This window comes from Pseudomonas cichorii, assembly GCF_003700275.1.
In the GTDB taxonomy this organism is placed as follows: Bacteria; Pseudomonadota; Gammaproteobacteria; order Pseudomonadales; family Pseudomonadaceae; genus Aquipseudomonas; species Aquipseudomonas cichorii_B.
Window position 1 is genome coordinate 1 of the sequence record NZ_RBRE01000049.1, and the last position, 56526, is coordinate 56526.

The 56526-nt window shown below is 59.4% G+C and carries 54 protein-coding genes and 1 other RNA gene (1 of these 55 only partly in view); 27 read left to right on the forward strand and 28 right to left on the reverse strand.

Annotated features, from left to right (window positions below; translation table 11 throughout):
- On the reverse strand, window positions 1-1583 hold a 1583-nt coding region (locus tag ALQ04_RS13315), incomplete at its 3' end, for a methyl-accepting chemotaxis protein (RefSeq protein ID WP_147466597.1).
- 188 nt (window positions 1584-1771) lie between these two features.
- On the reverse strand, window positions 1772-2692 hold the full coding sequence (locus ALQ04_RS13320) for a LysR substrate-binding domain-containing protein (RefSeq protein ID WP_122316296.1): 921 nt from the start codon (window positions 2690-2692) through the stop codon (window positions 1772-1774).
- Between the two features lie 157 nt (window positions 2693-2849).
- Here ALQ04_RS13320 and ALQ04_RS13325 point away from each other — a divergent pair, with 157 nt between their 5' ends.
- Window positions 2850-4247, forward strand: a complete 1398-nt coding sequence (locus tag ALQ04_RS13325; RefSeq protein WP_122316225.1) for a NorM family multidrug efflux MATE transporter — start codon at window positions 2850-2852, stop codon at window positions 4245-4247.
- 51 nt (window positions 4248-4298) lie between these two features.
- On the opposite strand, the gene ALQ04_RS13330 is transcribed toward ALQ04_RS13325, so the two are convergent.
- Window positions 4299-4946 carry a DedA family protein gene (locus tag ALQ04_RS13330; protein WP_122316226.1) on the reverse strand — a complete coding sequence of 216 codons (648 nt, stop codon included), beginning with the start codon at window positions 4944-4946 and terminating at the stop codon, window positions 4299-4301.
- 232 nt (window positions 4947-5178) lie between these two features.
- Between ALQ04_RS13330 and hemB the strand changes: the two genes are divergently transcribed.
- Complete coding sequence (gene hemB, locus ALQ04_RS13335) at window positions 5179-6189, forward strand: porphobilinogen synthase (RefSeq protein ID WP_122316227.1); 1011 nt, start codon at window positions 5179-5181, stop codon at window positions 6187-6189.
- 16 nt (window positions 6190-6205) lie between these two features.
- Window positions 6206-8416, forward strand: coding sequence for a polyphosphate kinase 1 (ppk1, locus tag ALQ04_RS13340; protein ID WP_122316228.1), 2211 nt, complete (start codon window positions 6206-6208; stop codon window positions 8414-8416).
- Here the strand turns inward: ppk1 and ppx are convergent.
- Window positions 8403-9905, reverse strand: a complete 1503-nt coding sequence (ppx, locus tag ALQ04_RS13345; protein WP_122316297.1) for an exopolyphosphatase — start codon at window positions 9903-9905, stop codon at window positions 8403-8405. The two genes, ppk1 and ppx, sit on opposite strands and share 14 nt — an antisense overlap.
- Before the next feature lie 323 nt (window positions 9906-10228).
- On the opposite strand from ppx, the gene ALQ04_RS13350 reads away from it, so the two are divergent.
- A complete protein-coding gene (locus ALQ04_RS13350) occupies window positions 10229-10885 on the forward strand; it encodes a hypothetical protein (RefSeq protein WP_122316229.1) in 657 nt (218 codons plus the stop codon).
- Between the two features lie 273 nt (window positions 10886-11158).
- Here ALQ04_RS13350 and ALQ04_RS13355 read toward each other — a convergent pair whose 3' ends face one another.
- From ALQ04_RS13355 to ALQ04_RS13370, 4 genes are read right to left on the reverse strand one after another with little or no spacing between them, the layout of a single operon-like run.
- Complete coding sequence (locus tag ALQ04_RS13355) at window positions 11159-11893, reverse strand: amino acid ABC transporter ATP-binding protein (protein ID WP_122316230.1); 735 nt, start codon at window positions 11891-11893, stop codon at window positions 11159-11161.
- The gene (locus tag ALQ04_RS13360) at window positions 11880-12530 is read right to left on the reverse strand and encodes an amino acid ABC transporter permease (protein ID WP_183142170.1); all 651 of its coding nucleotides are present in this window, start codon (window positions 12528-12530) and stop codon (window positions 11880-11882) included. Before ALQ04_RS13360 ends, ALQ04_RS13355 begins: the two co-directional genes overlap by 14 nt.
- Complete coding sequence (locus ALQ04_RS13365) at window positions 12527-13192, reverse strand: amino acid ABC transporter permease (protein WP_122316232.1); 666 nt, start codon at window positions 13190-13192, stop codon at window positions 12527-12529. Before ALQ04_RS13365 ends, ALQ04_RS13360 begins: the two co-directional genes overlap by 4 nt.
- 29 nt (window positions 13193-13221) lie before the next feature.
- Window positions 13222-14007: a transporter substrate-binding domain-containing protein gene (locus ALQ04_RS13370; protein ID WP_122316233.1), complete on the reverse strand. Its 786-nt coding sequence runs from the start codon at window positions 14005-14007 to the stop codon at window positions 13222-13224.
- Window positions 14008-14258: 251 nt separating this feature from the next.
- Between ALQ04_RS13370 and ALQ04_RS13375 the strand changes: the two genes are divergently transcribed.
- The 6 genes from ALQ04_RS13375 to ALQ04_RS13400 all read left to right on the forward strand — a co-directional run bounded on the left by ALQ04_RS13375 (window position 14259) and on the right by ALQ04_RS13400 (window position 20481).
- Window positions 14259-14963, forward strand: a complete 705-nt coding sequence (locus ALQ04_RS13375) for a FadR/GntR family transcriptional regulator (protein WP_122316234.1) — start codon at window positions 14259-14261, stop codon at window positions 14961-14963.
- Window positions 14964-15085: 122 nt separating this feature from the next.
- Window positions 15086-15415, forward strand: a complete 330-nt coding sequence (gene trxA / locus ALQ04_RS13380) for a thioredoxin TrxA (protein WP_122316235.1) — start codon at window positions 15086-15088, stop codon at window positions 15413-15415.
- Between the two features lie 226 nt (window positions 15416-15641).
- Window positions 15642-16901, forward strand: coding sequence for a transcription termination factor Rho (gene rho / locus ALQ04_RS13385; protein WP_025257997.1), 1260 nt, complete (start codon window positions 15642-15644; stop codon window positions 16899-16901).
- A 260-nt stretch (window positions 16902-17161) separates the two neighbouring features.
- A complete protein-coding gene (ubiD, locus tag ALQ04_RS13390) occupies window positions 17162-18628 on the forward strand; it encodes a 4-hydroxy-3-polyprenylbenzoate decarboxylase (protein ID WP_122316236.1) in 1467 nt (488 codons plus the stop codon).
- Window positions 18628-19596 carry a CDP-6-deoxy-delta-3,4-glucoseen reductase gene (locus tag ALQ04_RS13395; RefSeq protein WP_122316237.1) on the forward strand — a complete coding sequence of 323 codons (969 nt, stop codon included), beginning with the start codon at window positions 18628-18630 and terminating at the stop codon, window positions 19594-19596. Before ubiD ends, ALQ04_RS13395 begins: the two co-directional genes overlap by 1 nt.
- 210 nt (window positions 19597-19806) lie before the next feature.
- Entirely contained in the window at window positions 19807-20481 is a 675-nt protein-coding gene (locus tag ALQ04_RS13400; RefSeq protein WP_122316238.1) for a gamma-glutamylcyclotransferase, read from the forward strand.
- Window position 20482: 1 nt separating this feature from the next.
- On the opposite strand, the gene glpT is transcribed toward ALQ04_RS13400, so the two are convergent.
- The 3 genes from glpT to ALQ04_RS13415 form a co-directional block, all read right to left on the reverse strand.
- Window positions 20483-21832, reverse strand: coding sequence for a glycerol-3-phosphate transporter (gene glpT / locus ALQ04_RS13405; RefSeq protein ID WP_122316239.1), 1350 nt, complete (start codon window positions 21830-21832; stop codon window positions 20483-20485).
- Between the two features lie 225 nt (window positions 21833-22057).
- Window positions 22058-22942 carry a hypothetical protein gene (locus ALQ04_RS27280; protein WP_259645008.1) on the reverse strand — a complete coding sequence of 295 codons (885 nt, stop codon included), beginning with the start codon at window positions 22940-22942 and terminating at the stop codon, window positions 22058-22060.
- Window positions 22943-23238: 296 nt separating this feature from the next.
- Window positions 23239-24216, reverse strand: coding sequence for an NADPH:quinone oxidoreductase family protein (locus ALQ04_RS13415; protein WP_122316240.1), 978 nt, complete (start codon window positions 24214-24216; stop codon window positions 23239-23241).
- A gap of 119 nt (window positions 24217-24335) precedes the next feature.
- On the opposite strand from ALQ04_RS13415, the gene ALQ04_RS13420 reads away from it, so the two are divergent.
- A complete protein-coding gene (locus tag ALQ04_RS13420) occupies window positions 24336-24743 on the forward strand; it encodes a flagellar basal body-associated protein FliL (RefSeq protein ID WP_122316241.1) in 408 nt (135 codons plus the stop codon).
- Window positions 24744-24750: 7 nt separating this feature from the next.
- Here ALQ04_RS13420 and ALQ04_RS13425 read toward each other — a convergent pair whose 3' ends face one another.
- Window positions 24751-25200: an EVE domain-containing protein gene (locus ALQ04_RS13425; RefSeq protein ID WP_122316242.1), complete on the reverse strand. Its 450-nt coding sequence runs from the start codon at window positions 25198-25200 to the stop codon at window positions 24751-24753.
- 187 nt (window positions 25201-25387) lie between these two features.
- On the opposite strand from ALQ04_RS13425, the gene ALQ04_RS13430 reads away from it, so the two are divergent.
- Window positions 25388-25540 carry a hypothetical protein gene (locus ALQ04_RS13430; RefSeq protein ID WP_122316243.1) on the forward strand — a complete coding sequence of 51 codons (153 nt, stop codon included), beginning with the start codon at window positions 25388-25390 and terminating at the stop codon, window positions 25538-25540.
- A gap of 58 nt (window positions 25541-25598) precedes the next feature.
- On the opposite strand, the gene ALQ04_RS13435 is transcribed toward ALQ04_RS13430, so the two are convergent.
- The 4 genes from ALQ04_RS13435 to ALQ04_RS13450 form a co-directional block, all read right to left on the reverse strand.
- Window positions 25599-26219, reverse strand: a complete 621-nt coding sequence (locus ALQ04_RS13435; RefSeq protein ID WP_122316299.1) for a 5-formyltetrahydrofolate cyclo-ligase — start codon at window positions 26217-26219, stop codon at window positions 25599-25601.
- Window positions 26220-26309: 90 nt separating this feature from the next.
- Window positions 26310-26488, reverse strand: a non-coding RNA gene (ssrS, locus tag ALQ04_RS13440) — 6S RNA.
- A gap of 30 nt (window positions 26489-26518) precedes the next feature.
- Complete coding sequence (locus ALQ04_RS13445; RefSeq protein ID WP_122316244.1) at window positions 26519-26848, reverse strand: cell division protein ZapA; 330 nt, start codon at window positions 26846-26848, stop codon at window positions 26519-26521.
- Complete coding sequence (locus tag ALQ04_RS13450; protein WP_122316245.1) at window positions 26845-27054, reverse strand: TIGR02449 family protein; 210 nt, start codon at window positions 27052-27054, stop codon at window positions 26845-26847. Before ALQ04_RS13450 ends, ALQ04_RS13445 begins: the two co-directional genes overlap by 4 nt.
- A gap of 149 nt (window positions 27055-27203) precedes the next feature.
- On the opposite strand from ALQ04_RS13450, the gene ALQ04_RS13455 reads away from it, so the two are divergent.
- The 8 genes from ALQ04_RS13455 to gcvH all read left to right on the forward strand — a co-directional run bounded on the left by ALQ04_RS13455 (window position 27204) and on the right by gcvH (window position 36148).
- Window positions 27204-27758, forward strand: coding sequence for a YecA family protein (locus ALQ04_RS13455; protein WP_122316246.1), 555 nt, complete (start codon window positions 27204-27206; stop codon window positions 27756-27758).
- 76 nt (window positions 27759-27834) lie between these two features.
- The gene (gene pepP, locus ALQ04_RS13460) at window positions 27835-29169 is read left to right on the forward strand and encodes a Xaa-Pro aminopeptidase (protein WP_122316247.1); all 1335 of its coding nucleotides are present in this window, start codon (window positions 27835-27837) and stop codon (window positions 29167-29169) included.
- Window positions 29166-30353: a 2-octaprenyl-6-methoxyphenyl hydroxylase gene (ubiH, locus tag ALQ04_RS13465; protein WP_122316248.1), complete on the forward strand. Its 1188-nt coding sequence runs from the start codon at window positions 29166-29168 to the stop codon at window positions 30351-30353. The genes pepP and ubiH overlap by 4 nt, the downstream gene beginning before the upstream one ends.
- Window positions 30354-30405: 52 nt before the next feature.
- Window positions 30406-31626 (forward strand): 2-octaprenyl-3-methyl-6-methoxy-1,4-benzoquinol hydroxylase, encoded by a 1221-nt coding sequence (locus ALQ04_RS13470; RefSeq protein ID WP_122316249.1) that lies wholly within the window; start codon window positions 30406-30408, stop codon window positions 31624-31626.
- Window positions 31627-31729: 103 nt separating this feature from the next.
- Window positions 31730-32731, forward strand: a complete 1002-nt coding sequence (locus ALQ04_RS13475) for an extracellular solute-binding protein (protein ID WP_122316250.1) — start codon at window positions 31730-31732, stop codon at window positions 32729-32731.
- 141 nt (window positions 32732-32872) lie between these two features.
- Window positions 32873-34489 (forward strand): iron ABC transporter permease, encoded by a 1617-nt coding sequence (locus ALQ04_RS13480; protein WP_122316251.1) that lies wholly within the window; start codon window positions 32873-32875, stop codon window positions 34487-34489.
- Between the two features lie 147 nt (window positions 34490-34636).
- On the forward strand, window positions 34637-35719 hold the full coding sequence (gene gcvT / locus ALQ04_RS13485) for a glycine cleavage system aminomethyltransferase GcvT (RefSeq protein ID WP_122316252.1): 1083 nt from the start codon (window positions 34637-34639) through the stop codon (window positions 35717-35719).
- A 45-nt stretch (window positions 35720-35764) separates the two neighbouring features.
- Window positions 35765-36148, forward strand: a complete 384-nt coding sequence (gcvH, locus tag ALQ04_RS13490) for a glycine cleavage system protein GcvH (protein WP_122316253.1) — start codon at window positions 35765-35767, stop codon at window positions 36146-36148.
- A gap of 51 nt (window positions 36149-36199) precedes the next feature.
- Here gcvH and ALQ04_RS13495 read toward each other — a convergent pair whose 3' ends face one another.
- The 3 genes from ALQ04_RS13495 to ALQ04_RS13505 form a co-directional block, all read right to left on the reverse strand.
- Window positions 36200-36520 (reverse strand): DUF2388 domain-containing protein, encoded by a 321-nt coding sequence (locus tag ALQ04_RS13495; protein ID WP_122316254.1) that lies wholly within the window; start codon window positions 36518-36520, stop codon window positions 36200-36202.
- Between the two features lie 115 nt (window positions 36521-36635).
- Entirely contained in the window at window positions 36636-38420 is a 1785-nt protein-coding gene (locus tag ALQ04_RS13500; RefSeq protein ID WP_122316255.1) for a GspE/PulE family protein, read from the reverse strand.
- A 110-nt stretch (window positions 38421-38530) separates the two neighbouring features.
- A complete protein-coding gene (locus ALQ04_RS13505) occupies window positions 38531-38878 on the reverse strand; it encodes a hypothetical protein (RefSeq protein ID WP_122316256.1) in 348 nt (115 codons plus the stop codon).
- Between the two features lie 127 nt (window positions 38879-39005).
- Here ALQ04_RS13505 and ALQ04_RS13510 point away from each other — a divergent pair, with 127 nt between their 5' ends.
- Window positions 39006-39476, forward strand: a complete 471-nt coding sequence (locus ALQ04_RS13510) for an Lrp/AsnC family transcriptional regulator (protein ID WP_122316257.1) — start codon at window positions 39006-39008, stop codon at window positions 39474-39476.
- A gap of 87 nt (window positions 39477-39563) precedes the next feature.
- Here ALQ04_RS13510 and ALQ04_RS13515 read toward each other — a convergent pair whose 3' ends face one another.
- Window positions 39564-40931, reverse strand: a complete 1368-nt coding sequence (locus ALQ04_RS13515) for an inorganic triphosphatase (protein WP_122316258.1) — start codon at window positions 40929-40931, stop codon at window positions 39564-39566.
- A gap of 161 nt (window positions 40932-41092) precedes the next feature.
- On the opposite strand from ALQ04_RS13515, the gene argE reads away from it, so the two are divergent.
- The gene (gene argE / locus ALQ04_RS13520) at window positions 41093-42241 is read left to right on the forward strand and encodes an acetylornithine deacetylase (protein ID WP_122316259.1); all 1149 of its coding nucleotides are present in this window, start codon (window positions 41093-41095) and stop codon (window positions 42239-42241) included.
- A 124-nt stretch (window positions 42242-42365) separates the two neighbouring features.
- Window positions 42366-43664 (forward strand): amino-acid N-acetyltransferase, encoded by a 1299-nt coding sequence (argA, locus tag ALQ04_RS13525; RefSeq protein WP_122316260.1) that lies wholly within the window; start codon window positions 42366-42368, stop codon window positions 43662-43664.
- A 63-nt stretch (window positions 43665-43727) separates the two neighbouring features.
- Here argA and gshA read toward each other — a convergent pair whose 3' ends face one another.
- From gshA to ALQ04_RS13540, 3 genes are all read right to left on the reverse strand, one after another.
- The gene (gene gshA / locus ALQ04_RS13530) at window positions 43728-45317 is read right to left on the reverse strand and encodes a glutamate--cysteine ligase (RefSeq protein ID WP_122316261.1); all 1590 of its coding nucleotides are present in this window, start codon (window positions 45315-45317) and stop codon (window positions 43728-43730) included.
- 234 nt (window positions 45318-45551) lie between these two features.
- On the reverse strand, window positions 45552-45935 hold the full coding sequence (locus tag ALQ04_RS13535; RefSeq protein WP_122316262.1) for a PaaI family thioesterase: 384 nt from the start codon (window positions 45933-45935) through the stop codon (window positions 45552-45554).
- Entirely contained in the window at window positions 45935-48256 is a 2322-nt protein-coding gene (locus tag ALQ04_RS13540; RefSeq protein WP_122316263.1) for a Tex family protein, read from the reverse strand. The genes ALQ04_RS13535 and ALQ04_RS13540 overlap by 1 nt, the downstream gene beginning before the upstream one ends.
- Before the next feature lie 299 nt (window positions 48257-48555).
- Between ALQ04_RS13540 and ompR the strand changes: the two genes are divergently transcribed.
- Together ompR and ALQ04_RS13550 are read left to right on the forward strand one after the other, a co-directional pair.
- A complete protein-coding gene (ompR, locus tag ALQ04_RS13545) occupies window positions 48556-49296 on the forward strand; it encodes a two-component system response regulator OmpR (RefSeq protein ID WP_025262398.1) in 741 nt (246 codons plus the stop codon).
- 159 nt (window positions 49297-49455) lie between these two features.
- Window positions 49456-50769 carry an ATP-binding protein gene (locus ALQ04_RS13550; RefSeq protein ID WP_122316264.1) on the forward strand — a complete coding sequence of 438 codons (1314 nt, stop codon included), beginning with the start codon at window positions 49456-49458 and terminating at the stop codon, window positions 50767-50769.
- A 151-nt stretch (window positions 50770-50920) separates the two neighbouring features.
- Here ALQ04_RS13550 and trmL read toward each other — a convergent pair whose 3' ends face one another.
- Window positions 50921-51376 (reverse strand): tRNA (uridine(34)/cytosine(34)/5-carboxymethylaminomethyluridine(34)-2'-O)-methyltransferase TrmL, encoded by a 456-nt coding sequence (gene trmL / locus ALQ04_RS13555; protein ID WP_122316265.1) that lies wholly within the window; start codon window positions 51374-51376, stop codon window positions 50921-50923.
- Between trmL and ALQ04_RS13560 the strand changes: the two genes are divergently transcribed.
- Window positions 51375-51815, forward strand: a complete 441-nt coding sequence (locus ALQ04_RS13560; RefSeq protein ID WP_122316266.1) for a hypothetical protein — start codon at window positions 51375-51377, stop codon at window positions 51813-51815. The two genes, trmL and ALQ04_RS13560, sit on opposite strands and share 2 nt — an antisense overlap.
- A gap of 280 nt (window positions 51816-52095) precedes the next feature.
- Here the strand turns inward: ALQ04_RS13560 and tauC are convergent, their stop codons facing one another.
- The 4 genes from tauC to ALQ04_RS13580 all read right to left on the reverse strand — a co-directional run bounded on the left by tauC (window position 52096) and on the right by ALQ04_RS13580 (window position 55828).
- Window positions 52096-52935: a taurine ABC transporter permease TauC gene (gene tauC / locus ALQ04_RS13565; protein ID WP_122316267.1), complete on the reverse strand. Its 840-nt coding sequence runs from the start codon at window positions 52933-52935 to the stop codon at window positions 52096-52098.
- A complete protein-coding gene (tauB, locus tag ALQ04_RS13570; protein WP_122316268.1) occupies window positions 52932-53723 on the reverse strand; it encodes a taurine ABC transporter ATP-binding subunit in 792 nt (263 codons plus the stop codon). Before tauB ends, tauC begins: the two co-directional genes overlap by 4 nt.
- Before the next feature lie 27 nt (window positions 53724-53750).
- Entirely contained in the window at window positions 53751-54728 is a 978-nt protein-coding gene (gene tauA, locus ALQ04_RS13575; RefSeq protein ID WP_122316269.1) for a taurine ABC transporter substrate-binding protein, read from the reverse strand.
- A 128-nt stretch (window positions 54729-54856) separates the two neighbouring features.
- Complete coding sequence (locus ALQ04_RS13580) at window positions 54857-55828, reverse strand: aliphatic sulfonate ABC transporter substrate-binding protein (protein WP_122316270.1); 972 nt, start codon at window positions 55826-55828, stop codon at window positions 54857-54859.
- A gap of 381 nt (window positions 55829-56209) precedes the next feature.
- On the opposite strand from ALQ04_RS13580, the gene ALQ04_RS13585 reads away from it, so the two are divergent.
- Window positions 56210-56526: the beginning of an OprD family outer membrane porin gene (locus ALQ04_RS13585; RefSeq protein WP_122316271.1), read on the forward strand. The gene runs 1066 nt beyond the window's last position; the window shows 317 of its 1383 coding nt (coding positions 1-317); it begins with the start codon at window positions 56210-56212; its stop codon lies beyond the right edge, outside the window.

Here is a 56526-nt window from a genome sequence, read left to right on the forward strand (position 1 = left end):
GCTACCACGGCAAAGCCGCGTCCCTGTTCACCGGCACGCGCTGCTTCGATGGCGGCGTTGAGGGCGAGCAGGTTGGTCTGGTCGGCAATCGAGGTAATCACGCCGACGATGCTGCCGATTTCCTGGGAACGCTGGCCCAGTGTGTCGATCACGGTCGCGGTGCTGTTCAACGATGTGGCGATCTGTTGCAGCGAAGAAGATGCCTCGTCCATGGACGTACGGCCGATACGGGTCTGTTGTGCGTTTTCCTGCGCCAGACGCTCGGTGTTCTTCATGTTGTCGGCGATGTTCAGGGAGGTGGCGCTGAACTCTTCGACCGCGCCCGCCATGCTGGTGATTTCGCCGGACTGCTGCTCCATACCTTCATAAGCGCCACCCGACATGCCGGACAGGGCATGGGCACGAGTGCTCACTTCCTGGGCTGCGGTGCGGATATGCGAAACCATGTTCGACAGTGCTTCGCTCATCTTGTTGAAGCTGCCTGCCAGTTGCCCGATCTCATCGTGGCTGGAAACCTGCAGGCGTACGCTCAGGTCGCCGGAACCCAGTGCATCGGCCTGACGTACCAGCTCGGACAGTGGACGCAGTTTGCTGCGCAGCAGCCAGATCGCACCACTCACGGCGATCAGCATGGCCAGCAGGCTGCCGATGGCCAGTTGCGTGCCTACGTTCCAGGTCACTTCGCTGATTTCGTCGCCCGGCATGTTCGCCAGTACGGTCCATGGTCCGCCACTGAAAGGCTGACCAACGCTGTAGAAGTCCTGCACGCCATCGTGCCAGAACATGCCCTTGCCAGGCTCCTTGACTGCACCGGCGACCGACTTGGCTGCATCGTCAGGGGATTTTGCGCCAGCTGGCGCGACCAGCCAGCGATTCTGCTCGTCCAGCAGGGCCAGCGAACCAGTCTTGCCGATACGGAAGTTTCTGAGGTTCTCGAACTGTGCTTTCTGTGCATCGGTGTAATCGAAGCCTACGAACAGCGCAGCAATGATCTTGCCGCTGCTGTCACGCACCGGGCTGTACTGAGTCATGTAGTAGCGTTCAAACAGGACCGCCTTGCCGACATATTCCTGGCCAGCCATCAAACGCTCATAAGCCGGGCCCTTGCGATCGAGCACGGTGCCGATGGCGCGAGTGCCGTCCTGCTTGCTCAGGGAGGTGCTGATCCGTACCAGGTCATCGCCGCTGCGCACGAAAATGGTCGCGACACCTGCGGTCAGGCGACGAAATTCGTCGACCTCGGTGAAGTCGTTGTTCAGGGCGGTTTCGCCCAGATACAGGCCCGGAGTCGGGGTGCCAGCTACGGTGACGGGTTTATCCGTCTGCAGGCTCAGACCACTGGAAAAACGCTTTTCAAACAGCCCGCTCAAGCGTTGCGTGCTGTCACGCAGGGTGCTGTGGAAAGTGTTGAGCTGGTCGGCAAGCAGGCGTGCCTCGCTGGACATGTGTTCTTCACGAATCACAAGGTTGGCAGCATCCAGGGAACGCAAGGCAAAAAGCGTACTGCCGCTGATAACCACCGCCAAAATCACAGCCAAAGCAATACCGAGTTGCGACGCAATCCGGGCACGGGGCTTGGACATAACGACTCCACGCTGAATGTTTGGGTCGCCAAGTCCCTGGCCAAACACCCAGCAAAATATCTAATTAATATGAGGTTGAACCATTTTGAACAAACGGTCCTTAAGAGTAAGTTCGGCCCACAAGTAAAATACTTGAGTCCGATGTGCGGATATTAGCAAACAGTTGCCAAGTCACCCAGTCGCTGTTGTTACTTGAGAATTTCGACCTGCGGAAGTTGCATCGCCTGAACCTCGCTCTGCAGGAAATCACTCAGGCGCCGCAACCGCTCTAGACCGGGCCTGGTCTTGGGCCAGACCAGGTAATAGTTCTCGCCGCTGAACACGGCGGTGCGCCAGGGCAGGCTCATGCGGCCTTGTGCGACGTCTTCGGCAACCATCAATAAATCGCCTATCGACAGGCCGTAGCCACGGGCGGCGGCGATCATGCCCAGTTCCAGGGTATCGAAGACCTGGCCGCCCCTGAGCGAAACCTTGTCGGACAGCCCCATGCGATTCAGCCAGGTGCGCCAGTCGCGCCGGTCCGGAGTCGGGTGCAGCAACTCGATACTGGCCAGTCGTTCGACATCCCAGGGCGGATCCTGCAGATAGGTCGGCGCGCCGACCGGAATCAACAGCTCCGGAAACAACAGGGTGGCTTCCCAGTCCGGCGGAAAATGCCCGCGACTCAGCAGCACTGCACAATCGAAGGGTTCCTGGGAGAAGTCCACGGCATCTATATCCATCCAGGCGCTGGTCAACTGGACCTCGTTGCCGACCTGGATATGACGAAAGCGGCTGAGCCGCGCCAGCAACCAGCGCATGGTCAGGGTCGACGGCGCTTTCATGCGCAGAATGCCTTCTTCGGTCTGTAACGTACTGCAGGCACGCTCCAACGCCTGAAAACCGTCCCGAACGCCGGGCAGCAAAGCGCGGGCCGACTCGGTGAGTTGCAGGTTGCGGCCGTTGCGCTGGAACAGGCGGCAGGAAAAATGCTCTTCAAGCGTCCGGATATGACGGCTGACTGCACTTTGGGTGATCGACAGTTCTTCTGCCGCCCGGGTGAACGAGGTATGTCGGGCCGCCGCTTCAAAAGCCCGCAAGGCATATAAAGGCGCAAGACTACGAGGCATGTTCATTCTTCCCTGCATGATGGGGAGTTACTGTACGACAAATCCTTTTGCATGAGTTTTTATCATGTCGATGATCGGATTTATCGCTTTGTGCTTGAACGTCCAAATACCGAGAATGTGCGCCTGATTTGTAAACCTGAAGTAGAGCCTGCCCATCATGCAACAACCCGCCCTTAAAGAACTCTGGATCATCCTGCGCCTTGCCGGGCCGTTGATCGCATCGCAGATGGCGCACATGCTGATGGTCTTCACCGATACCGTGATGATGGGCAAGCTGGGGCCGGATGCGCTGGCCGGTGGCGGCCTGGGCGCGGCGACGTACAGTTTTGTCTCGTTCTTCTGTGTGGGCGTGATGGCGGCGGTCGGCACGCTGGTTTCGATTCGTCATGGCGCCAACGACCCCGAAGGCGCGACACGCCTGACCCAGGCCGGTCTGTGGCTGGCGTGGGGCATGGCGCTGGTGGCGGCGCTGCTGCTGTGGAACCTTGAGCCTGTTCTGCTCAAGCTCGGCCAGGATGAAGTCAACGTGCACATGGCTGCACAATTTCTGACCACCTTGCCGCTGGCGCTTCCCGGCCTGCTCACTTTCATGGCCCTGCGCGGATTCACCAGCGCCCTGGGACGTGCAGGCCCGGTGATGACCATCAGCCTGGTTGGTGCCGCAGCCAACTTCGGCCTCAACTACGCAATGATCCATGGCTGGTTCGGTTTGCCCAATCTCGGCCTGATGGGGATCGGCCTGATAACCGCGCTGGTGACCAACTGCATGGCGGTGGCACTGGCCCTGCACATCCGCCGCCATCGCGCCTATGCGGCGTATCCGATTCGCTCTGGCCTGTGGCAGTTGTCGCGCAGCCACCTGAAAGAACTGTGGAACCTCGGCCTGCCGATTGGTGGAACCTATGCGGTGGAAGTCGGGTTGTTCACCTTTGCTGCATTCTGCATGGGCGCCATGGGCAGCACCCAGATGGCGGCGCATCAGATCGCGGTTCAGACCGTGTCCATGGCCTTCATGATTCCGGTGGGGATTTCCTATGCGGTAACCATGCGCATCGGCCAGCATTACGGAGCAGGCAACGTGCTGATGGCGCGCATGGCCGGGCGGCTGGGTATTTCATTCGGCGGGGCGGTGATGCTGATGTTCGGCCTGCTGTTCTGGCTTGCGCCCCATCAGGTCATCGGCCTGTTTCTCGATCTTGAGGATCCGGCGTTCACCGAAATCGTGATTCTGGCGGTAAAGCTCCTGGCAATTGCGGCATGGTTCGAGTTGCTGGACGGCATGCAAACCATCGCCATGGGCGCCATTCGCGGGCTCAAGGACGCCAAGACCACATTTATCATCGGCCTGCTCTGTTACTGGCTGGTGGCAGCGCCTGCCGCATGGCTGTTGGCCTTTTCGACCGAACTGGGTGCCGAGGGCGTCTGGTGGGGGCTGGCGCTGGGCCTGATGTGTTCGGCGGTGGCGCTGACCTATGCGTTCGAGAGAAAGACCGCACGCCTGATTCGCATGGAGGCGAAACGCGAAGTGGAAGAGGCGATGGCGGTTTGCAAATAGTATGAACTCGCTCCAGGCATTGCTGGAGCGAGTTCATTCAGGAAGGGCGGTTTATTCGCCGTCGGTCTTTTTCTTGAGGTCGACCGGTACTTCGACCGCTACATCCGAGGCCGCAGCCGAAGCGCAGCAGAGTTTTTCCTGACGGGCGATACGTGCGTTCTTGATACGGCGGCGCAGCCACAGGCCGAGGCCGAGCAGTACCAGGCCGCCCAGTACCCAGAGCTCGTATTTCTTGATGTTGCCCAGCAGACCCTCCATCACGGCACCGAAATGGTAGGCCGCAGAGCCCAGAGCCGCAGCCCAGATCGCCGCACCGATACCGTTGAGCAACAGGTAGCGTCCTGGCGGATAGCCGGACATGCCGATGGCTACCGGCATGACCGTGCGCAGGCCGTAGACAAAGCGGAAGCTCAACACCCAGATGTCCGGGTGTTTACGCACCAGCCTCAGGGCCTTGTCGCCCATGAGTTGCCAGCGCGGCTTGCGTGCAAGCAGCTTGCGCCCGTGTTTGCGCCCCATGAAGTACCAGAGCTGATCGCCAGCGTAGCTTCCGCAGAAAGCCACGATGATGACCATGTTAAGGTCCATGTATCCGCGGAACGCCAGGAATCCGGCAAGGACCAGGATGGTCTCGCCTTCAAAGAAGGTTCCCAGGAAGAGGGCAAAATAGCCGAAGTCATTCAAGAAATTCTGGAGCATTGTCTGGATGCTGGCGAAATGAACGCGCAGCCTAACTCGCCCAAGACAATCATGAAAGTGTCGATATGTGTCTCGACGTTAAAGATTACTGCAACCACAATGGCCCATCCTTGCTGTAGGCCTTTTCCTGCGGCCTCAAGTCGCAGGTCACACTATGACTGTCACACATTGGTCATAATGGCGGCTTATAACTGTCGCGCTTGCCCGCGTATGCGGGCTCAGGAGTCTCGCCGTGAGCTTTACCCCCGCAAACCGCCTGTTTCCTCTCACTCGCCTGCGTCGCAATCGTCGCGACGATTTTTCTCGTCGACTGGTCCGCGAACACGTGTTGACCGTCGATGATCTGATTCTTCCCGTATTTGTACTCGATGGTGAAAACCGTCGCGAAACCGTTGCTTCGATGCCGGGCGTCGAGCGCCTGAGTATCGACCTGTTGCTGCAGGAAGCCGAAGGCTGGGTGGCGCTGGGGATTCCGGCGCTGGCCTTGTTCCCGGTGACGCCTTTGGAGAAGAAATCCCTCGATGGTGCCGAAGCCTGGAATCCGGACGGCATCGCCCAGCGTGCGACGCGCGCATTGCGTGAGCGCTTTCCGGAACTGGGTGTTATCACCGATGTGGCGCTGGACCCGTTCACCACCCATGGCCAGGACGGCATCATCGACGAAGAAGGCTATGTGCAGAACGACATCACTGTCGATGCGCTGGTCAAGCAGGCGCTGTCGCATGCCGATGCCGGCGCTCAGGTGGTCGCGCCTTCGGACATGATGGATGGCCGCATCCAGGCCATTCGTGAGGCCCTGGAACTTGCCGGGCACGTCAACGTTCGGATCATGGCTTATTCGGCAAAATATGCCAGCGCCTATTACGGTCCGTTCCGCGATGCGGTAGGTTCTTCTCTGAACCTGGGCAAGGCCAACAAGGCGTCCTATCAGATGGACCCGGCCAACAGTAACGAAGCATTGCATGAAGTGGCCGCCGACCTGGCTGAAGGCGCGGACATGGTGATGGTCAAGCCGGGCATGCCTTATCTGGACATCCTTTACCGGGTCAAGGATGAGTTCAAGGTCCCGACCTTTGTCTATCAGGTGAGCGGCGAATATGCGATGCATATGGCTGCGATCCAGAACGGCTGGCTGAGTGAAGGGGTGATTCTCGAATCCCTTACGGCCTTCAAACGCGCCGGTGCTGATGGCATTCTTACTTACTTCGCCGTCCGTGCTGCTCAACTGTTAAAAGGGCAATAGCCTCACAGGAACATTCATGAATACCGAAGGACTCACCGAAGCCACTGTTGAAGTCGATGTTCAGGAGGCTACGCCAGTGGTTGAGCCTGAAATTGAAGTCATACCGGCCATTGAGGCACCTGCTGCGGCGGCGCCGGCTATCGTTGTGCCGAATCTGGACGATAGCAGCCTGTATATCCACCGCGAATTGTCGCAGTTGCAGTTCAACATCCGGGTACTGGAACAGGCTCTGGACGAGTCCTATCCCTTGCTGGAGCGGCTGAAGTTCCTGCTGATCTTCTCCAGCAACCTCGATGAGTTCTTCGAGATTCGTGTCGCAGGCCTCAAGAAGCAGATCACCTTCGCACGTGAGCAGGCGGGCGCCGATGGCCTGCAGCCGCATCAGGCCCTGGCCAGGATCAGCGACCTGGTTCACGGCCAGGTCGATCGCCAATACGCGATCCTCAATGACATTCTGTTGCCGGAGCTGGAAAAGCATCAGGTCCGCTTCATCCGTCGCCGTTACTGGACGACCAAGCTCAAGACCTGGGTCCGTCGCTATTTCCGTGACGAGATCGCGCCGATCATCACCCCGATCGGCCTGGATCCGACTCACCCGTTTCCGTTGCTGGTCAACAAGAGCCTGAACTTCATCGTCGAACTGGAAGGTATCGATGCCTTCGGTCGCGACTCGGGTCTGGCGATCATCCCGGCTCCGCGCCTGCTGCCGCGCATCATCAAGGTGCCGGAAGATGTGGGCGGAGTGGGCGACAACTACGTGTTCCTGTCGTCCATGATCCATGCCCACGCCGATGACCTGTTTCAGGGCATGAAGGTCAAGGGCTGCTATCAGTTCCGGCTGACTCGTAACGCCGACCTGGCGCTGGACTCCGAAGACGTCGAAGACCTGGCCCGCGCTCTGCGCGGCGAGCTGTTCTCGCGTCGTTATGGCGATGCGGTGCGTCTGGAAGTGGCGGACACCTGTCCAAAACACCTGTCGGATTACCTGCTCAAGCAGTTCAACCTGACCGAATCCGAGCTGTATCAGGTCAATGGCCCGGTCAACCTCACGCGCCTGTTCAGCATTACCAGTCTGGACAGCCACCCGGAGCTGCAATACGCGCCGTTCACCCCGGCGATCCCCAAGCTGTTGCAGAACAGCGAGAACATTTTCAGTGTGGTCAGCAAGCAGGACATCCTGTTGCTGCACCCGTTCGAGTCCTTCACGCCGGTTGTCGACATGCTGCGCCAGGCGGCGAAAGACCCGCATGTGCTGGCGGTACGGCAAACCCTGTATCGCAGCGGTGCGAACTCGGAAATCGTCGATGCGCTGGTCGATGCTGCGCGCAACGGCAAGGAAGTCACGGCGGTCATCGAATTGCGCGCCCGCTTCGACGAAGAGTCCAACCTGCAACTGGCTAGCCGTTTGCAGGCGGCCGGTGCGGTGGTGATCTATGGCGTGGTCGGCTTCAAGACCCACTCCAAGATGATGCTGATCCTGCGCCGCGAAGCCGGGGAAATCGTGCGTTATGCGCATTTGGGCACGGGTAACTACCATGCCGGCAACGCGCGCCTGTATACCGACTACAGCCTGCTGACTTCCGACGATGCCTTGTGCGAAGACGTCGGCAAGCTGTTCAGCCAGTTGATCGGCATGGGCAAGATCCTGCGCATGAAGAAGCTGCTGCACGCGCCGTTCACGCTCAAGAAAGGCATGCTCGACATGATTGCCCGCGAGACGCAATTCGCGCTCGACGGCAAGCCGGCGCACATCATCGCCAAGTTCAACTCGCTGACCGATCCGAAGATCATTCGTGCGCTCTACAAGGCCAGCCAGTCAGGCGTGCGCATCGATCTGGTGGTGCGTGGCATGTGCTGCCTGCGTCCTGGGATTCCCGGGGTCTCGCACAATATCCATGTGCGCTCGATCATCGGGCGCTTCCTGGAGCACACGCGGGTCTACTACTTCCTCAATGGCGGTGACGAGCAGATGTTCCTCTCCAGCGCCGACTGGATGGAGCGTAACCTCGACAAGCGTGTCGAGACCTGCTTCCCGGTCGACGGCAAGAAACTGATTCTGCGAGTGAAGAAGGAGCTGGAGAGCTATCTGACCGATAACACCCATAGCTGGCTGTTGCAGCCGGACGGGCGTTATGTGCGCAGCACGCCGACCGGTAACCAGAACGCTCGAAACGCCCAGGCGACCTTGCTTGATCGCCTGAGCATTCCGGTACTCAGCGTGCAGTAAAGACGATACCGACTCGGGTCAACCACTCCGCTTCCAGCGCGAAGTCGGCCTGAGTCAGCTGGTTGTTTTCCAGCCAGCCTTTCGGGAATTCGGCGTCCAGATTCGGGCCGTCGGCACGCAGAGTCACACGTGGCATCTCCTGGGTGCCACGAATGTGATGGAACAGAATCGCGAAGCGCAGCAGGACGCACAGGCGGATCAGCTTGATGCCTTCATCGCCGAACTCGGCAAACTTGTCCTTTGGAATATTGCGACGATGACCGCGCACCAGCAGCGCGAGCATTTGCTGGTCTTCGCGTGAAAATCCGGCCAGATCCGAGTGCTCGATCAGGTAGGCGCCGTGCTTGTGGTAGTGATAGTGGGCGATATCGAGCCCCACTTCATGCACCTTGGCGGCCCAGCTCAGCAGCTCGGCGTAGATGTCGTCTTCCATTTCCCAGGCTTCTGCGACCTGCTCCAGAGCATGCAGCGCCTTGCGCTCAACGCGAGCGGCCTGTTCCAGGTCGACATGGTAGCGATCCATCAGCGAGCTGAGCGTGCGTTCGCGCACGTCTTCATGGTGATGGCGGCCCAGCAGGTCATACAGCACGCCTTCACGCAGCGCGCCTTCGCAGTGATCCATGCGCTTGAGTTCGAGGGCGTCGAAGATCGCCTCCAGAATCGCCAGGCCGGCAGGGAAGATCGTGCGGCGGTCGGGCTTGATGCCGTCAAAGTCGATTTTCTCGACGTCGCCCAGCTTGAACAGCTTGCGCTTGAGCCACGCCAGACCTTCGGCGTTGACTTCGCCCGATCCATAGCCGTTGGCCTTGAGCGCCTGACCGATGGCCCGAATGGTGCCGGACGAGCCGATGGCTTCATCCCACTTCAGGCGGTGCAGAGCGTGTTCGATGCTCATGATCTCCAGGCGTGCTGCGGTGTACGCCTGGGCATAACGGGCCGGCGTGATCTTGCCGTCCTTGAAGTAGCGCTGGGTGAAGCTCACGCAGCCCATTTGCAGGCTTTCGCGCAGCAGCGGCTCGAAGCGCTGACCAATGATGAACTCGGTACTGCCGCCGCCGATATCGGCCACCAGACGCTTGCCCGGCGTGTCGGCCAGGGTGTGCGAGACGCCGAGATAGATCAGGCGCGCTTCCTCGCGACCGGAAATGACTTCCACGGGATGGCCGAGGATTGCTTCGGCGCGATGGATGAATTCGTTGCGATTGCGGGCCTCGCGCAAGGCGTTGGTGCCGACGATGCGCACGGCGCCGAGCGGCAGGCCGTTGATCAGTTGGGCGAAGCGCTTGAGGCAATCGAGCCCGCGCTGCATGGACTCTTCGTTGAGCGTGCGTTCTTCAGTGATGCCTGCAGCCAGCTGAACCTTTTCACCCAGGCGCTCAAGTATGCGGATCTCGCCCTGATTCGCCTTGGCAACGACCATGTGAAAGCTGTTGGAACCCAGGTCGATCGCTGCAATCAGGGAAAGATTCTTGGCTTTGGAGTGCGGCATGATCAAAATCTCGTTCGATAACCGCGCCATCGTGCCACGATCCATGGCCGTAGCCAAACGGATAGGGCGGGTAAATACGGATTTCCTGCTGCGTGGAAGGGGAAGCGCTTTAATTGACTTGGTTTCAAAAGAGACGAGTGGCATGGAGGTTTCTAATCTTCACCACCTTTGGTCATGTGCTCCGGGGGCGTTTTCCTGATACGTCATACTGTAGTGATCATAAAATCATCAGGTTTTGAACAAATATATCTGCCGACGGTGAGGACATGCGTAAAAGTCGGTGGTGACGCACGGACAGGAATAATGCACAAGGAGTGTGAGATATGGAGCGTAATAAACAGGAGAATGAAATCGTTATCTGGGAGGGGAAACCGGGTGGCTTCGGCAACCTGGAAGTGGACGCCAGTGGTTCGATAACCTGGGTGCACGATGCCTCGTTGGGGCATGAAGTCTTTCGTTACTTCAAGCCTGCCGACCCGACTAGTTATCGCTGCGAGAGCCGAAATATAAGGGTTGGTGACACGCGTTACCAGTGGCAACAGAACAAGACCTACCGTTTGAGGTGGAAAAGCCTACTGACAAAAATAGACAGTGCGTTTGGCGACTTTGTCATCTTTCAATGGAAGTCCTACCCGGGTGGGCAGCAAAGCTATCCAGTGCTGTTTACGGCAGTAAGAGATGAGGTCAGGGTTATCTATGTCGACCCCCAGGCCATTTGGCATACGGTGTGGTCGCACAAGACGGTTGATGGGGCGTGGAACAGTTATTGTCTGACCCTTCACTTGTCAGATGTCGATGGGCAAGGCTGGTTTGAGCTTGAGTACAATGACATTCCCCAGCAGTTGGCGGGTAGAAGCCGGTTTGAGGGCCGCACCTGGGATGGCAGTAATGAGCCCAAGTGGGGTGTTTACAACAGGGATCATCCGGCTCATGAGCTTGAGCAGTTTGTGGGGAGCCTGCAAGTCTCTGTAGTGGGGTAGGAGTCCGCCCGCCGCCCCGGCGCCGCGCTGTCGTGAAGTGCGCAGCAAACTGTATGAGCGCTTGCCCGCGACCGAGTGCGAAGCGCTCGCAAATTTACGACTGCTACGCAGCCGGTCGCGGGCAAGCACGCTCCTGCATTGACGTTGTAAATCATGATGTTGCGTTTTGTTTGATGAGAGTACTTTCAATACTGTGCCCCATGTTTCCTTGCTCATGGGCCGCAGGGCACAATCGATTCGCATCGCGCACTCATCCTGCTATCAGGATTGCGATCAGGCGTGTTCCACCGAACCGATGAAATTTGCCAGCTCCGGGGTTTTCGGATTGGCGAACAGTTCTTTCGGGTCGCCCACTTCATGCACTTTGCCCTGATGCATGAAAACCAGCTTGTCGCCAACTTCCCGGGCGAAGCGCATTTCATGAGTCACCATGATCAGCGTCATGCCGTCGGCCGCCAGCTGGCGCACGACGCTGAGTACTTCGTTGACCAGTTCCGGGTCCAGGGCCGAGGTGATTTCATCGCATAGCAGCACCTTGGGCGACATCGCCAGGGCCCGGGCAATGGCCACGCGCTGTTGCTGGCCGCCGGACAGGCGTTCCGGGAAGGCGTCGAACTTCTCGCCCAGGCCGACACGTTCGAGCATTTTTCTGGCCAGCACAGCGGCTTCGGCCTTGGGCACCTTCTGTACGACCTGCGGGGCGAGCATGACGTTTTCGCCCACGCTCAGGTGCGGAAACAGGTTGAATTGCTGGAACACCATGCCGACCTTCTGCCGCAGCGTGCGCAGGTCTGCGCGGGCAGCGTCCAGATACTCGCCGTCGACCTCGATCACTCCATCGTTGATCGACTCCAGCCCGTTGAGCGTGCGCAGCAGCGTGCTCTTGCCCGAGCCGCTGCGCCCGATGATCGCCACGACCTGGCCTTCCTCGACAGAAAGGTCGATGCCTTTGAGTACGTGATGGTCGCCGTAGTATTTATGCAGGGCGGAAATTCTAAGCAGAGGCATGCAGTCTCCTTTCCAGATGGCGCGCACACAGCGACAAGGGGTAGCAAAGGATGAAGTAGCCCAGGGCAACGAAGCCGTAGACCATGAAGGGTTCAAATGTGGCGTTGGCCAGCATGCTGCCGGTCTTGGTCAGCTCGGTGAAGCCGATGATCGAGGTCACTGCGGTGCCTTTGACTACCTGCACCGAGAAACCGACCGTCGGCGCCACCGCAATGCGCAATGCCTGCGGCAGGATCACGTAACGCATTTGTTCGAGCGGCGTCATCGCCAGGCTGGCGGAAGCTTCCCACTGGCCCTTGGTGATCGACTCCACGCAACCTCGCCAGATCTCGGCCAGATAAGCGCTGGTGAAGAGCGTCAAGGCCAGGGCGGCGGCGGCCCAGGGGGAAATATCCACCCCCATCAAGGCCACGCCGAAGAACACCAGAAACAACTGCATCAACAGCGGCGTGCCCTGGAACAGTTCTATATAGATCCTGGCCGCGACCCTTGGTCCGGTCTTGTCCGAAATACGCATGCCCATCACTAGTAGCCCGATCAGGCCGCCGCCGATGAACGCCACCAGCGACAGGGCCACGGTCCATTGCAGGCCGATCAGCAGGTTGCGCAGGATGTCCCACAGAGTGAAATCCATCAGCGGCTCCTCGTCAGGTAGCGGCGCCCGATCCAGGCCAGCAATTGCCGGATCAGCAACGCCATGCACAGGTAGATCAGCGTGGTGACGATGTACGTCTCAAAGGCGCGGAAGTTGCGCGACTGGAGGAAGTTGGCGAAAAAGCTCAGCTCCTCGGTGGCGATCTGCGAGCAGACTGCCGAACCGAGCATGACGATGATGATCTGGCTGCTGAGGGCTGGCCAGACCTTGCCCAGCGCTGGCGCCAGCACCACATGGCGAAACGCTTCAAAGCGATTCATGGCCAGTGCCGCGGCAGCTTCAAGCTGGCCCTTGGGGATCGCCTGAATGCCTGCGCGGATGATTTCCGTCGAATAGGCGCCCAGATTGATGACCATCGCCAGCACCGCTGCCTGCCACTCCGAGATCTGCACGCCCAGCGAGGGCAGGCCAAAGAAGATGAAAAACAGCTGGACCAGAAACGGCGTATTGCGGATCAGCTCGACATAGATGCCGAAGATCGTCGCGAACGGCTGGATCTTCCAGGCCCTCACCACCGCGCCAAGGATGCCCAGGCTGACCCCGAGCAACGTACCAATGGCCGTCAGTTCCAGCGTGAACAAGGCCCCGCGCAGCAAGAGATCGGCGCTTTGCAGGACCGGTGTAAAGTCGAATTGATAAGCCATTGGCGGATCCCGTGATCAGCAAGCAGTGATCAAAGATCGGCTGGCAGCGGTTGCTTGAGCCAGGTCACGGAAGCCTTTTCCAGCGAACCGTCAGCCTTGGCGGCGTTGAGGATTTCGTTGACCTTGCCCAGCAGTTCCGGCTGGTTCTTGTTGACCCCGACGTAGACCGGCGAGTCCTTGAGTTTCACTTTCAGGGCCGGGATGCGTTTCGGGCTGCGCTCGCTGATCGCGACCATTACCACGTTGCCGCTGGCGATCAGGTCGGTCTGGCCGGCCAGGTAGGCGGCGATGGTCGAATTGTTGTCTTCAAAGCGCTTGATGGTTGCGCCTTCGGGGGCCACGGCGGTCAGCTCGATATCTTCGATGGCGCCGCGGGTCACGCTGATGGTCTTGCCCTTGAGGTCATTGATTTCCTTGACCGGCGCATCGGGTGGACCGAAGACCGCCAGGTAGAACGGAGCGTAGGCACGGGAGAAGTCGATGACTTTCTCGCGATCCGGGTTCTTGCCAAGGCTGGAAATCACCAGGTCGACCTTGCCCGTGGTCAGGTAGGGAATGCGGTTGGTGCTGTTGACCGGCGTCAGTTCAAGTTTGACTTTCAACTTGTCGGCCAGCAGTTGTGCGGTATCGATATCCAGGCCGCGCGGTTTCATGTCCGGGCCTACCGAGCCAAACGGAGGGAAGTCCTGAGGCACAGCCACTTTCAATGTGCCGCGCGCTACGACGTCATCCAGGCCGCTGGCATGGGCAGGAGTCTGGCTGAGCATCAGGCTGGCAAACAAGGCAGTAAGCAGTGCGCTGTAACGCTTGGTCATGGGAAATCTCCGAACGGAACGAAAGATGTTGGCCTGTCCTGTAGTGCACAGCCCATGCCACTCATCCTGTTTGCGCCGTAACTCAGGCTTTCCAGACGGATTTTGGTCTTACTGGTCTGAACAGTTGGCGTGCCGGTTGCCCTGCTTTGGAGCGCCTGAAAGCCGCGCCGCCCCAGTGCTGGGCGTCACTTGCCGGATTGTGGAGATGGCGATAAAAGGGATTTTTACTGGACTGACTGGCCTGAACAGTGATGCCGCAAAATGCACTCGCAGTACCTGAATCGGCCCTTCGGGCAATCCGCAAGCTGATTGCCGAGCAAGGCTACAAACCTGGCGACAGCCTGCCTTCGCAGCGGGATCTGGCGGTATTGCTGGGCGTCAGCCGGGCCTCGTTGCGCGAAGCCCTGTCGTCGTTGAGCGCCCTGGGCATCGTCAGTGTGCAGCCGGGCAAAGGAGTGTTCATTCAAGCGCTTTCTGAACCAGAACAGCGCACGGGTGGTTTTTCCTGGCCTTTCGATGCACGGGTTTCTCCGGCCGACACGTTTCAGTTGCGTTATGCGCTGGAAGGCTTTGCCGCCGGTCTGGCCGCGGTCACCCTGACCGCCGACGAGCGGGATGTACTGGAAGACAATGTCGAAGCCATGCGTCTGGAATTGCGCGCCGGGGATTTTGAGGCGGCGTCCAGGCTGGACTTCGAGTTTCATCGGCACATTCTGGTCGCCAGTGGCAATCAGGCCATGTTGGGAATTGTCACGGCAGGTGCGGACATCTTCCTCGAAAGTCAGAAAATGCCGTTCATTCGTGCCGGAAGAGTCATGGAAACCTGGCAGGAACATCGCAAGATTCTGCGGGCCCTTGCCCGGCATGCATCCGGTCCGGCGCAAAAGGCCATGCAGGAACACATCCGTGGCGCGGCATTGCGTACAGGGATTGTGTTTGTTTCGCCTGCCAGCTGAATGCCGGGCTATAACCAGATTCACTGGTTGCCATAGCCAGACTCAATTAACCTCGTCTTCCTGAATGGCATCAGGCCCGCTATGATGAGCGTCGTTTTTAGCCTACGACCTCGGAGAACTCCATGAGTAGCGACCTGATCAAACACGTCACCGACGCCAGCTTTGAAGCCGATGTACTCAAGGCTTCGGGCCCTGTGCTTGTTGACTACTGGGCTGAGTGGTGTGGCCCATGCAAGATGATTGCACCGGTTCTGGACGAAATCGCCAGCACCTACGAAGGCAAGCTGACTGTCGTCAAGCTGAACATCGACGCCAACGCGGAAACCCCGGCCAAGCATGGCGTGCGTGGTATCCCTACGCTGATGCTGTTCAAGGACGGCAACGTTGAAGCCACGAAAGTGGGCGCCTTGTCCAAGTCGCAATTGGCCGCCTTCATCGACGCCAATCTTTGATGTATCTAAAGCCCCGCGAATAGCGGGGTTTTTTCTGGCATCGTACTAGACGCCCGGAAAATCAAGTGGTACATTCGGCCCCGCAATGGAATCTCCATTGCCCCCTGCAAGCCGTCGCCGACGCTCTCCTTTCGATTTAGTACGCGATCCTGTCGCCTTCTCTGCGGCGCGGCCTCATTAAGCCAAAAGCTTAATTTCCCTTCATACATGATTACGTCATTCCCATATGAACCTGACTGAACTCAAGCAAAAGCCGATTACCGATCTGCTCGAAATGGCCGAACAGATGGGCATAGAAAATATGGCCCGTTCGCGCAAGCAGGATGTGATTTTCTCCCTGCTGAAAAAGCACGCCAAAAGCGGCGAGGAAATTTCTGGTGATGGCGTGCTGGAGATCCTCCAGGACGGCTTCGGCTTCCTGCGCTCTGCAGACGCTTCCTATCTGGCTGGCCCGGACGATATCTACGTCTCGCCGAGCCAGATCCGTCGCTTCAACCTGCGGACCGGCGACACCATCGTTGGCAAGATCCGCCCACCGAAAGAAGGCGAGCGTTACTTCGCCCTGCTCAAGGTCGACACGATCAACTTCGATCGTCCGGAAAACGCCAAGAACAAGATTCTGTTCGAGAACCTGACACCTCTGTTCCCGAACGTGCGCATGAAGATGGAAGCCGGTAACGGTTCCACCGAAGACCTGACCGGTCGCGTGATCGATCTGTGTGCCCCGATCGGCAAAGGTCAGCGTGGTCTGATCGTTGCACCGCCGAAAGCGGGCAAGACCATCATGCTGCAGAACATCGCGTCGAACATCACGCGCAACAATCCGGAAGTCCATCTGATCGTCCTGCTGATCGACGAGCGTCCGGAAGAAGTGACCGAAATGCAGCGTACCGTACGCGGCGAAGTGGTTGCCTCGACGTTCGACGAGCCGCCAACCCGCCACGTGCAGGTTGCCGAAATGGTGATCGAGAAGGCCAAGCGCCTGGTCGAGCACAAGAAGGACGTGGTGATCCTGCTCGACTCCATCACTCGTCTGGCTCGCGCCTACAACACCGTGATCCCTAGCTCCGGCAAGGTCCTGACCGGTGGTGTCGATGCACACGCCCTGGAGAAGCCAAAGCGTTTCTTCGGTGCTGCGCGTAACATCGAAGAAGGCGGCTCGCTGACCATCATCGCCACCGCGCTGGTTGAAACCGGCTCGAAGATGGATGAAGTGATCTACGAAGAGTTCAAGGGTACGGGCAACATGGAGCTGCCGCTGGATCGCAAGATCGCAGAGAAGCGTGTGTTCCCGGCCATCAACATCAACCGCTCCGGCACCCGCCGCGAAGAGCTGTTGACTGCTGATGACGAACTGCAACGCATGTGGATCCTGCGCAAGCTGCTGCATCCGATGGATGAAGTCGCCGCCATCGAGTTCCTGGTCGACAAGCTCAAGCAGACCAAGACCAACGATGAGTTCTTCCTGTCGATGAAACGCAAGTAACCGACCGGCTGAACCGCAGCAGAAGATGGCGCCCCACGGGGCGCCATTTTTGTTGGTGAACATTGCAGTTGGAGCGGATTCATCCGCAAAAAATGCATATATCCCTTACGAATATATCGCCTGTCATTTTGCTTTCGCGGCTGAAGCCGCTCCCACACCGTCTATACCGCGCTGGAATGATTTCGTTTTCACAGTTCAGGGCTGCCACGGACCTGCAGAGCAGGTACGATGTGCATCTATTTGAATAAGTGGCCGGGTTAATGAAATTCAAGGACCTAAGGGATTTCGTGCAGCAGCTTGAGCAGCGCGGAGAGTTGAAACGCATTCAGATGCCCATTTCCCCTGTGCTGGAAATGACGGAAATCTGCGACCGGACGCTGCGCGCCAAAGGGCCTGCGCTGTTGTTTGAAAAACCGGTCGGCTTCGACATTCCGGTACTCGGCAACCTGTTCGGCACACCGGAGCGGGTCGCCATGGGCATGGGCGCCGAGTCGGTCAGCGAGCTGCGGGAAATTGGCCAGTTGCTGGCTTTCCTCAAGGAGCCGGAGCCACCCAAGGGCCTGAAAGACGCCTGGTCGAAGTTGCCGATCTTCAAGAAAGTCATCTCCATGGCCCCCAAGGTGGTCAAGGATGCGCCTTGCCAGGAGATCGTCATCGAAGGTGATGACGTCGACCTGAACATGCTGCCCGTACAGACCTGCTGGCCAGGCGATGTTGCCCCGCTGATTACCTGGGGCCTGACGGTCACTCGCGGGCCGAACAAGGATCGCCAGAACCTCGGTATCTATCGCCAGCAGGTGATTGGTCGCAACAAGGTCATCATGCGCTGGCTCAGCCATCGCGGCGGTGCGCTGGACTTCAAGGAATGGTGCGCCAAGCATCCGGGTGAACCGTTCCCGGTGGCCGTGGCGCTGGGCGCAGACCCGGCGACCATCCTTGGCGCGGTGACGCCTGTGCCGGACAGCCTGTCCGAATATGCCTTTGCAGGCCTGTTGCGTGGCACGCGCACCGAACTGATCAAGTGCCGTGGCAATAACCTGCAAGTGCCGGCCAGTGCGGAAATCGTCCTGGAAGGAGTGATTCATCCCGGCGAGATGGCCGACGAAGGCCCTTACGGCGACCACACCGGCTATTACAACGAAGTGGACAGTTTCCCGGTGTTCACCGTCGAGCGCATCACGCACCGTATCAAGCCGATCTACCACAGCACTTACACCGGCCGTCCGCCGGATGAGCCGGCGATTCTGGGCGTGGCGCTGAACGAAGTGTTTGTGCCGATCCTGCAAAAGCAGTTTCCGGAAATCACCGATTTCTACCTGCCGCCCGAAGGCTGTTCCTACCGCATGGCCGTCGTGACCATGAAGAAACAGTATCCAGGTCATGCCAAGCGCGTGATGCTGGGTGTCTGGTCGTTCCTGCGGCAGTTCATGTACACCAAGTTCGTGATCGTGACCGACGACGACATCAACGCTCGCGACTGGAACGATGTGATCTGGGCCATTACCACGCGCATGGACCCCAAGCGCGACACGGTCATGATCGAGAACACGCCTATCGATTATCTGGACTTTGCTTCACCGGTATCCGGGTTGGGTTCCAAGATGGGGCTGGACGCCACACATAAATGGCCGGGCGAAACCACGCGCGAGTGGGGCCGGGCTATTGTCAAGGACGAGGCGACTACACGTCGGGTCGATGAAATCTGGAATCAATTGGGAATAGATTGATGCGTGTAACGTTGCAGCCGTCGGGCGCAGTGCTGGAAACCCTGCCGGGCGAGCGGATTCTCGATGCAGCACAGCGCCTGGGCTATGAATGCCCGCAGAGCTGTCGCAACGGCAACTGCCATGTCTGTTCGGCGCTGCTGGTGCACGGCCGCGTGCAGCAGGCCAGTGACGAACTGACCCATGGCGAGATCTATACCTGCCTGGCCGAGCCGCTGGAGGCTTGCGAAGTGTTGTGGGATGCAGTCCTGCCGCTTGGTCAGTTGCCGGTGCGCCAGTTCGCCTGCCAGCTCAGCGAGTGCGTGGCAGTCGGTGGCGATGTCTGGCGCATTGGTCTGCGCGCTCCGGCCGGCAAGCTGCCGCGCTATCATGCCGGCCAATACCTGATGATCGAGCGCGAGAACGGCGAAAAATCCGCCTTCTCGCTGGCTTCTGCGCCGCACAACGGGCGCGATCTGCAAATGCACGTGCTGGTTCGCGAAGACAGTGCCCGCGCATTGATCGACCAGTTGCAGCGCAACCGGATGGTTCGGGTCGAGCTGCCGTTTGGCGACACCCACCTTGCCGATCTGCCGGACGGCCCGCTGGTGTTGATCGCGGCTGGCACCGGCATGGCTCAGATGAGCAGCCTGATCGAACATTGTCGGGCCAAGGGCTTCAGTCATCCGGTGCACCTGTACTGGGGCGTTCGTCGCCCGGAAGACTTTTACGACATTCCCCATTGGGACGAGTGGGCCACATTGCCCAACCTGTTCCTGCACAAGGTGGTCAGTGATTTGTGTGGCTGGGAAGGACGCTGTGGGATGCTGCATGAAGCGGTTTGCGATGACATCGGCGATCTTTCCGCGATCCATGTCTATGGCAGCGGCTCTCCGGCGATGATCTACGGCACTCTGGATGCATTGGTCAGCGCTGGCATGGAGGCGCATCAGATGCGTGCCGACGTGTTTGCCTACGCACCGCGTGCATGACAACTGACTGACGGCCTTGTAACCGGATTGCAAAATATTTCATTCGCTTATAGCTTATAGCGATGAGAACACATCGCATGATGCTTTTTCACTTTTCAAGGCAAGCCGCTGGCTTGTGGCTGTAAACGCACCACGACACCTTGGCGCCGCTTGCCTGAGCGGGTCCTCAGGGCTCGGTCATGACTGGCAGTCAAGCTGTCAGGGAGGCAAATGGAGAACCCAATCAATGAATTGGCGGCGGCCGTGCATGACGGCCTTGGGCTCAAGTATCCGCCAGTAATCGACCTTGGCCCGCAACTGACCCGCGAGCAACTGCTTGCCTCGATGAATGCCACCATGCGCCGCCACAAGGGCGGACCTGTCTGGCTGTTCGCCTACGGCTCGCTGATCTGGCGCCCGGAGTGCAGCGCTGTCGAGCAGCGGCGCGCAAGGGTTCATGGTTACCATCGTGGCCTGTACCTGTGGTCGCATGAGCACCGCGGCACGCCGGAAGTGCCAGGCCTGGTATTCGGCCTGGATCGTGGCGGCTCCTGCACGGGGTTTGCCTATCGCTTGCCGGATGAATGCCTGGAAGAGTCGCTGTTCGCGCTCTGGCAGCGCGAGATGCCCTATCCCTCCTATCGGCCACACTGGCTGAGCTGTCGTCTTGAGGATGGCAGACAGGTGCAGGCCCTGGGATTTGTGCTGGAGCGGCATTTGCCCAGCTACGCGGGCAACCTGCCAGACAGTGTGCTGAGCCAGGTGCTGGCCAGCGCCTGCGGGCGGTATGGCACCACCCGCGAATATGTGGAACAGACCGCCAACGCCCTGCGCAGCCACGCCATGCCAGACCTGAATCTGGAGGCGCGGCTCAAGCGTTGCCGGTCAGCCCCGGTTACGCTCTGACTCAGGCCTTGGTCGGGCGCGAGGTGCTGGCGACCTGCTTGTGACGTAGCGTCGGCGCAAGGAATGCCATTGCCAGGATGCACGCGCCGATCAGCAGCACGAAGCCGCCATCCCAGCCGAAATGGTCGACGGTGTAGCCCATCGCTGCACTCGCCGCCACCGAGCCACCCAGGTAGCCGAACAAGCCGGTGAAGCCTGCCGCAGTACCGGCGGCCTTCTTGGGGGCGAGTTCCAGTGCCTGCAGGCCGATCAGCATCACCGGGCCGTAGATCAGGAAGCCAATCGAAACCAGAGCGATCATGTCGACGGTCGGGTTGCCTTCCGGGTTCAGCCAGTACACCAGCGTGGCGATGGTCACCAGGAACATGAACACCATGCCGGTCAGGCCACGGTTACCCTTGAAGATCTTGTCCGACATCCAGCCGCACAGCAGCGTGCCCGGAATGCCCGCCCACTCGTACAGGAAGTAGGCCCACGAAGTCTTGTCGACGGTGAAGTGCTTGGCTTCTTTCAGGTAGGTCGGAGCCCAGTCCAGCACGCCGTAACGCAGCAGGTAAACGAAGACGTTGGCCAGGGCGATGTACCACAGCAGTTTGTTGCGCAGTACGTATTTGACGAAGATTTCCCTGGCGCTGAATTCTTCTTCATGGCTGGCATCGTAGCCTTCCGGATAGTCGTTCTTGTAATGCTCGATCGGCGGCAGGCCGACCGATTGCGGCGTGTCGCGCATGGTCGCGAAGGCAAACACCGCCACCAGCAGTGCCACGGATGCAGGTACATAGAATGCCGCGTGCCAGTCGTTGGTCCAGCCCATGCCGAGCAGGAACAGCGGACCGATCAGACCGCCGCCGACGTTATGCGCCACGTTCCACACCGACACCACACCGCCGCGTTCTTTCTGCGACCACCAGTGCACCATCGTCCGCCCGCTCGGCGGCCAGCCCATGCCTTGTGCCCAGCCGTTGATGAACAACAGCACAAACATGATCGTGACACTGGACGTCGCCCAGGGCGCGAAACCGAAAATGAACATTATCCCGGCCGATACCAGCAAGCCGAACGGCAGGAAATAGCGTGGGTTGGAGCGGTCGGAAACCAGTCCCATCAGGAACTTCGACAGGCCATAGGCAATCGCGATGGCCGACATCGCCACCCCCAACTGCCCGCGTGTATAGCCCTCGTCGATCAGGTAAGGCATCGCCAGGGAGAAGTTCTTGCGCAGCAGGTAGTAACCGGCATAACCGATGAAAATACCGGCGAAGATCTGCCAGCGCAGACGCCGATAAGTGCTATCGACCTTTTCTTCGGGAATGGGTGCCTGGTGTGCGGCAGGACGGAAAAACGCAAACATGGAGACGCTCCGGATTTTTATTCTTTGCGAAAGCGAATATTACATTTTCGTTACAGAAAAAAGCAGTGCTTTTTCCGAGATCTGCGTAGGAATGTGCGGTTGTTCGTGTTCCTTTGTGAACATTTTGTCTGGGGGCTTGAGAGGTTCCTGGAGCTGGTTGGATGCGGCAGGGCCTGGCATCGTCTGCCTACCCTGCTAGATTGATCATTTGACAGCAGCCCAGCGCTACTTGTAGAGCACATCTTCAGGTTCAATTTTCAAATAACCTTTAAAATCGAAGCCTTGTTCATCTTTCTTCAGAAAGTGCTCCAGCGTCCTTACAGAGGTCGCTTCCGCATCGGTTTTCAACGCTCCAGTTAACGGCGTGCCTGTTCTCTTTGCTGCGGCCTGATAAGCAGCGAGTACGAAGTGTGAGCAAAATGCACCCTGGATACGGGGAGTATTTTCAAAGGCTTGAGCTCCATATTTGTCACTTGCATCCTTGGCGCCACTTTTGAAATTAGAGTTTCTTACCACGCTTAATACGCATTTGAGTTTTGAGTAAGGAATCGTCTTGTCTTCGCTCCAGACCTGACCAATCTGAGCAGCCCAATCGCCTAGGTTTTTATCTTTGGGCGAGTAGACTTTATACAAGCCCTTTTGGACAGGGCCTGATGAGGACGAAAGCTGAGCTCCGCCGCGCATTTCGACAATCTCGGATTCTCCTTGACCCTTGGCCTCAACCTTGCCAGGGTTTTTCTGCGTTTTAGACCACATCACCGCATGAACCAGAGCGGGGTCGCCTTTGTTGTCACGTAATAGAGAGAGGGAGGGTAAGCGTTGTCCAATTTTTATTATTTTATGGGTAAGGGCAGTGTTGTCAGGCTGGTCAATCAATATAAGAATATCGCCTGCGGAAAGGTCGGTTTTTTTAAGTTTTTCATTGGCCACGGCCGCAGTACCCTGTACACCGCTTGCTCCTTGTTTGGTCCCGCTGGCTAATTGAGACCGAGCGCTTTGGGTGGGTGCACTACTCGTGGAAGATGAAGCCTCTGCTGCTCCAGCAGTTGCCTGTTGATTGTGTTCGGGTGTGTATCCAGATAAAGGATTATGGGTATTGCCAATTCGCATGGAAGTCTCTTCAAAGTTATTTTTACTCGCACTAGGTGGTTTTCATTTATCTGATGGTTCCTCGAAGAAATAAATAGAATTTGTTTCTGCGAGGGCGTAGGAAGCTCAGGGAAAAATAGCCATGTGATGTCCATGCTGTATTTGGGATGAATTCTATGCAGAACGGAGTGCTGCCTGTCTCAGATGTCTTTCAGGTAGTTATGCTCTTCGCGAATGAATTGGCTCTCATCAAAAAACGCAACATCCATGTGGGAGCGTGCTTGCTCTGGGCGGCGCCATGGCGAAGGCGGATAGCATCAGCCAACAGCAACCACCACCTTGCCAACCGCACTTCTTTTCCCCAGCACGTCAATCGCTTCTCCAGCTTTTTCCAGTGGGTAAACCTGCGACACCAGTGGTTTCAACTTTCCCTCTGCATACCAACTAAACAATTGCTTGAAGTTCGCAGCATTATCTTCAGGTTGCCTTTGCGCAAAGGAACCCCAGAACACGCCCACGACCGAGGCGCCTTTAAGGAGAGTGAGGTTTACCGGCAGTTCGGGAATCCGCCCGCTGGCGAAGCCGACTACCAGCAGGCGTCCGTTCCAGGCGATGCAGCGGATGGCCTGGTCGAAAAGGTCGCCGCCTACCGGGTCGTAGATGACGTCGACGCCATTGCCGCCAGTAAGGCGTTTTATTTCTTCCTTGAGGCTGGTTTCGCTGTAGTTGATCAACTCGTCGGCACCGGCGTTTTTCGCGACGTCGAGTTTTTCGGCAGTGCTGGCGGCGGCGATGACCCGCGCGCCCAGGGCCTTGCCGATTTCCACGGCGGCCAGACCTACGCCACCGGATGCGCCGAGTACCAGCAGGGTTTCGCCAGGCTGCAGGTTGGCGCGTTGTTTGAGGGCGTGCATGGAGGTGCCGTAGGTCATGCTGAAGGCTGCGGCGGTGTTGAAGTCCATGGTTTCGGGGATCGGCAGGACGTTATAGCCTGGTACGGCAACCTGTTCGGCGAAGCTGCCCCAGCCGGTAAGGGCCATGACCCGGTCGCCAGTCTTGAGATGGGTTACCTTTTCACCGATTTGCGAGATGATGCCTGCTGCTTCGCCGCCAGGGGAAAAGGGGAAGGGCGGTTTGAACTGGTATTTGCCCTCGATGATCAGCGTGTCAGGGAAGTTGACGCCTGCGGCCTTTACGTCCAGCAGGATTTCGTTCTTCTTGATTACCGGGCTGGCGACGTTTTCAAGCACCAGGGTGTCGGCAGGACCGAAGGCTTTGCAAAGCAGGGCTTTCATCGCACTATTCCTTTTCCAGTGATGGCCGATAAGGTCGGGTATGTGGGTTTTCGGGTCAATGAGCATGGCTCGGCCTTATAAGCGTGTATAAGCCGGCAAACCGTATTAAGGAGTGGATTGTGAAAGCGTGGATCTTGATGTTGTTGGCCTTGTCGCTGCCTGCCCTGGCGCAGGAAGAAGCCAAGGAAGGCGAAGGCGAGCCCAAGGCGGCTTATGTTTCCCTGACACCTCCGTTCGTGGGCAACTACGCGCTGGATGGCGGCCCCAAGCTGCGTGTCTACAAGGCCGATATCGCTTTGCGTGTGACTGGCGCCGATGCCCAGGCCGCGGTGAAGCGCAATGACCCGCTGATTCGTAATCTGCTGGTTGCCCTGTTCACCCAGCAGACCGTCGATTCCATGAGCAGCGCCGAGGCGAAGGAAAACATCCGTCAGGAAGCGCTCAAGCAGGTTCAGCAGGTCATGACCAGCGAAGAGGGCAAGCCGATCGTTGAAGACCTGTTGTTCAACAACTTCATCGTTCAGTAATTCCGCGTCAGCGCAGTGCCAGGATCGCCGACCATTGTTCGGCGGTCACCGGCATGACCGAGAGTCGGCTGCCTTTCTGCACGAGAGGCAGTTGTTCCAGTGTCGCCTGCTGTTTCAGGTAAGCCAGCCCCAGTACCTTCGGGAATATTTCCACGAAGGCCACATCGACCGCACTCCAGGCATTCTTCTCGGCACTGGCCTTGGCATCGAAGTAATGACTTTCCGGATCAAGCGCGGTCGGGTCCGGATAGGCCGATTCGATAATTTTGCCTGTTCCGGCAATACCCGGCTCCGGGCAACTGGAGTGGTAGAAAAAGAACTCGTCCCCAACGGCCATCGTGCGCAGGAAGTTGCGCGCCTGATAATTGCGCACGCCATCCCAGCGGGTCGTGCCGAGGCGTTGCAGGTCACTGATCGAGAGTTCGTCGGGCTCTGATTTCATCAGCCAGTAGGCCATGGGATGTTCTCCGGGGAATTCACAACATCAGGTTGTTTTGATGACAAACCGACAGTCGGTTGGCCTCACTATTTGCGTACTGGTTCACGTTATCGCAAAATGCCGCCCTTTTAAGATTCACGCTGTTGCACGGCCGCTACATGCGCCGCTGTTGGCATCGTATTGATTTGCCGAAGGAGGGCAGTCAATGAAACGCAAGCCGGATTTACTGTGGGTTCTGGTTGCATTGTTCGGTCTGGGCATTGTGACAACCGGTTATGCACAGAGCTTGTGGACCAACAAGGTGGATGCGCCTGTTGAAATCACTCAGCAACAGCAGAAGGTGCTGGGTCGGCATTGATGCTTTAAGTCTCTTCTCTCGGGGCTATGCCTGTACTGCCTGTGTAGCTCCCGTCGCGTCACTTCTCCGCTTCCTGTTGCGCCAGATACCAGTGGCTGTCCGAGACCGTGCCTTGCAGCGGTACATCCCAGCTTGCCTGCGCCAGTCGTTCGACCTTCTGGCACTCATGCGCCATGCCTAGCAACAGAGGTTTTTTCCAGGTTTTCCGGCGCGCCAGATAAGCCAGGCTGCGGTCGTAGAAACCGCCGCCCATGCCCAGGCGCCCACCTTGATCATCGAATCCGACCAGGGGCATCAGGATCAGATCCAGTGCCCAGATCCTGCGTTGTCTGGCGCGGTTGATGACGGGCTCGGGGATGCGAAAGCGGTTGCGGATGAATTTCTCGCCGGGACGCACTCGCTGGAAAACCATTCGGGTCCGTGGCCAGGCATTGAGCACCGGCAGGTAGGTTGCCTTGCCCCGGCGCTGGGCCTCTTGCAGCAAAAGACGCGGGTCGATTTCGCCGTCCATGGGGATATACAGCGAGACATGCCGGGCGCGACGAAACAGGGGGTGTTGAGCCAACTGGCGATAGAGGCCGCGGGCGGCTACGCGTTGCTGACTGCTGCTCAGTGCACGCCGCGCCTTGCGTAACTGGCGACGCAGTTGCGGGCGCGTGAGTGGCGTGTTGCTGGTCATGAGCGCAAGGTCATGCGGGTTGATCCGTGAGGTTGAAACCAGAGACGGGATCGACACTGCCAGCAGCGGGGCTGGCAATGGATTGAATATGGACTCCCCGACGAACCGCTGTCGGTTTAGCCCTTGAACCCGAAAGTTCAAGGTGGAGATTGCAGGAGGTTTTAAGGCTTTCCGTCAAGCGGACATGCACACCAACCCCAACGTGCAACCCCCGTGGTTGTGCGTATCGGCTCAGGGACATGACCGACTGGCAAGCACTCCAGGGAGCGGCGCAAGTATACAGAAATGACCGGAAATAATCAGCCTCGGGTTGAATCGGGTGTTGCCGGGGGTTCTGTGGACAGCACCAGATCCACTCTGTCGAGCAGGTCGCGGACCTGTTCACGGGTCGAGCCGCTGGCCTGTACGTCAGGCAGATTCTGCTTGTGCAGCAAGTCGTGGGTGATGTTCAGGGCGGCCATGACAGCAATGCGATCCGCACCGATGACTTTGCCGCTGCTGCGGATTTCACGCATTTTGCCATCCAGGTAGCGGGCAGCGCTGACCAGGTTGGTGCGCTCTTCCTGAGGGCAAATGATCGAGTATTCCTTGTCGAGGATTTGAACGGTAACGCTGTTGCCATTGCTCATGAGTCTTGCTCCAGGGCCTTGAGTCGCGAAATCATGGACTCGACCTTTTGCCGGGCGATTTCGTTCTTTTCAATGAGATGGGCGCGTTCCTCGCGCCAGGATTTTTCCTGAGCTAATAGGAGTGCGTTTTGGCCTTTAAGTTGCTCGGTGTGTTTGAGCAACAATTCCAGCCGGTTCATCAGGGCTTGCAGATCGGTGTCTTCCATTGTTTTCCACTGAGTACTTTCTGATGAATGGCATGGGAGTCAGGTAACACCACTGCCTCTAACCGCCGCGTTGGTGATCTTGTCGCGCGGATAGTCTAGGATACAAGGCCTTCATTCTAGACATTGCGCCGTTTGGCGACTAGTTACCCATGCCCATTCAGAATTCCCCGTACAAAGCATTTGCCACTCTGCTCAATACCAGTGGTCATCCGGTTTCCCCTGCCGAACTGCACGGCCTGTTGCTTGGCCGCAGTTGCGCCGGTGCCGGCTTCGATAGCGAAGGCTGGTTTGCCGATGCTTCGGTACTGCTCGAAACCGAGCCTGAGGACAACGTTCGTCAGGCGCTGGTCGGCCTGCAGGAGATGGTCAAGGGTGAGTTGACCAGCGATGACATGACGGTCGTGCTGTTGCTGCCGGGCGACGACGAACCTCTGGCCGATCGTGCTCTGGCGCTGGGTCAATGGTGCCAGGGTTTCCTCTCGGGCTTTGGCCTGGCAGTCGGAGATGCGGTGCTGAGCATCGAAGCCACTGAAGTGTTACAGGATCTGGCTGCCATCGCTCAGGTCCAGGATGCGCTGGAAGAGTCCGAGGACGGCGAAAGCGACTATATGGAAGTCATGGAATACCTGCGCGTCGCGCCGTTGCTGCTGTTCACCGAATGCAGCAAGGCGGTCGCCCCACAACCCAAGCCTTCCCTGCACTGATCGCTCATCATGGCGCGCCGGACCGGGTCTTGAACCGCTCTGTCCGGAGCCCTCCACCAAGGGACCCCGTCTGCCCATGATCCATATCCCGAAGTCCGAATACGCCCGCCGCCGCAAGGCCCTGATGGCTCAGATGGTGCCCAACAGCATCGCCATTCTTCCGGCCGCGGCTGTTGCGATTCGCAATCGTGATGTCGAGCATGTCTACCGGCAGGACAGCGACTTCCAGTACCTCAGCGGCTTTCCCGAGCCGGAAGCGGTGGTGGTGCTGATTCCGGGGCGCGAGTACGGTGAATACGTTCTGTTCTGTCGTGAGCGCAATCCCGAGCGCGAACTGTGGGACGGATTGCGTGCCGGCCAGGAAGGCGCGATCCGCGATTTCGGTGCCGACGATGCCTTTCCGATCAACGACATCGACGACATCCTGCCGGGCCTGATCGAAGGACGCGAACGGGTGTATTCGGCGATGGGCAGCAATCCCGAGTTCGACCGGCATCTGATGGAGTGGATCAATACCATCCGCTCCAAGGCTCATCTGGGCGCGCAGCCGCCGAACGAGTTCGTTGCGCTGGATCATCTGCTTCACGATATGCGCCTGTATAAATCGGCTGCAGAAGTGAAGGTGATGCGCGAGGCTGCGCAGATTTCCGCCCGCGCCCACATCCGGGCGATGCAGGCCAGTCGGGCCGGGTTGCATGAATTCAGCCTGGAAGCCGAACTGGATTACGAGTTTCGCAAGGGCGGCGCGAAGATGCCGGCCTACGGCTCCATCGTCGCGGCGGGCCGCAACGGCTGCATCCTGCATTACCAGCAGAACGATGCGCCGCTCAGGGACGGCGATCTGGTGCTGATCGATGCCGGTTGCGAGATCGATTGCTATGCCAGCGACATTACCCGCACCTTTCCGGTCAACGGGAAGTTCTCGACCGAACAGAAAGCGATCTATGAGCTGGTTCTCAAGTCGCAGGAAGCCGCATTCGCTGCCATCGGTCCCGGCAAACACTGGAACCAGGCGCATGAAGCGACGGTCCGGGTCATTACTGCCGGGCTGGTCGAGCTTGGGCTGTTGCAGGGCGATGTCGACGAGTTGATCGACAGCGAGGCGTACAAGGCTTTCTACATGCACCGTGCCGGGCACTGGCTGGGCATGGATGTGCACGATGTCGGCGAATACAAGGTCGGCGGTGAATGGCGGGTTCTGGAGGTTGGCATGGCGCTGACCGTGGAGCCGGGGATTTATGTCTCTCCCGACAATCAGAACGTCGCGAAAAAATGGCGAGGTATTGGTGTGCGAATCGAGGATGACGTAGTGGTGACCAGAAAGGGCTGTGAAATTCTTTCCGGTGACGTGCCCAAGACCGTTGCTGAAATCGAGGCCCTGATGGCCGCTGCCCGGACGCAAGCCGCATGAGCCGCTTCAATCTGGCCATCGTCGGTGGCGGACTGGTAGGCGCGAGCCTCGCCCTGGCGTTGCAGGCTGGCGCCAAGGCGCGCGGCTGGAAGATCGTGCTGATCGAACCGTTTGCACCGGGCGACAGCTATCAGCCGAGCTACGACGCCCGCTCTTCGGCGCTGTCGTTTGGCGCGCGGCGCATTTATGAGCGCCTTGGCCTGTGGCAGCAGATCACCCGGCGTGCCGAACCCATCCTGCAGATTCAGGTGTCCGACCGCGGGCGCTTCGGCGCAACCCGGCTTGCCGCCATGGAGGAAGGCGTTCCGGCGCTGGGTTACGTGGTGGAAAACGCCTGGCTGGGCCAATGCCTGTGGGCGGGCCTGGATCGCGAAGTGGTCACCTGGCGCGTGCCGGCCGAAGTCAAGCACATGCAGGCGTTGGCCGATGGCTATCGACTGACCCTCAATGATGAAACCGAACTGGAGTGCGATCTGGCAGTACTGGCCGATGGCGGTCGCTCCAGTCTGCGCGAGCAGTTGGGCATCGGGGTGCGCGAACGTTCCTACCATCAGAGCGCGTTGATCGCCAATATCACCCCGAGCGAAGCGCATTGCGGGCAGGCGTTCGAGCGCTTCACCGATGACGGCCCGATGGCTCTGCTGCCATTGCCGGAAAACCGCTGTGCGCTGGTCTGGACGCGCAATGGCAACGACACGCAGCGCCTTGCCGAGCTGGATGACCGCAGCTTCCTCAATGAGCTGCAGAATGTATTCGGTTACCGGCTGGGCACCTTGCGCCAGGTCGGCACGCGGCATGTATACCCGCTTTCCCTGGTCGAAGCCGAAGAACAGGTTCGCTCGCATCTGGTGGTGCTGGGCAATGCCGCGCACAGCCTGCACCCGATTGCCGGGCAGGGTTTCAACCTGTCGCTGCGTGATGCCGATGCCCTGGCCGAAGCCTTGCTCGACAGCGACAAGGCGCCGGGTGATCTAGCGACGTTGTTGGCCTATCGTGAAAGACAGCGCCTGGATCAACAATTGACCGTGGGTTTCTCCGACAAGGTGACCCGCCTGTTTGGCAGCACGCAACCGGTGATTACCGCAGGCCGCAACCTGGGCCTGCTGGGGCTCGACCTGCTGCCACCGGCCAAGCGCTGGTTCGCTCGTCAGGCCATGGGCCTGGGCACTCGATCCGATGTGTGACGCCCGGACTTTTAAAACACGGCTCAGGCCGCAAGCGAGAACGATTTAAAACATGGAAACCCGCGCAGATGTGCTGATTGTCGGAGCCGGAATGGTCGGTAGCGCCCTTGCATTGGCGTTGCAGGGCAGCGGCCTGGATGTCGTCGTGCTCGATGGCGGCGCCCTGAGCGTGAAACCGTTCGATCCGCAGTCGGCCTTCGAGCCTCGGGTCAGTGCCCTGTCGGCCGCCAGCCAGCGGATTCTGCAGCGCCTTGGCGTCTGGGAAGGCATTGCCGCCCGGCGCGTCAGCCCTTATGGGCAGATGCATGTGTGGGATGGCAGCGGTACTGGCGAGATCCATTTTTCCGCATCCAGCGTGCATGCCGATGTTCTGGGGCATATCGTCGAGAACCGCGTGGTGCAGGACGCCTTGGTTGAGCGTTTGCACGACAGCGATATCGGTTTGCTGGGCAATGCCCGTCTGGAGCACATGCGTCACTCCGGCGACGACTGGCTGCTGACCCTGGCCGATGGCCGCCAGTTGCGGGCGCCGCTGGTCATTGCTGCCGATGGTGCCAATTCGGCCGTTCGCCGCCTGACCGGTACGCAGACCCGCGAGTGGGATTATCTGCATCACGCCATCGTCACCAGCGTGCGCACCGCGGACTCTCATCGACGTACCGCCTGGCAGCGTTTTACCGACGATGGCCCGCTGGCGTTCCTGCCTCTGGAGCGAGAGGGCGAAAACTGGTGTTCGATCGTCTGGTCGGTGACGCCGCTGGAAGCCGAGCGCCTGATGGCCCTTGACGACGAGGGGTTCTGCCGTGAGCTGGAGCGCGCTTTCGAGGGGCGACTGGGGCATGTGCTTGCCGCTGACCCGCGTGTCTGCGTGCCATTGCGTCAGCGGCATGCCAAACGGTATGTCGCCGCCGGGCTGGCGCTGATTGGCGATGCTGCACACACCATTCATCCGCTGGCCGGGCAGGGCGTGAACCTGGGTTTCCTGGATGCCGCCGTGCTTGCCGAAGTGCTGCTGCATGCGGCCGAGCGCGGCGAACGACTGGCCGATGTCCGCGTGCTCGGCCGTTACGAGCGCCGCCGCATGCCGCACAACCTGGCACTGATGGCCGCGATGGAAGGTTTCGAGCGCCTGTTCCAGGCCAATCCCCTGCCACTGCGCTGGCTGCGCAATACCGGCCTGAAAGTGGTCAACCAGATGCCCGAAGCCAAGGCCATGTTTGTCCGTGAGGCATTGGGATTGTCCGGGGAACTGCCGGAGCTTGCCCGTCTGTAGGAGCGAATTGAAACATCTGGTAACGCCTGTGGCGGCAGTTCGATTGTGATCACAAATGGGATTAACTACCATTTCGCCTCACTTTTTGAACGCGAGAGATCCCATGCAGGCAAGCAAGCGTCTTCTGGCTGCTTTGACACTGACCGTGCTCGGTGGCACCGCCCAGGCTGCCGACGAGATCGTGGTGTATTCATCGCGTATCGATGAGCTGATCAAGCCGGTATTCGATGCCTACACGGCCAAGACCGGGGTGAAGATCAAGTTCATCACCGACAAGGAAGCCCCACTGATGCAGCGCATCAAGGCCGAAGGCGAAAACGCCACGGCTGACCTGCTGCTCACGGTCGATGCCGGTAACCTCTGGCAGGCCGAGCAGATGGGGATTCTCCAGCCGTTCACCTCGCCGGTGATCGACGCCAATATCCCGCCTCAATACCGTTCTTCCAGCCATGCCTGGACCGGCCTCAGCCTGCGTGCGCGGACCATCGCCTACTCGACTGACCGGGTCAAACCGGCAGAGCTGACGACCTACGAAGCCCTGGCTGACAAGAACTGGGAAGGGCGCCTGTGCCTGCGCACGGCCAAGAAGGTCTACAACCAGTCGCTGACTGCGACCCTGATCGAAACCCACGGCGCCGAGGCCTCCGAGAAGATCCTCAAGGGCTGGGTCAATAACCTGTCCACCGATGTGTTCTCCGATGACATCGCGGTGCTGGAAGCCATCAATGCCGGGCAATGCGATGTCGGCATCGTCAACAGCTATTACTACGGACGCCTGCACAAGGAAAAACCGGATCTGGCCGTGAAGCTGTTCTGGCCGAACCAGTCCGACCGTGGCGTGCACGTCAACCTGTCGGGCATCGGCCTGACCCGACATGCGCCGCACCCGGAAGCCGCCAAGGCCCTGGTGGAGTGGATGACCGGCCCGGAAGCGCAAACCATCTTCTCTGGCATCAACCAGGAGTTCCCGGCCAACCCGAAAGTCGCGCCTTCGGCAGAGGTCGAGAGCTGGGGCGCGTTCAAGGCCGACACCATTCCGGTCGAAGTGGCGGGCAAGCGTCAGGCCGAAGCAATTCGCATGATGGATCGCGCGGGCTGGAATTGATTTAATACCGCTGGCTCCCGCTGTAGGAGCGGATTCATCCGCGAATGCCATGTACCCGGCGATACTTTTGTGTTGCCTGGAACTATGCATTCGCGGATAAATCCGCTGCTGCATTTTTCCTCATGATTTTCGAGATCCCCCTTGGCCCATCCCGCCCAACGCCGCTGGTATCCCCTGGTTTTTGCCATCGCTGCCCTGGTGTTGCTGCCACTGAGCGTGTTGCTGTTGTCCTGGGAGACTATCGACCGGCAGATCTGGTCCCATTTGCTGGAAACCCAGATGACTCGCCTGTTGGGCAACACACTGACTCTGGTGCTGGGGGTTGGCGTGGGTGTCACGCTGCTGGGTGTCAGTCTGGCGTGGCTGACCAGCCTCTGCGAGTTTCCCGGCAGGCGCTGGCTGGACTGGGCCTTGATGCTGCCGTTCGCGATTCCGGCCTATGTGCTCGCATTCGTGTTTGTCGGCCTGCTGGACTTCTCCGGGCCGGTGCAGACCCTGCTGCGCGAGTGGTTCGGCAACGGCCTGCGGCTGCCTCGGGTGCGCTCCACAGGCGGCGTGATCATCGTTCTGGTGCTGGTGTTCTATCCCTATGTCTATCTGCTGGCGCGTACCGCGTTCCTGGCTCAAGGCAAAGGCTTGATGGAAGCCGCCCGGGTGCTTGGGCAAACACCCTTGCAGGCGTTCTGGCGTGTGGCGTTGCCAATGGCGCGTCCGGCCATCGGCGCGGGTGTGGCGCTGGCGCTGATGGAAACCCTCGCGGATTTCGGCGCGGTGTCGGTGTTCAACTTCGACACCTTCACCACCGCGATCTACAAGACCTGGTATGGCTTCTTCAGCCTCTCCAGTGCGGCGCAACTGGCCAGTCTGTTGCTGCTGGCAGTCATGCTGGTCCTGTATGGCGAACGCCGTGCGCGAGGTGCCAGCCGGGCGACCAACGAGCGGCCCCGCGGCAAGGCGCTCTATCACCTGCGCGGCATCAAGGCGCTGGCAGCCAGCCTCTGGTGTGGACTGGTGTTCGTCTGTGCATTCGCAGTGCCGATGCTGCAGTTGATCGTCTGGGTCTGGCAGCGTGGTCGTTTCGATCTGGATGAGCGCTACACCGGCCTGATCCTGCATACGCTTTATCTGGGCGGCATTGCGGCGCTGATAACCGTTGGTGTGGCGCTGATTCTGGTGTTTGCCCGACGCATGGCACCCACCCCGCTGATTCGCTCCGGCGTGAGCCTGGCCAACCTCGGCTATGCGCTGCCTGGCTCGGTGCTGGCCGTGTCGATCATGCTGGCATTCAGTTATCTGGACCGGACTCTGGTGATTCCGCTGTCCGGCTGGCTCGGCGGCGCTGGCAAGCCTTTGCTGTTGGGCAGCCTGTCGGCGCTGGTGCTGGCTTATCTGGTGCGCTTCATTGCGGTGGCCTACGGACCGCTGGAAAACAGCCTGTCGCGGATTCGGCCTTCGCTGCCGGAAGCGGCTCGCAGTCTTGGGGTCAGCGGACCAAAGTTGTTTTTCAAAGTGTATCTGCCGCTGCTGATTCCGGGCGCACTGAGCGCCGCGCTCCTGGTCTTCGTCGACGTGCTCAAGGAGATGCCGGCGACCTTGCTGATGCGTCCGTTCGGATGGGACACCCTTGCCGTGCGGATCTTTGAGATGACCAGCGAGGGCGAGTGGGCTCGTGCAGCCTTGCCTGCCCTGACGCTGGTACTGGTCGGGTTGTTGCCCGTGATCGGCCTGATCCGGCGCTCCGCTCGGCAGATTGGTTAGTCTCTTCCCATGCGGCTACAATGCGCCGCAATCGGTGCGGTCTGTCAGACCGTTCGACGCGCTGTCATTTGCTGCAAACCTCTAGCCACGAGGGGCGCTTCTTGATCTGCCTGTCCGCACCTTCGCCACGCCCGGAAGGAGAAACCCATGGGACAGCGTACCCCCCTCTTTGACCTGCACCTCGCGCTCGGCGCGAAGATGGTCGATTTTGGTGGCTGGGACATGCCGTTGCATTACGGCTCGCAAGTCGAAGAGCACCATCAGGTGCGTCGCGACTGCGGAGTATTCGACGTCTCTCACATGCATGTGATCGATGTCATCGGCAGTCAGGCCAAGGCATGGTTGCGTTACCTGCTGGCCAGCGACGTGGAGCGCCTGCAAAGTCCGGGGCGTGCCTTGTACAGCGCGATGCTCGACACCCGTGGCGGAATCGTCGACGACATGATCGTCTACCTCACCGCCAGCGGTTATCGGCTGGTGGTCAATGCGGCGACCGGCGCCAAGGACCTTGCCTGGATGCAGGCGCAACTGACCGGCTTCGACGTGCAACTGGTCGAGCGTACCGGGCTGGCCATGCTGGCGATTCAGGGCCCGAAGGCCAGAAGCCGGATCGCCGAACTGGTGTCCAGCGCGCGTGCCGAGGTCATTCAGCAGCTCAAGCCTTTCCAGGCCCGCGAAGAGGGCGACTGGTTCATTGCACGCACCGGTTATACCGGCGAGGATGGCCTGGAGATCATGCTTCCGGCCGAACAGGCTCCCGGTTTTTTCAACGATCTGGTCGGCGCGGGCATTTCCCCCGTCGGTCTGGGTGCGCGCGATACGTTGCGGCTTGAAGCGGGCATGAACCTGTACGGCCAGGACATCGACGAAAGTGTCTCGCCGCTGGTCTCGAACATGGCCTGGAGCATCGCCTGGGAACCGGCAGAGCGTGACTTCATCGGCCGCGCCGCGCTGGAGAGCGAACTGGAGGCGGGCGTGGCCTCGAAACTGGTCGGGCTGGTGCTCGAAGAGCGCGGTGTACTGCGGGCGCGTCAGGTCGTGCGGATCGCAGAAATTGGCGAAGGAGAGATCACCAGTGGTAGTTTCTCTCCTACGCTAAGCAAATCGATTGCGCTGGCACGTGTTCCGATGGCAACTGCCGACCGGGCTGAAGTCGAAATCCGCGGCAAATGGTATCCGGTGCGTGTCGTGCAACCGGCGTTTGTCCGTCATGGCAAGACCCTGATCTAACCTATCTGGCGGGTTTTCCGCTGACTTGATGTAGAGGATGACTAAATGAGCAATATTCCCGCCGAACTGCGTTTCGCCGAAAGTCACGAATGGGCGCGCCTGGAGTCCGACGGCACAGTAACCGTGGGCATCTCCGATCATGCTCAGGAAGCACTGGGTGATGTGGTCTTTGTCGAACTGACCGAAGTCGGCAAGGTTTTCGCCGCAGGCGATGCTGCCGGCGTGGTCGAGTCCGTCAAGGCCGCTTCCGACATCTACTCGCCGGTTGCAGGCGAAGTCATCGCGATCAACGAAGCCTTAGCCGATAGCCCGGAACTGCTGAACAGCACTCCGTACGAAGCCTGGATCTTCAAGCTCAAGCCAGCCGATGCTGGCGATCTGGCCAAGCTGCTGGATGCCGCAGGTTACAAAAGCGCCATCGGCGAGTAATCCCGCAATAGAAAATGCCGCTCGATCGAGCGGCATTTTTCATTACAGAGATTACTGGTTTTCAGCAACCAGATTCTTGGCCAGGATCGCGTTGGCCAGCTCCATGTCCGTGGCCTTCAGGCCCGGATTGTCAGTGCGTACCTGATTGATGGCTGCTTCCAGGAACGGTCCGCGAATGCTGCCCTCGCTGGCCACGAAGCTGCCTGCGTCATCCTGGGCGGCGACGATCAGCTTGTGATCCTTGAAGGTCAGGTAAGTCGAGCCGGTGGTCGCACCGGAAGAAATCACATTGCGCCAGAAACCGTCGGCCATCGCTGAACCGACCGGAAGTGACAGTAAGGCGCATGTGACGACAGCAAGTTTGAGACGCATGTTGAATACTCCGACTGTGGTTGTTCTGAAGGGTTGGATAGCCGGAGTGCAGCGGTAGTTCAATTTTCATCCTTGGGAAAGACCGGTAACCGCGCCTGTCCCGTAGCTTCTGAGTTCAGCGTTGTTCACTCTGTGGCGTTACCCGCAGTACTTCTTCCAGGGTCGTCAGCCCTGCCGAGACTTTTTGCGCGCCGGACAGGCGCAGGCTGCGCATGCCTTCCTTGAAGGCCTGGCGGCGCATGGCGCTGAGGTCCAGGTCGGCGCTGATCAAGGCTTTCACACTGTCGGACATCAACATGATTTCGTAGACGCCTGCGCGCCCGCGATAACCTGTTTCGCGACATTCCACGCAACCGACGGCCTGATGGGCGCCGGGCGGTACCGGAGCTTGCCAGGGCCGGGTCAGGGTCTGCCAGTCGGTTTCGTTCAGGTTGATCGGCGCCTTGCAGTGCGGACAAAGGGTACGCACCAGACGCTGGGCCATGACCCCGAGGATCGTGGCCTTGAGCAGGTAATGTGGCACGCCGAGTTCCAGCATGCGGCTGATGGCGCTGGGGGCATCGTTAGTGTGCAGGGTCGAGAGCACCAGGTGACCGGTCAGCGCGGCCTGAATCGCCATTTCTGCGGTTTCCAGGTCGCGAATCTCGCCGATCATGATGATATCCGGGTCCTGACGCATCAAGGCCCGCACGCCGCTGGCAAAAGTCAGGTCGATATTGTGCTGGACCTGCATCTGGTTGAAGGCCGGCTCGACCATTTCGATGGGGTCTTCGATAGTGCAGAGGTTGACCTCGGAGGTCGCCAGCTTCTTGAGCGTGGTGTAGAGCGTGGTGGTCTTGCCCGAACCGGTTGGGCCGGTGACCAGAATGATGCCGTTGGGCTGGCTGGTCATGCCTTGCCAGCGGCGCAGGTCATCGCTGGAAAAGCCCAGTTGGTCGAAGTCCTTGAGCAGGACTTCGGGGTCGAAGATCCGCATCACCATCTTTTCGCCGAACGCGGTGGGCAGGGTCGAGAGACGCAATTCCACTTCGCCGCCATCCGGCGTTGTGGTCTTGACCCGGCCATCCTGCGGCTTGCGCTTTTCCGCGACGTTCATTCGTCCCAGGCTTTTCAGGCGGCTGACCACCGCCATGGTGACCTGCGACGGGAACTGGTAGACGTTGTGCAGCACGCCATCGATGCGAAAGCGCACGGTGCCTTGTTCGCGGCGTGGTTCGATATGGATATCGCTGGCGCGCTGCTGGAAAGCGTACTGGAACAGCCAGTCGACGATATTGACGATATGCGCGTCGTTGGCGTCCGGCTCCTGATCGCTGGCGCCGAGCTTGAGCAACTGCTCGAAGTTGCCCATGTTGCTGGTTTTCTGATCGGTGGAGCTGGCGCCGCTCACGGATTTCGCCAGCCTGAAGAATTCCACCGTCACCCGCTGGATATCGACCGGATTGGCAACCACGCGCTTGATCGACAGTTTCAGCACGTGTGCCAGGTCAGCCTCCCAGGCGCAGACATACGGCTGGGCGCTGGCGATGGTCACGGATTCGCGATCGACGGCAACGGCGAGGATCTTGTGGCGCTGGGCAAAGGCATAGGACATCAACGGCATCACCGCCGCGACATTGATCTTCAGCGGGTCGATGCGCATGTAAGGCTGGTCGCACTGCTGGGCGAGCCAGTGAGTCAGGGTTTCCAGGTCGAGCCGCTTGCCGGGCCGCTTGAGATCATCGAACTGCAGCGACGCAATGAACTCCAGCGGATGAAGCTGGATATTCGCCGCGCTACGGCGCTGGGTGAGCGCCATTTCGGCGTCGTTCTGGCCAAGGATGCCTTGGGCAACCAGATCACGTAGCAAGTCGTTCAGATCGAGCCAGCGATCCTGTGACGATGGGGCGAGGACGGCCATGCGGGCTCCTTGAGACAATTCATCATCAGACGATGAGCAAGAATAGCTCTCAAGCGTGCCAGTGTTACGTCCTCTATGCGACCGGGAATTGCGAAAGTTTGCGAGACAATTCAGCCCGCAGCCAGAGTAACGTGTTGATGAGAGGCTGGCGTGGCGAGGATTTGCTCCAGTTCCACCGAGCAGACATCGATCAGATTGCGCATTTTTTCGCCAATTACCTGAGCGCGGTGCCAGCTTGCTCCGTCGACCTCTACACTGATGGTCAGCAACTGATCCTGGCGTGAAACGCTGACGTTCTGCGGCGTCAGGTATTGCATTGCAAACAGATTCAGGACCTGACACAACACTGCCGGTTCGGCTTCGGCCAGAACCTGATAGCGTGCACAGCAGGAAATGTTGCTGGGTGACCAGGTATCCGCGCGCACTGGCGCAGTTGCGACGGCTTCAAGGTTGGGCATGTGGCCTCTCCTGTATTGAGTGGGAGAAATTCTTACACGCCGGAAGAGAAATTTCTGGTCTATGATCAATAGGTTTCAGTCTTTTAAGACTTGTTAATGCGCAATATGGATTTAATAGGGATGAATTATGCAAGTTGAGCTGGACGCTTACGACCGCAAGATACTGGCGTTGCTTCAGGAGGATGCCTCGCTTTCCAGTGCCCAGGTCGCCGAGCAAGTGGGTTTGTCGCAATCGCCCTGCTGGCGCCGTATCCAGCGGTTGAAGGATGAGGGCGTGATAAGGCGCAACGTGACCCTGCTGGATCGCAAGAAAATCGGCCTCGACACGCAGATATTTGCCGAGGTCAAACTCAACGCCCACGGGCGCTCCAACTTCACCGAGTTCACCGAGTCGATTCGCGGCTTTCCGGAAGTGCTGGAGTGTTACGTGCTGATGGGGTCGGTGGATTTTCTGCTGCGGATCGTGACCTCGGATATCGAGGCGTATGAGCGGTTTTTCTTTGAAAAGCTGTCGCTGGTACCGGGGATTCAGGAAGTGAATTCGACCGTGGCATTATCCGAGATCAAATCCACTACCAGTCTGCCGATCCTGTCGTAGACCCTTCGCGTTCCTACTGCCGTCTTCGCGGATAAATCCGCTCCTGCACTGCTTGCGTGGGAGCGAATTCATTCGCGAAACACGTCATCACATACGCAGCAAGGTCTTCCAGGCGCGTCCCTGAGAAACGGTCAATGCCTGATGAACGCGAGCATCCAGCACTTCATCGCTGATGTCCTGGCTGGCCAGTTGCTCCAGTTTTTTCAGCTCGCCATACAGGCGGTCGAGTTCCGGCAGTTCGAGCGTGCCGCGTGCCCAGTGCATCCAGGCCTGGATGCGCTCGATGCGTGGCAGTTGCTCGGCCAGGTCTTCGGGTTGCTGCTGGTAGCGGCCCAGTTGCAGGGCGGTCGCTTCGTCGGCGAGCTGGCGTGGCAGCCAGCTTGCCAACAGGGCCGCGCCCTGGCGATTGCCGCGGTTGTTGCGTTCGGCCGTCCAGCTGCGATTGAGCAACCAGCGTGAAGTGTTCAGTGAGAACTCGCCCCAGCGGGTGTCTTGCAGTTCTTCGAAGAATTGCTCGTGAGCCGCGCTGCGCACATCTTCGTCTTCCTGACCGGCCTGGACCAGCGGGCGCCAGTCTTCCAGCAGGGCATCCAGCGCGGTACGCAACTGTGCAGTCGAAGCACGAGGCGCGGCCTGGCCGAGGCTGCCGGTCAGGGAGCGCAACTCGGCGAGCATTTCGACCCACTCCTGGAGCAGGCGCCAATGGCCATTGAAGCGATATTGCTCGGCCAGACGCTGGCTGCTGCCCAGCAGATGCCAGGCCAGCGCCGCATAGGCGTCGTCCAGTGGCGTTTCTGCGTCCAGTGTCGGTGCCGGCAGGCTCAGCGAGTAGCTGTTGGCATCGAACAGGCGATAGCCGCGCTCGGCCTTGCTGATATCGCAAGGCATCAGTGGCAGAGTGGCAGCCAGTTCCGCGGCCAGCTCAAGCAGTGCCGATGATTCGCCTTCGCGCAGTTCCAGCTCCAGCTCGCAGATTTCTTCCTTCTGCTTGCCCGCCACAACCTGGCCCAGATCCAGAGCGGCTTCGATCACCACCTTGGTCTTGCCACGGCCCCAGGAGATTTCTGCCTTTTCCCGAATGAAGTCGGTAGTGAACAGTGGCTTGATGGTTTTTTTGTCCAGCCCGGCCAGTTGCTCGGGCCAGCAGTCGCCTTCGAGTTTCTTCAGGTCCAGCTTGGCCTTGGCCAGGTCCCAGTTGAACTCGTTGCGCTCGGACAGGCCGGCAACGCTTTGCCCGCGAGTCTTCATGGTCTGGATGATCTGGTCGCCATCGCGACGGATGCGTAGGGCCACCTTGGCCTTGGCCAGATCGCGCTCCGGGGTATCGAAATACTGGTTCGACAGCTCGATGCGCTCCCAGCCACTTTTGTTGCGTTTTTTCAGCAAGGGATGCTCGCGCAGTGCAACGAGTGTCTCGCGGCTGACGCGGAGTTTGATTTCTGTTTCTTTTTGCATGGCCGGGAAGTCCAAACGCTGATGCTGATAAACGGGAGCGCAGCCAGTGATTGACGGCTGCTGAGGGCGGCAGTGTACAGGACATGGCCCGCAACGGTTTATTCCGCAGGTGCTATGGCCCTATGATGGTCTGTGTTCCGTCCCGATTACAGGAAGCATACATGCCCTTGCCGTCCATGAAAGATCAGTTCGCTGCGTTGGTTGCCACGCCCTCGGTGAGCTGCACCCAGCCCTCTCTCGATCAATCCAACCGTGCGGTGATCGATCTGCTGGCGGGCTGGCTGGGCGATCTGGGTTTTGCCTGCGACATCCAGCAGGTTTCGCCGGGCAAGTTCAATCTTCTGGCGACCTATGGCTCGGGCCCGGGTGGGCTGGTGCTGGCGGGACACAGCGATACCGTACCGTTCGATGAAGCGCTATGGAAAACCGATCCCCTGAAGCTGACCGAAGTCGATGGCCGCTGGGTCGGCCTGGGCAGTTGCGACATGAAAGGCTTTTTCGCGCTGGTTATCGAGGCTGTTCGTGGCGTGCTCGATCAGCCGTTCAAGCAACCCTTGCTGATTCTGGCCACCTGCGACGAAGAAAGCTCGATGGCCGGCGCACGAGCCCTGGCCGACGCTGGCCGGCCTTTGGGGCGTGCCGCGGTGATTGGCGAGCCGACCGGTCTGCGGCCGATCCGCCTGCACAAGGGCGTGATGATGGAGCGTATCGATATTCTCGGCCGCAGCGGTCATTCCTCGGACCCAAGCCTTGGGCATAGCGCGCTGGAGGCCATGCATGACGCGATCAGCGAACTGAAGGGCCTGCGCCAGCAATGGCAGCTCCAATATCGCAACCCGCAGTTCAGCGTGCCGCAACCGACCCTGAATCTGGGTTGCATTCATGGTGGCGACAATCCGAACCGGATCTGTGGCCAATGCTCGCTGGAGTTCGACCTGCGTCCTTTGCCGGGCATGGACCCTGAGATGCTGCGGGCGGCCATTCGGCAAAAGCTGCAACCGCTGGCCGAGCTGCATCAGGTGCAGATCGACTACTCGCCGTTGTTTCCGGAGTGCGCACCGTTCGAGCAAGCGGCGGATGCGGAACTGGTGCGCATTGCCGAGCGTCTGACAGGTCATACGGCCGCAGCAGTAGCATTTGGCACCGAAGCGCCTTATCTTCAGCGTCTTGGCTGCGAAACACTGGTTCTGGGCCCTGGCGACATTGCCTGTGCGCATCAGCCGGGCGAATACCTTGAAATGTCACGCCTGGAGCCTACAGTGCGTCTGTTACGTCAGTTGATCGAACATTACTGTCTGAGCCCCCGCTAAACCGGGCCGGACCCACCAATAAACAAGGAGATTGCGCGTGTTGCCAAGCCTGTTCCGACGATAACCACCACAAAGTTGTGCGTGTTTCTGTCTTTCGTCCATTCTTTTACAGGCTCCTGCAGTTATGCCCGATTACGTTAACTGGCTTCGTCACGCATCTCCTTATATCAATGCCCACCGCGATTGCACCTTTGTCGTCATGCTGCCCGGCGATGGTGTTGCGCACCCCAATTTCGGCAATATCGTCCACGATCTGGTGCTGCTGCACAGCCTGGGCGTGCGCCTGGTACTGGTGCATGGCTCGCGACCACAGATTGAAAGCCGTCTGGCCCAGCGTGGCCTGGCGCCGCGTTTCCACCGCGACATGCGCGTCACCGATGCCGAAACGCTGGAGTGCGTGATCGATGCGGTAGGGCAACTGCGTATTTCCATCGAAGCGCGCCTGTCCATGGACATGGCGGCCTCGCCGATGCAGGGCTCGCGGTTGCGGGTCACCAGCGGCAACGTTGTCACGGCCCGGCCTATCGGCGTGCTGGAAGGCGTGGATTACCAGCACACCGGCGAAGTCCGCCGGGTTGACCGCAAAGGTATCAACCGTCTGCTGGATGAGCGGCATATCGTGCTGCTGTCGCCACTGGGCTATTCGCCGACGGGCGAGATCTTCAACCTTGCCTGCGAAGATGTCGCTACCCGTGCCGCGATTGATCTGGGCGCCGACAAGCTGCTGTTGTTCGGGGCCGAAACCGGCCTGCTTGATGAGCAGGGTCGTCTGGTACGTGAACTGCGGCCGCAGCAAGTCCCGGCGCATCTGGCGCGGCTGGGCAACAATTATCAGGCCGAATTGCTGGATGCGGCCGCCGAGGCCTGTCGCGGCGGTGTCGGTCGCAGCCATATCGTCAGCTATGCCGAAGACGGTGCCTTGCTCAACGAACTGTTCACCCGCAACGGTGGCGGTACGCTGGTTGCCCAGGAGCAGTTCGAGCTGGTGCGTGAGGCAGCGATTGAGGACGTGGGCGGCCTGATGGACCTGATCACGCCTCTGGAAGAGCAGGGGATTCTGGTACGTCGTTCGCGGGAAGTGCTGGAGCGTGAAATCCAGCAGTTCAGCGTGGTCGAGCGCGAAGGCTTGATCATTGCCTGCGCGGCGCTCTATCCGATTGCCGATTCGCAAGCCGGCGAGCTGGCGTGTCTGGCGGTCAACCCGGAATATCGCCATGGCGGACGTGGCGATGAATTGCTGGAGCGTATCGAGAGTCGTGCCCGGATGATGGGCCTGAAGACCTTGTTTGTCCTGACGACCCGCACCGCACACTGGTTCCGCGAGCGTGGTTTCGAGCCGAGCAGCGTTGACCGCCTGCCTAGCGCGAGGGCTTCGCTTTATAACTATCAGCGTAACTCGAAGATCTTCGAGAAGGCGCTTTAATTCTTTTCGCGGATGAATCCGCTCCTGCACAGAGTGCAGGAGCGGATTCATTCGCGAAATCGGTCAATTACTGATCGACAGAATGCTCGCCTGATAAGCACCCACGAAGGTGTCGAAATCCACGACCTCTTCGGTTTCCTCCAGCTCTGCCTGCTCGGCAATCGACGTTTTTGCCAGTGCCTCGAACTGTGCCTGATCTTCTGCACTCAACGGATGATTGCGGAAGTACTCGGCGTGTTTGCGGCTCTGACGCAACGAGAAGGCGGTGAAACCTTCCTCATGGGTCTTCATGCTGGCCAGCACTTGCGCCGAAGGCGTCAGTGACGGGTCATCGATCTTGGCCTGTTGTGCCGCGATAGAGCGAATGTGCTCGTCGCTGCCTTGCGCCTTGTCCAGCAGTTGCGCCAGCGGGGTGATTTTCTCCAGCAGTTCGGTCGCCCAGACCTTGAGTTCGATATCCGAATTGTTGCGTTGCAGGGTCAGGCCCGGACGGCGGCCTTCCTTGACTACGGACAGGAAGTTCGAGCCGGCGTTGGAGCACTCGTGGTTCGCCAGTTGCGGGCTTTCCTCAAGGGCGCAGTACAGAATGAAGGCGTCGATGAAGCGTGCCTGTTCCAGATTGATGCCGGTCGGCAGGAACGGGTTGATGTCCAGGCAGCGAACCTCGACATACTGCACGCCACGGGCAATCAGTGCCTGGATCGGACGCTCGCCCGAATAGGTCACGCGCTTGGGACGAATGTTGGAGTAGTACTCGTTTTCGATCTGCAGCACGTTGGTGTTGAGCTGCACCCACTCGCCCTGCTGATCATGGGTACCGGTCTCGACATACGGCGCGTAAGGCGTGGCTACCGCTTTGCGCAGGCTGTCGGTGTAGCTCGCCAGATCGTTGTAGCACGGAGTCAGGTCGGCCTGGGCCTTGCTCTGATAACCCAGGTCGCTCATGCGCAGGCTGGTTGCATACGGCAGATACAGGGTATCGGCGTCGAAATGCTCCAGCTGGTGGGCGCGGCCACGCAGGAAACCGGCGTCCAGTGCCGGCGAGGCGCCGAACAGGTACATCAGCAGCCAGCTGTAGCGACGGAAGTTGCGGATCAGCGCGATATAGGAGTGCGACTGATAATCCCGTGCGTCCCCGGCGAAATCCTCGGTCTGCTTGAGCAGCGACCACGTGGCTTCCGGCAACGAGAAGTTGTAATGAATCCCGGCAATGCACTGCATGGTCTTGCCATAACGCAGCGCCAGGCCCTTGCGGTACACGTACTTGAGCTTGCCGATATTCGAGGTGCCGTAATAGGCAATCGGAATATCTTCTTCGGCGGGCAACGGGCACGGCATCGACGGGCTCCAGAGGAGTTCGTCGTTGAGCTTGCTGTAGGCGAAGCGATGGATCCTGTCCAGACTGTCGAGCGTCTGCGCCGGGTCCGTCAGTGCCGGAGTAATGAACTCCAGCAGCGATTCGGAATAGTCGGTGGTGATCAGGCCATTGGTCAGTGCGGCACCCAGATCCTGCGGATGCGGCGTCTGTGCCAGGCTTGCCTCGCCGGTAACGCGCAGGCATTCGCGCTCGATACCGTGCAGGCACTGCTCCAGCAAAGAGAGGTTGTTACGCTCGCCAAGAACAGACAGGCGGCGGTTGAGAAATTCGCTCAAGGTGGATTCCTTCACGCATCGGTCGCCCCAATATGGGGGTGGACAGAACGGTCTACAAGGGTGAAGAAAGGAACTGGCGTTGTCGCCTGGTTGGGTCTTTGGCGCCTGCTCACGATCACGGCTCTTTGTCGTACCGCCAAAGGGGTTCGACACCACGCTAATGGTGCCGAAATTACCCCAAATTGGTTCTATAGAGCTAGCAAGCGATTGCTTTCATCACACTTTGCTAGAAGTTTAGATGACGGCAAAGGTGCCTTGCGCCTTGGCGACCAGTTTATCGCCCTGGACCACCTCGGCTTCGACGACCAGCGTGCGACGGCCAGCGTGAAGTACCCGGGCGATGCACAACACCTCGCCTTCGGACACGCCACGGACATAGTTGATCTTGCATTCGATGGTGACGCTGCGCTGGTCGAAGCCGTGGGAGCTGGAACACGCCAGCCCCATGCCGATATCCACCAGACTGAAGATCGCCCCGCCGTGCATCACGTTGCCCCGGTTGCGCAGATGCGCCTCCAGTGGCAGCGCGACTTCGGCGACACCGTTATCCAGACGCCGCAGCTCACAGCCGAGCATCTTGAAGTAGGCGCTATGGGTCAGGCCTTCAGGAATATCCATCAACGCTTTTTCAACTGTTTGGCATTGGCGAACAACGAAGCCATGGCGTTATTGGCCGGAGCCGCCGTGGTGGTTTCCTTGCGTGGCGCGCTGCCTTGCTGACGCGGTGCGGAACCCGGACGCGGGCCGCGGGCACCGTCGATCTTCTCGCCGGGGGTGTCGCTCATGCGCATCGACAGGCCGACGCGCTTGCGTGGAATGTCGACTTCCATGACCTTGACCTTCACCACGTCGCCGGCCTTGACCGCTTCACGCGGGTCCTTGATGAACTTCTCGGACAGCGCCGAGATATGCACCAGACCGTCCTGATGCACGCCGATATCGACGAAGGCACCGAAGTTGGTGACGTTGGTGACCACGCCTTCGAGGATCATGCCCAATTGCAGGTCCTTGAGGTCTTCGACGCCGTCCTGGAACTCGGCAGTCTTGAACTCCGGACGCGGGTCGCGGCCCGGCTTCTCCAGCTCTTGCAGAATGTCGGTCACGGTCGGCAGACCGAAGGTTTCGTCGGTGAACTTCTTCGGGTCCAGACGCTTGAGGAAGCTGGCATCGCCGATCAGCGAACGGATATCGCGATCGGTTTCTGCCGCAATGCGCTGCACCAGCGGGTAGGCTTCCGGGTGCACTGCGGACGAATCCAGCGGGTTGTCGCCATTCATGACGCGCAGGAAGCCGGCAGCCTGTTCGTAGGTCTTTTCACCCAGACGGCTGACTTTTTTCAGCGCGGCGCGGGTCTTGAAGGCGCCGTTGGCATCGCGATGCGCGACGATGTTCTGCGCCAGGGTGGTGTTGAGGCCGGAAATACGCGCCAGCAAGGCCACCGAAGCGGTATTCACGTCCACGCCCACGGCGTTCACGCAGTCTTCCACCACGGCATCCAGGCCACGGGCCAGTTTCAGTTGCGAAACGTCGTGCTGGTACTGGCCGACCCCGATGGATTTCGGATCGATCTTCACCAGTTCGGCCAACGGATCCTGCAGGCGGCGGGCAATGGAAACCGCGCCACGGATCGAAACGTCGAGGTCGGGGAACTCCCTGGCGGCCAGCTCGGAGGCGGAGTACACCGAAGCGCCCGCTTCGGAAACCATGACCTTGGTCATTTTCAGGGCTGGATACTTTTTGATCAGTTCGGCGGCCAGCTTGTCGGTTTCGCGGCTGGCCGTGCCGTTGCCGATGGCGATCAGGTCCACCGAATGCTTGGCGCACAGGGCGGCCAGCACGGCGATGGTCTGGTCCCACTGGTTTTTCGGCACATGCGGATAGACGGTCGCATAGTCGAGCAGTTTGCCCGTGGAGTCGACCACCGCAACCTTGCAGCCGGTGCGCAGGCCCGGGTCGAGGCCCAGTGTCGCGCGCGGCCCGGCCGGAGCGGCCAGCAGCAGGTCATGCAGGTTGTGGGCGAAGACGTTGATGGCTTCGGTTTCGGCACCGTCGCGCAGCTCGCCCAGCAAGTCGGTTTCCAGGTGGCTATAGAGCTTGACCTTCCAGGTCCAGCGCACCACTTCGGCCAGCCATTTGTCCGCCGGACGGTTCTGGTTCTGCAGGCCGAAGCGCTCGCCGATCATCAGTTCGCACGGGTGCATGGTGCCCGGCAGTTCCTCACCGACTTTGAGCGCAGAGCTGAGGAAACCTTCGTTGCGGCCACGGAAGATCGCCAGGGCGCGGTGCGACGGCATGCTCTTGAGCGGCTCGTCGTGCTCGAAGTAGTCGCGGAACTTGGCACCTTCCTCTTCCTTGCCGGGCACTACGCGGGCGCTGATAACGGCTTCCTGCATGAGGAAACTGCGCAGCTTGTCGAGCAGGGAAGCGTCTTCGGCGAAGCGCTCCATCAGGATGTACTTGGCGCCTTCCAGCGCGGCTTTGACATCGGCCACGCCTTTCTCGGCATCGACGAAGCGTGCGGCTTCGGACTCGGGAGTCAGCGACGGGTCGTTGAACAGGCCGTCTGCCAGCTCGCCCAGACCGGCTTCCAGCGCGATCTGGCCTTTGGTGCGGCGCTTCTGCTTATAAGGCAGATACAAGTCTTCAAGACGGGTCTTGGTGTCGGCAAGGTTGATATCGCGGGCCAGCTCCGGGGTCAGCTTGCCTTGCTCCTCGATACTGGCAAGGATGCTGACGCGCCGTTCGTTGAGTTCGCGCAGGTAACGCAGACGTTCTTCCAGATGGCGCAATTGCGTGTCATCAAGGCTGCCGGTCACTTCCTTGCGGTAGCGTGAGATGAAGGGCACGGTCGAGCCTTCATCCAATAATGCTACGGCCGCTGCGACCTGTTGAGGGCGCACGCCCAGTTCTTCGGCGATGCGGCTGTTGATGCTGTCCATAAGACCACCTGGAGTTGTGAGCAAAAAACTGGATTCGGTACAAAAAACTGTCTTGCTGACCTTTATTCGCCAACCTTGTAACAATGTTGGCGAACCGCCATAGTCCGGCACAGCCTGACCTTGAGGGCCGCGCATTATACCCGGCGAAGCCTGATTAGGGGATTGGCCGACCCGCACGAGACGTTTTGCGCAGCAGAATCACTCATTCATGTCGGTCCCAGTAAAATCTGCTAACAATGCACACGGTGCGCATCACCGCAGCTACGCCATAATGCGCCCCGAGATCAAAGGAGCATCCGATGAGCAGCACTGCACAAAATGCTGAAGGCGAAAAAATCCTGATCGTCGATGACGATCCGGGGTTGAGCAGCCTGTTAGAGCGTTTTTTCACCAGCAAGGGCTATCGTGCCCGCGCGGTGGCCAATGTCGAACAGATGGACCGTTTATTGTCCCGCGAGGTTTTCAACCTTGTGGTTCTGGACTTGATGCTGCCCGGAGAAGACGGCCTCTCTGCTTGCCGTCGTTTGCGTGCAGCCAACAATCAGGTGCCAATCATCATGCTTACCGCCAAGGGCGATGAGCAGAGCCGTATCAAGGGGCTGGAACTGGGCGCAGACGACTATCTGGCCAAGCCTTTCAACCCGGACGAACTGATGGCCCGCGTCAAGGCGGTCCTGCGCCGTCAGGCAGCACCGGTACCCGGCGCGCCAGGCAGTGAAGACGAGTCGGTCAGCTTCGGTGACTATGTATTGTCCCTGGCGACCCGTGAACTCAAGCGCGGTGATGAAGTGCACATGCTCACCACCGGTGAGTTTGCGGTTCTCAAGGCGCTGGTGATGCATGCCCGTGAGCCGTTGACCCGCGACAAGCTGATGAACCTGGCCCGTGGCCGCGAGTGGGATGCCCTTGAACGCTCCATCGACGTACAGATTTCCCGTCTGCGTCGCCTGATCGAGCCGGACCCTTCCAAGCCGCGCTACATTCAGACGGTCTGGGGCGTGGGTTACGTGTTCGTTCCCGATGGTGCCGGGAACCGCTGACCGGTCGCTTGCAGGCGCAGAGCACCGAAGTTCTTGCCAGTCACGTCGATAGCCTGAAAAGGTTATCGGCGTTTTGGTTTTCGCGTTCGTACCATGGCCCGTGCCTCGACCCGCAAACTTGCGAGTCCGGCTCGCCCAGCAAAGTGTATAGCTGCAGTTATGAAGACTCCGCTCTGGTTTCCGCAAAGCTTTTTCTCACGCACCCTCTGGCTGGTGCTCATTGTCGTGCTGTTTTCCAAGGCGCTGACCCTCGTCTATCTGTTGATGAACGAAGACGTGCTGGTCGACAGGCAGTACAGCCATGGCGTTGCATTGACCCTGCGCGCCTACTGGGCAGCGAACGAGAGCGATCGGGAAGCGATTGCCGAGGCTGCCGGGCTGATTCGCGTAGTCGGCGGCGGTGTGCCGGAGGGCGAGCAGCACTGGCCCTACAGCGAAATCTATCAGCGTCAGATGCAGGCAGAACTGGGTGCCGATACCGAAGTGCGGCTGCGGGTTCATGCGCCTCCGGCACTTTGGGTGCGCGCGCCGAGCCTGGGTGATGGCTGGCTGAAAGTGCCACTTTACCCACACCCATTGCGCGGCCAGAAGATATGGAACGTGCTGGGCTGGTTCCTGGCCATCGGTTTGCTGTCCACCGCCTCGGCGTGGATTTTCGTGCGTCAGCTCAATCAGCCGCTCAAGCGCCTGGTGTTTGCAGCCCGTCAGTTAGGGCAGGGACGCAGTGTGCGCCTGCCGGTCAGCGATACGCCCAGTGAGATGACCGAAGTTTATCGCGCCTTCAACCAGATGGCCGAGGATGTCGAACAGGCCGGACAGGAGCGCGAGTTGATGCTGGCGGGTGTTTCCCACGACCTGCGCACTCCATTGACCCGCTTGCGGCTGTCGCTGGAACTGATGAGCGACGAGAACGAGTTCACTGAAGGCATGGTGCGCGATATCGAGGACATGGACGCCATTCTCGATCAGTTCCTGGCGTTTATCCGCGATGGCCGCGACGAGGAAATCGAAGAGGTCGACCTGAGCGATCTGGTCATGGAAGTGGTCGCGCCGTTCAATCATCCCGATGAACACATTCGCCTGTGCCTTGAGCCGATCCCGCCTTTCCCGCTGCGCCGGGTTTCGATGAAGCGCCTGCTGACCAACCTGATCGGCAATGCCATGCATCATGCCGGCAACGGCATCGAAGTGGCGGCCTATGTCTCCGGCGACACCAGCGCGCCTTACGTGGTGCTGAGCGTGCTGGACCGTGGCGCCGGTATCGATCCTTCGGAACTGGACACCATCTTCAACCCGTTCATCCGTGGCGACCGTGCCCGCAGCGGCAAAGGTACTGGCCTGGGACTGGCAATCGTCAAGCGTATCGCCGCCATGCATGGTGGTAATGTCGAGTTGAGAAACCGTTCGGGTGGCGGTCTTGAAGCGCGAGTGCGCTTGCCGCTGGGGCTGATGTTGCCCAGGGATGCGATCTGATCTGAAATGGAGTGCTGCTTCTTAGGGAGTTGGTGGGAGCCAATTCATTCGCTACAGGCCTGTGCATCCGAAGAACATGTATCGGCTGCAATGACGTCATCGCGAATGAATTGGCTCCTGGCGGTTTGCTGAGCGACAGCGGAAAGCGTTCTCAGGCAAAACCGTGCTGGCGCCAGGCTTCATAAACGGCAACGGCAACGGTGTTGGACAGGTTGAGACTGCGACAGCCTTCGCGCATCGGCAGGCGCAACCTGTGGTCGCCACTCAATGGGTCGAGAATGTCGGCAGGCAATCCCCGGCTTTCCGGACCGAACAGAAAGGCATCGCCCTTTTCAAAGCTGACATCATGAAAGGGCCGCGAGCCTTTGGTCGTAAAGGCGAACAGCCGCGGGTTACCGATCTTTTCCAGGCAACTGGGCAGGTCTGCATGGGTTTGCAGCGTGGCATACTCGTGATAGTCGAGCCCGGCCCTGCGCAGGCGCTTGTCGTCCAGCTCAAAGCCCAACGGCTCGATCAAATGCAGGGTGCAGCCACTGTTGGCGCATAGTCTGATGACATTGCCGGTATTCGGCGGAATTTCTGGTTGAAAAAGGATGACGTGAAACATGCACGGCTCCGAACGAAAGGACGGGATGCATTCTACCCCTGAAGAGGACCCCAGACCGAAGCTCTGGCCAAGAGTTCTTGGTTCCATGGCGATTGTCGGCTTTACCGTGGGCATGATAATCGGTCGTTTGCAGCAACCTGCGCCTCTGGAACTTGAACAGATCGAGGAATTGCCTACGGGGCTGGCGCTCTGGTTCAACGAGCAGCCGCAAATTCAGGGCGATCATGTCGACGGGACAGTCGTCCTGCGTTTCGAGTCGTGGGGGCGGCCATGGAATGGTCAGTTGCGCATCGCCAACAAGGTTGCGCGCTGGAAGCTTGAGCGAAACGGGAAGGATTTGGTGCTGACTCTCCTGGCAGCCCGTCCACTGCATGGCGACTGGCGCACTGCAGAGGTGGACGGGCGCTGGAGACTGGAGGTCAGTCTCCGGGAGCAATAAAAGAGGGGAATCCCCGGCCTGCCTGTACCAAGGTCCCCAAAACTGGCGATGTATAACCTAATGCAGAGCACGTGCCAGTTTTGTGAATCCATGGATCGAAAGTTTTAAAAATGTATTTTTCCTCGCTCAAAACCCTGTAGGAAAAGGGGTTCAGCTGGCTAAGGATATTCTTCCGCCGTTGGCCGGGGTCTTTTACAGCACTGTCCTGTGTTTTTTACAGATTCTTTTAAGCACCAAAATGGTGCGAAATACCGATCTCATGCACAGATTGCAGCGCAGTTCAGTGATTCTGGCCGTGCCAGGGCACCAGTTTGCGTTGCAGCGCCCGCAGGCCCAGCTCCATGGCGAAGGCGATTACGGCAATCACCAGAATCCCCAGGATCACGATGTCCGTGACCAGGAACTGCGCGGCTGACTGAACCATGAAGCCCAGTCCGCTGGTGGCCGCAATCAGCTCGGCGGCAACCAGCGTCGACCATCCCACGCCAAGACCGATCCGTATCCCGGTGAGGATGTCCGGCAAGGCGCTGGGCAGAATCACATGGCGGATCAACTGCGAGCGCGTGGCCCCCAACGATTGTGCGGCGCGTACTCTGGCCAGGTCCACATTCCGCACACCGGTTGCCGTGGCAATGGCGATGGGCGCGAAAATGGCCAGATAGATCAGCAGCACCTTGGAAAACTCGCCTATCCCGCACCAGATGACAATCAACGGCAAGTAAGCCAGCGGTGGAATAGGGCGGTAGAACTCGATCAGCGGGTCGAAGATGCCTCGTGCTATGCGATTGCTGCCGATAGCGATACCCACCGGAATGGCGCTGAGAATGGCCGCAACCAGGGCCAGGCCGATACGTTGCAGGCTGGCGGCCAGATGTTGCCAGAGGTTCGAGTCCATATAGCCGGTGGTCAACAGCAGCCAGCCTTTTTCCAGTACGGCAGAGGGCGGCGGCAGGAACAGCGGCTCTATCCACTGCGCGGCAGTCACCGCCCACCACAGGCCAAGCAGAGTCGCCAGGGTCAGGACGCTGATGCTGCGGGTGCTCAGGTTCAGGCGCCACGGCGTGCGGACTGCCTGTTCTGTGCCAGCCTTGGCCGTACCCGGTAGCTCATAACTGTTCATGCGCGCTGCTCCCGTGCGAGGTGTCGCTGGGAAAAGACACTGGCCAGCACGTGTTCGCGGGTTTCGATAAAGCGCGGATCGGACTTGATTGCCCGCGCCGACTCCCCGGCGCTGTAGCGCTGCCCGAAATCCAGTTGCAGGCGTTCGGCAATGTGCCCGGGATTGGGCGCCAGCAGGATCAGGTCCGTGGCCAGGAACACCGCTTCTTCAATGTCATGGGTAATCAGGAACACCGGCTTGGCGGTCCGTTTCCAGACTTGCAGCAACAGTTCCTGCATTTGCTCGCGGGTGAAGGCATCGAGCGCCCCGAAGGGCTCGTCCATCAACAGCACCCGTGGATTGGCCGCCAGGGCGCGGGCCAGGCCGACACGCTGTTTCTGGCCGCCGGACAATTGCCAGATACGACGCCGCTCGAAACCGGCCAGGTCCACCAACGCCAGCATTTCGCGGGCGGTCGCTTCGCGTTCTGGCCGGGATACTCCCGCTAGCTCCAGGCCGAAGGCAACGTTACTCAACACGTCTTGCCAGGGCAGCAAGGCATCGTCCTGAAATACCACGCCGCGCTCTGCGCTCGGGCCTTCTACAGGGCGGCCGTCCAGCGTTATGCGCCCGGCGCTGGGGCGCACAAAGCCGGCGATCAGGTTGAGCAATGAGGTCTTGCCACTGCCGGACGGTCCGAGGGCGACCAGCAATTGCTGTGGCCCCAGACTCAGGTTGATATCCGCCAGCACCGGCTCTGCTGCGCCGGGGTACTGTGCGCTGATGCGCTCCAGTTGCAATAGGGCCATGGCCTTTCCCTCACTGGGTCAAAAGGGTTATTGGGGAATGAAGCTGGCGCTGGTGTAAGACGAATAGTCAGGCAGCACCGCATCGACCTTGCCCTGTTCCTTGAGGAAGGCAGCGGTCCGGGTGATGGCTTCGATGGTCGGTGCGCCCAGCAGGGCTTTCTGCTCGGTGGCCAGGGGATACACATTGCCTTGCAACAGCGCTGGAATATCCGTGGTCTTGGCTCCAGACAACCTGCTCAGTTTCTCGATGTTGCCGGTATTGGCGATCCAGGCGCTCGGGTCCTGGCGGTAGCTGGCGTAGGCATCCAGCGTGACCTTGGCGAAGGCGCTGACCAGTTGCGGATGCTTGGCCGCGAAATCCTTGCGCACGATCCAGGCATCAAAGGTCGGCGCGCCAACCTTGGCCAGCTCGCCGGAGGTAATCAGCACCTTGCCGGTTTCCCTGGCCACGCCGAGTGCCGGGTCCCAGACGTAGGTCGCGTCGATATCGCCGCGTTTCCAGGCGGCGGCAATCGCAGGTGGCGCCAGGTTGAGGATGGTGACTTTGGCCGGGTCGATGTTCCAGTGCTTGAGTGCAGCCAGCAGGCTGTAGTGGCCGGTGGAAACGAACGGAACGGCGATCTTCTTGCCGACCAGATCCTGAGGCGTATTGATGCCGGAGCCATTACGGGCGACCAGGGCCTCTGCCGCGCCGATCTGGGTGGCGATCAGGAAGGTTTCGACCGGCAGCTTGCGGGTGGCCGCCGCAGTCAGCGGGCTTGAACCGAGATAGCCGATCTGCACATCGCCCGAAGCGATGGCGGTGATGACGTCTGCGCCGTTCTCGAATTTGCGCCATTCGATCTTCGAGTTGGTGGCTTTCTCGTAAGCGTTATCGGCCTGGGCAACCTTGGCAGGATCGACGGTGGTCTGGTAGGCGACAGTGAAGTCGGCGGCCTGAGTGAGGAACGAAGCGCCGGTCAGGGACAAGGCCGCCAAGAGGCGCAGGGAGAAATGCAGTTTCATGGTGATGCTCCGTATCAGGCGGGCCGAGGACTGGCTGGCTACGGAGCGTAAATGATCTAAGAATTTTGAAATAAATAACTTTTTTGAATTAGCTTATGAGCTGAAAACCAGCCGTGAGTTAGTCATTCTCAGGGCTTCCACACCTGCACATCCTTGGCATCCACGGCCTTGGGCAGCAATCCGGCAGCAAAAAATGCATCGGCAATGCTCTGCTGTTCGTCGAGCTGGCTGGCTTCAACACCTTGCACGACATAGCTGCGGCGCTGATTGGCGGCCTCTACGGTGGGGATATCCAGATTGCCCCAGAGCGGGCTGAGGATTCTTGCCGCTTCGTTCGGGTGGGCCTTGACCCATTCGCCAGTCTTCCTGAGTTCGTCGAACACCACTTTCAGCACCTGCGGGTGACTGTTGGCGTAGGGCGTGGTGGTCAGGTAATAGCGTTTGTAGCTGGCCAGGTCCGCGCCGTCGGCCAGGGTTCGGGTAGGCAACTGGCGCTGGACGCTGCTGAGGAAGGGTTCCCACGCTACCCAGGCATCCACCTTGCCGTTCTCGAAGGCGGCTCGGCCATCAGCCGGGGAAAGGTAGGCCGGCTCGATGTCGGTGAACTTCAAGCCAGCCTTGTTCAGGGCCGCAATCAACAGGTAATGGCTACCGGCAGCCTTGGTGACCGCGATCTTCCTGCCTTTGAGGTCAGCGAGGGTTTTCAGCGCCGAATCGCTGTGTACGACAATCGCCTGGGCTGACGGCGAGGAGGCTTCCTGAGCGAAATAGGTGAGTCGCGCACCCGCTGCCTGGGCAAACACCGGCACGGTATCGGCGACGTCGGCACTGAGGTCGACATTGCCCACGTTCAACGATTCGAGCAGCGGCAAGCCGCTGGGAAATTCGTGCCATGACACCAAAATGCCTTTTTTGTTCAGCTCCCGCTCCAGCGTACCCTGGCTTTTGAGCACCGAAATGAGCGTTGAGGACTTCTGAAAGCCGATTCGCAAAGTTTCTTGTGCGTCAGATGTCGTAGGAAATGTCAGGGTGGTGGCAATTGTCACAATTGCTGCTAGTTTGGTCGTAATTATTTGTTTTATAAGGCTTTTTGTCGTCATTTAAATGGATTTCCGGGTGGGATTTCGTGACTGGAAGGTCGAGATCCGGTTGTCCGGTACCTGAAAACTAAACGATCTGACGAATGGTATTAAAATATTTTTTGGGAATTAGCTTATTTGGTCGATACACTCCATGGCGTCTTTGTTGACATGTGTTGTGACATATACCAAATAAGTCTAAGAGATCTGATCACAATCGCTTTTGGATTTATCTGATTTTCACTAACGTGCACCAGTGACAACGCGGTCTAGTCATTTGAGTCTCGAGGCGCACAGCAACCATTGACCACCGGTCGGGTCTGGCGCTTAACGCGAATCCATGGGTCAGAGCCCTGCTCGGCACCATCGGTTAAAAAAATTAGATTCACGAGGAGCGTAGCAATGAAGAAGTCCACTCTGGCCCTGGCCGTAACCTTTGGTGTATTGGCCCAGCAGGCCGGCGCAGCAGGTTTCATTGAAGACGGCAAGGCGACCATCAGTTCCCGTACCATGTACTTCAACAACGACGTGCGTGAAGGTCGTAACGTTACGGACCAGCGTGAAACCGCTACAGGTCTGAAGTTCGATTACATCTCGGGTTACACCGAAGGTACTTTTGGTTTTGGTCTGGATGTTCAGGCTCTGTTGGGCGTCCACTTGGGCGGCGGTATCAAGAACAAGACCGCTACCACCCAGAACACTTTCTTCCCGATGGACAC

Coding starts and splice junctions, on each gene's coding strand:
- ALQ04_RS13320 (WP_122316296.1), bottom strand. CDS start 2,692: ATGCCTCGTAGTCTTGCGCCTTTATATGCCTTGCGGGCTTTTGAAGCG.
- ALQ04_RS13325 (WP_122316225.1), top strand. CDS start 2,850: ATGCAACAACCCGCCCTTAAAGAACTCTGGATCATCCTGCGCCTTGCC.
- ALQ04_RS13330 (WP_122316226.1), bottom strand. CDS start 4,946: ATGCTCCAGAATTTCTTGAATGACTTCGGCTATTTTGCCCTCTTCCTG.
- ppk1 (WP_122316228.1), top strand. CDS start 6,206: ATGAATACCGAAGGACTCACCGAAGCCACTGTTGAAGTCGATGTTCAG.
- ppx (WP_122316297.1), bottom strand. CDS start 9,905: ATGCCGCACTCCAAAGCCAAGAATCTTTCCCTGATTGCAGCGATCGAC.
- ALQ04_RS13350 (WP_122316229.1), top strand. CDS start 10,229: ATGGAGCGTAATAAACAGGAGAATGAAATCGTTATCTGGGAGGGGAAA.
- ALQ04_RS13355 (WP_122316230.1), bottom strand. CDS start 11,893: ATGCCTCTGCTTAGAATTTCCGCCCTGCATAAATACTACGGCGACCAT.
- ALQ04_RS13365 (WP_122316232.1), bottom strand. CDS start 13,192: ATGGCTTATCAATTCGACTTTACACCGGTCCTGCAAAGCGCCGATCTC.
- ALQ04_RS13370 (WP_122316233.1), bottom strand. CDS start 14,007: ATGACCAAGCGTTACAGCGCACTGCTTACTGCCTTGTTTGCCAGCCTG.
- ALQ04_RS13375 (WP_122316234.1), top strand. CDS start 14,259: ATGCCGCAAAATGCACTCGCAGTACCTGAATCGGCCCTTCGGGCAATC.
- trxA (WP_122316235.1), top strand. CDS start 15,086: ATGAGTAGCGACCTGATCAAACACGTCACCGACGCCAGCTTTGAAGCC.
- rho (WP_025257997.1), top strand. CDS start 15,642: ATGAACCTGACTGAACTCAAGCAAAAGCCGATTACCGATCTGCTCGAA.
- ubiD (WP_122316236.1), top strand. CDS start 17,162: ATGAAATTCAAGGACCTAAGGGATTTCGTGCAGCAGCTTGAGCAGCGC.
- ALQ04_RS13395 (WP_122316237.1), top strand. CDS start 18,628: ATGCGTGTAACGTTGCAGCCGTCGGGCGCAGTGCTGGAAACCCTGCCG.
- ALQ04_RS13400 (WP_122316238.1), top strand. CDS start 19,807: ATGGAGAACCCAATCAATGAATTGGCGGCGGCCGTGCATGACGGCCTT.
- glpT (WP_122316239.1), bottom strand. CDS start 21,832: ATGTTTGCGTTTTTCCGTCCTGCCGCACACCAGGCACCCATTCCCGAA.
- ALQ04_RS27280 (WP_259645008.1), bottom strand. CDS start 22,942: ATGCGAATTGGCAATACCCATAATCCTTTATCTGGATACACACCCGAA.
- ALQ04_RS13415 (WP_122316240.1), bottom strand. CDS start 24,216: ATGAAAGCCCTGCTTTGCAAAGCCTTCGGTCCTGCCGACACCCTGGTG.
- ALQ04_RS13425 (WP_122316242.1), bottom strand. CDS start 25,200: ATGGCCTACTGGCTGATGAAATCAGAGCCCGACGAACTCTCGATCAGT.
- ALQ04_RS13430 (WP_122316243.1), top strand. CDS start 25,388: ATGAAACGCAAGCCGGATTTACTGTGGGTTCTGGTTGCATTGTTCGGT.
- ALQ04_RS13435 (WP_122316299.1), bottom strand. CDS start 26,219: ATGACCAGCAACACGCCACTCACGCGCCCGCAACTGCGTCGCCAGTTA.
- ALQ04_RS13445 (WP_122316244.1), bottom strand. CDS start 26,848: ATGAGCAATGGCAACAGCGTTACCGTTCAAATCCTCGACAAGGAATAC.
- ALQ04_RS13450 (WP_122316245.1), bottom strand. CDS start 27,054: ATGGAAGACACCGATCTGCAAGCCCTGATGAACCGGCTGGAATTGTTG.
- ALQ04_RS13455 (WP_122316246.1), top strand. CDS start 27,204: ATGCCCATTCAGAATTCCCCGTACAAAGCATTTGCCACTCTGCTCAAT.
- pepP (WP_122316247.1), top strand. CDS start 27,835: ATGATCCATATCCCGAAGTCCGAATACGCCCGCCGCCGCAAGGCCCTG.
- ubiH (WP_122316248.1), top strand. CDS start 29,166: ATGAGCCGCTTCAATCTGGCCATCGTCGGTGGCGGACTGGTAGGCGCG.
- ALQ04_RS13470 (WP_122316249.1), top strand. CDS start 30,406: ATGGAAACCCGCGCAGATGTGCTGATTGTCGGAGCCGGAATGGTCGGT.
- ALQ04_RS13475 (WP_122316250.1), top strand. CDS start 31,730: ATGCAGGCAAGCAAGCGTCTTCTGGCTGCTTTGACACTGACCGTGCTC.
- gcvT (WP_122316252.1), top strand. CDS start 34,637: ATGGGACAGCGTACCCCCCTCTTTGACCTGCACCTCGCGCTCGGCGCG.
- gcvH (WP_122316253.1), top strand. CDS start 35,765: ATGAGCAATATTCCCGCCGAACTGCGTTTCGCCGAAAGTCACGAATGG.
- ALQ04_RS13495 (WP_122316254.1), bottom strand. CDS start 36,520: ATGCGTCTCAAACTTGCTGTCGTCACATGCGCCTTACTGTCACTTCCG.
- ALQ04_RS13500 (WP_122316255.1), bottom strand. CDS start 38,420: ATGGCCGTCCTCGCCCCATCGTCACAGGATCGCTGGCTCGATCTGAAC.
- ALQ04_RS13505 (WP_122316256.1), bottom strand. CDS start 38,878: ATGCCCAACCTTGAAGCCGTCGCAACTGCGCCAGTGCGCGCGGATACC.
- ALQ04_RS13510 (WP_122316257.1), top strand. CDS start 39,006: ATGCAAGTTGAGCTGGACGCTTACGACCGCAAGATACTGGCGTTGCTT.
- ALQ04_RS13515 (WP_122316258.1), bottom strand. CDS start 40,931: ATGCAAAAAGAAACAGAAATCAAACTCCGCGTCAGCCGCGAGACACTC.
- argE (WP_122316259.1), top strand. CDS start 41,093: ATGCCCTTGCCGTCCATGAAAGATCAGTTCGCTGCGTTGGTTGCCACG.
- argA (WP_122316260.1), top strand. CDS start 42,366: ATGCCCGATTACGTTAACTGGCTTCGTCACGCATCTCCTTATATCAAT.
- ALQ04_RS13535 (WP_122316262.1), bottom strand. CDS start 45,935: ATGGATATTCCTGAAGGCCTGACCCATAGCGCCTACTTCAAGATGCTC.
- ALQ04_RS13540 (WP_122316263.1), bottom strand. CDS start 48,256: ATGGACAGCATCAACAGCCGCATCGCCGAAGAACTGGGCGTGCGCCCT.
- ompR (WP_025262398.1), top strand. CDS start 48,556: ATGAGCAGCACTGCACAAAATGCTGAAGGCGAAAAAATCCTGATCGTC.
- ALQ04_RS13550 (WP_122316264.1), top strand. CDS start 49,456: ATGAAGACTCCGCTCTGGTTTCCGCAAAGCTTTTTCTCACGCACCCTC.
- ALQ04_RS13560 (WP_122316266.1), top strand. CDS start 51,375: ATGCACGGCTCCGAACGAAAGGACGGGATGCATTCTACCCCTGAAGAG.
- trmL (WP_122316265.1), bottom strand. CDS start 51,376: ATGTTTCACGTCATCCTTTTTCAACCAGAAATTCCGCCGAATACCGGC.
- tauC (WP_122316267.1), bottom strand. CDS start 52,935: ATGAACAGTTATGAGCTACCGGGTACGGCCAAGGCTGGCACAGAACAG.
- tauB (WP_122316268.1), bottom strand. CDS start 53,723: ATGGCCCTATTGCAACTGGAGCGCATCAGCGCACAGTACCCCGGCGCA.
- tauA (WP_122316269.1), bottom strand. CDS start 54,728: ATGAAACTGCATTTCTCCCTGCGCCTCTTGGCGGCCTTGTCCCTGACC.
- ALQ04_RS13580 (WP_122316270.1), bottom strand. CDS start 55,828: ATGACGACAAAAAGCCTTATAAAACAAATAATTACGACCAAACTAGCA.